Source organism: Bradyrhizobium sp. (assembly GCF_035652035.1).
GTDB lineage: Bacteria > Pseudomonadota > Alphaproteobacteria > Rhizobiales > Xanthobacteraceae > Bradyrhizobium.
This window is the reverse complement of record NZ_DASREO010000005.1, coordinates 1-56,119: the sequence shown is the minus strand read 5'-3', so window position 1 is coordinate 56,119 and position 56,119 is coordinate 1. Positions and strand designations below refer to the sequence as shown.

Sequence of the window (56,119 nt, the reverse complement as noted above, 5' to 3'; positions counted from 1 at the left end):
TTTGACATTCGCTTTCAGACTCTGCGGCCCAAGGGGTAACGAATGTCAAATTCACTCCACTAGCAAGAAAATCAGGAGATGATCATGCGACAACTTTTGAAGACGACCGGCGCATTCGCCGTCTTTGCGCTCGTGGCGACCGGAATCACGGGCGCGGCCGCGCATCATTCGGCGGCAATGTTCGACTTCTCGAAAAAGATAACGATGAAAGGCAAGGTGGTGGAAATGCGCTGGGTCAACCCGCATGTCACGATCACCATCAACGGCTCTCCCACGCCGGATGAAGCGCCGACCGAATGGCTGATGGAAACGACGAGCCCCGGCAATCTGACGCGCGTCGGCGGCTGGCGGCGCGATATCATCAAGCCCGGCGACGAGATCGAGGTGACCTTCCACCCCGAACGCGAGGCCGGCAAGAAGGATGGGCTGCTCCGGGAGATGAAGCTGCTCTCGACCGGCGAAGTTTTCCCGGCCAATATCCGCGACCAGGAGAAGCCTGGCCTCGAATGAATCAGGTGCGCGGCGGGGCAGCCGCGAAAAGAACGTCAAGGGGGGGATGACGATGCGGCCTGTTCCGAAATCGATCGGCGTGAAATCAATCGGCTTGTTTGCCGTCCTGGCGATCGCGGCCGCGGGAATTTCGCGAAGCTCCGCGCACCACTCGGGGGCGATGTTCGACATGTTGCGGAGCGAAGTGCTCAAGGGCAAGTTGGTGGAGCTGCGCTGGGTCAACCCGCATGTCACGCTGACCGTGACAGGCACGCTCAAATCAGGCGAAGCGCCGGCCGAATGGCTGATCGAAACCACGAGCCCCGGAAGCCTGACGCGGCTCGACGAGGGCTGGCGGCAAGACGTCGCGCAGCGAGGCGAGGCGGTCGAGGTGGTGTTCCATCCGCACCGCGAAGGCAAAAGGCTGGGCCTGTTGCGTCAGCTGACGACGCTAGCCAACGGCCGGGTCTACGCGACCAATCTCCGCGACCGGCAAATAGCGGACAACGAATAGAGCGTGAGCCGGATGCGTCCCGCCCCCAAACAAAGCCGCATGCTGATCGGCGTGCTCGCAGCCGCGCTCGGTGTCGCCGCGTTGCCGGCTTCTGCGGAAGATCAACCGCCGCCCAAGGACACCATCTTCGCCCGCAAGATCGTGATGGGCGAGATCGACATGAACATGGACGAGATCGAGACGATGCTCGCGCCGGAAGGCAAGCTCGAGCTGTCAGACGCCCAGGAGCATGCGGAAGTGATCTCGACGCTCTTGATGGCGTTTCCGCACCTGTTTCCGCCTTCGACCAATCAATGGAAGGAAGGCGCGACCCGCGATCCCGCGACCGACACGTTTGCCAATCCGGCGATCTGGTCAAATTTTTCCGACTTCTACAAGCGCGCGACCGAAGCCTCGAAAATCGCCTGGAATGCAAGCCACGCCAAAAAGCCCGACGAGTTCAGGGCCCAGATCAAGGAATTGCGGCTGCGTTGCAATGGCTGCCACGCGCTCAATATGAAAACGGAATAGTTTCAGGTGCGCGGCTGGTTCGGACCGTCATGGCGCGGGTTTGACTCCGCCGCCGACGACGGCGTGGCTCCCCCGGCGGCCTGTGCGCGCGAGCGGAAATAATCCAGCACGAAAAGCCGGATCGCCGAGGACAGATTGCCTTGCTGGCGATTGCTGTCGATCTCGCCGACCAGTTCGGACAGCGTGATGTTTCGAAGGCCGGAGATTTCCTTCATGCCGTTCCAGAAGGCTTCCTCCAGGCTGACGCTGGTCTTATGACCCGCGACCACGATCGATCGTTTCACGACGGGCGACTTCATGATGCATCTCCGCCGTCGATGCGATGCTGGTCGAGCAGCTCGCGCGCCCGCTGGTCACGCGCTTCCTCCAGCTTGCGCTCGGACTTCGTGCGGCCGAATCGCGTGCGATTGGCGGCAGCCTCAGCTTCCGCCTGCTCGCGCTCTGCGCGTTTCCTGAATTGCTTTAGATTGACCAAATCCCCCATGGCTGCCCCCGTTATGCAAATCGCCGGCCTGCAGCCGGCCGAAGGCGCATACGATTATTCAGCTTGTCGCGATGCTTACCCATGATGGCCCGAAAATTGACATCATGGTTCAATGAAGCGGCTCGGCTTTGAGCTAGATCAATCGCACTGAAAGCTGCTGGATACGTGCAAGGCAGCCCGATCCTCATTATGAAATTCCCCATTATTCGGTCTGATCGCAAATGTAGTGTGTCGATTTTCCGACAAATAATTTTTGCTCTACCACGTGCAAGCGCCGCCGTAAAAGCCAATCAACCATAATTCTTTAGACGATACGGCGTTTTGTTGTCCCCTTTACATAATGACAAGCACCTTTCATCCCGGGTGCGTCATTTCGCGCGGCTTCACCAGACGGTCGAACTCGCTGGCAGAAACATATCCAAGCCTGACCGCCTCCTCCTTCAAGGTGGTGCCGCGGGCATGCGCGGATTTGGCCACTTTGGCCGCATTATCGTAGCCAATCTTCGGGGCCAGCGCCGTCACCAGCATCAGCGAACGCTCCATGAGTTCGTGGATGCGTTTTTCGTCGGCGCGTATACCCTCGACGCAGTGCTCCGTAAAAGAACGGGTCACATCGGCCATCAGTTGTATGGAATTCATCATACAATATGCCAAGAGTGGTTTGTAGACATTTAGTTCGAAATGGCCCTGGCTACCACCGGTTGTAATGGCCGTCTGATTGCCGAACACCTGGCAGCACACCATTGTGACGGCCTCACACTGCGTCGGATTGACCTTGCCGGGCATGATCGAGGAGCCCGGCTCGTTTTCGGGCAGGATCAGTTCGCCGAGGCCGGAGCGGGGGCCTGAGCCCAACAGGCGGATGTCGTTGGCGATCTTGAACAGGCCGGTTGCGGCCGCATTCAGCGCGCCATGCGCGAACACATAGGCGTCGTTGGACGCCAGCGCCTCGAACTTGTTGCCGGCGCTGACAAAGGGCAGGCGGGTGATTTTCGCGACGTGGCGGGCAAAGGTTTTCGCGAAACGCGGTTTCGAATTGAGGCCGGTGCCGACGGCCGTGCCGCCCTGCGCCAGCGGATAAAGCTCCTTCAACCCTGCGCGGATCCGCGCGATGCCGTGCTCGACCTGGGCGGCGTAGCCGGAAAACTCCTGGCCCAGCGTCAGCGGCGTCGCATCCTGGGTGTGGGTGCGGCCGATCTTGACGATATGTGCGAACGCCTTCTCTTTGGTCCGCAGCGCGCGGTGCAGCATCGTCAGCGCCGGCAACAGGTCGTGCGTGATCGCCATCGCTGCTGCGATATGCATCGCGGTCGGGAAGGAATCGTTCGACGACTGGCTCATATTGACGTGATCGTTCGGATGAACCGGCGACTTGGCGCCGAGCTTGCCGCCGAGCAATTCGCTGGCGCGATTGGCGATCACCTCGTTGAGGTTCATGTTGGTCTGGGTGCCGGAGCCGGTCTGCCAGACCACCAGCGGGAAGTGATCGTCGAATTTGCCGTCGATGACTTCACGCGCGGCGCGGGCGATGGCGCTTGCACGGCGCTGGTCGAGCAGGCGCAAGACGCGGTTGGTCTCGGCGGATGCCAGCTTGACGATGCCGAGCGCATGAATGATCTCGATCGGCATGCGGTCGCGGCCGATCCGGAAGTTCTGTCTGCTGCGCTCGGTCTGCGCACCCCAGTAACGGCTCGCGTCAACCTCGATCGGACCAAAACTGTCGGTCTCGGTGCGCGTCGCCATTTTTTTGGCAGTGGATGAAGATTTCGAACGGGCCATAGATCCTTGCCTTGTGGATTTTCGGCACCGTCAGGGAGTGGCAGCGGGCCGTTATTTCTTGCGGAAGCGATCGAGCCGTACCACTTCGGCGCCCTCGGCCGGCTTTTCCACCTCGTCCTTTTCCTCCGCAACCGGCGACGGCAAGGCGGAGGTTGCAGGTGCGGGCGCGGCCTCGCCTTCCTCGGCGGTCGCGGCCGCGTCAGTGGTCTCGAATTGCAGGCCGAACTGCACCGACGGATCGAAGAAGCTCTTGATCGCGCTGAAGGGAACGACGAGGCGCTCGGGGATTCCGCCGAATGACAGGCCGACCTCGAAGCGGTCTTCCGTCACCACCAGGTCCCAGAACTGGTGCTGGAGGATGACGGTCATCTCCTCCGGATATTGCGCCAGCAGGCGCGGCGACAGCTTTACGCCCTCGGCCGTCGAGGTGAAGGTTATGAAGAAATGATGGTCGCCCGGCAGGCCATGCTCGGCGGCATCCGCCAGCACGCGACGCAGCACCCCGCGCAGCGCGTCGCGGGCCAGTACGTCATATCGGATGTGATCGGTCGCCATGATCGGTCCTGTCGCGCGATTTTGAAACTATGATGTTTTCCCGAAGATGCCAGCGGTCGCGGCCGACTCGGAAAACGGGTTCCCTATCGTACCCCGCTCCTTCCAAGAGGTCAGCAGGGCGATTGGTCCCGGCAAAAGAAAGGAAGTGGAGGCTTCTGTTGCCAGGTGCCTCCGAACCCCGCCTAACGGAGCTTAACCCGCTAGGACTTTAAGATGGTCTTTCAAACTGCGTTACGCAGCCTGAGCAACCGGAGCATAGTTGTCGTTTGCAACTATTGCATGGCCCGATATCGGCGGAACCATACCGAGAAAAAACACGCCCTTTACGCCCTCGTCGATCCTGTTTCGCCCCCGCCGAAACCCACTCTTTCAGTGGTCTTTTCAGTGGGTTTTGGTGGAGGCGCCGGGTACTGCCCCCGGGTCCGAATGGTTTATTGCGACGGTCATTTATTTCCATAGCCAGCGAGCCGGCACCCTCAATATAGGGCGCAAAGGTTGAGAAAGACAGTGCCGGAAAAGTGCTGGAAACACTAAGCTTTGGGGAAACCCGATGGTCCAAATGCCCGGAGGGGTGAGAAGGGTGGATATGCCGGATTAAGGGTTGGCCCATTACGGGCCTCCCTTTAAATGAGGTCATGCCACCGGATTCGTCATCGGCCGCCGTCACCGCGCCGGATATCTCCAAATCCCCACCCAGCCTCATCACGCTCTTTGTCGCCTTCGCCAAGATGTCGCTGGCGGGTTTTGGCGGCGTGCTGGTGTGGGCGCGGCGCGGCATCGTCGACCAGCACAAATGGATGACGGCGGACGAGTTCAACGAGACCTTTGCGCTCTGCCATTTCCTGCCTGGTCCCAACATCGTCAATCTCACTTTCGTGTTCGGTTCGCGCCTTCGCGGCATTCCCGGCGCGATCGCGGCGTTCTCCGGACTGGTCGGCCCGCCGGCGCTGATCATGGTGATCATGGGCGTGCTCTATCACCGTTATGGCGAGATCGATGCGCTGCGCCGCATCCTGTCAGGCGTCGCCTGCGCCGCGATCGGTTTGATGCTCGCGGTGGTGTTCCGGATGATGACGCCGCTGTTCAAGCGGCGCGACGTCATCGCGCTACTCGTCATGGCCGTGGTCTTCATTGCCATCGGCATCGTGCGTTTGCCGCTGCCGCTGGTGCTCATTGTGGCCATACCGATCTCGATCGCGATCACCTGGTGGGTGCGGAGGCAGCCGGCATGAACTCCGATTCCAATCCGGTCGTGACGCTGGCCTGGACATTTGCCGTGATGTCGCTGTTTGCGGTTGGCGGCGCCAATTCGGCTATCCCGGAAATGCATCGCGTTGCGGTCGACGTGAACCATTGGCTGACCGACAAGCAGTTCACCGACGTCTACGCCATTGCGCAATTGTCGCCCGGACCGAACGTCTTGATCGTCACCCTGATCGGTTATTCGGTGGCGGGACTTTTGGGGGCGCTGGTGGCGACAATTGCGATGTGCGTGCCGACGGCGGTGCTGGCCTTGATCGTCAGCCGCTTTTTGACCCGCGCCAGCGAGTCGCGCTGGCCCGGCATCATCCAGACGGCGCTGGTGCCGCTGTCGATCGGGTTGATGGGCGCCAGCGGCTTTATCCTGGCGCGCACCTCGGACCGGACGGTGGTGGCGACGCTTGTCACGATCGGCGCGGCTGTGCTGGCCTCCATGACAAAACTCAACCCGCTGTGGATGCTGGTCGCCGGCGGCGCGCTGGGCTTTGCCGGCCTGATCGGGTGAGGTTTTGAGCCGGGGTTCCGGTCTTGCCGGAGCCGGGCCGAATGCTCACTTTTCGGGGTATAAGAGCGTATTGGCGACGAATCGGCATGTCGAACGGCCCGACCCGCCGTTAAAACTGCCGGTCCGACGAACGCCCATCCGAACCGCCTGCGAACGCATATGATCCAGTATCACGACCTGCTCGAACGAATCCTGGCCGACGGCGTCGAAAAGTCCGACCGAACCGGCACCGGCACGATCTCGGTCTTCGGTCACCAGATGCGTTTCAATCTGGCGGCGGGTTTTCCGATGCTGACCACCAAGCGGCTGCCGCTGAAGGCGATCATCCACGAGCTTTTGTGGTTCCTGAAAGGCGACACCAACATCAAATATCTGCGCGACAATGGCGTCACCATCTGGGACGAATGGGCCGACGCCAATGGCGATCTCGGTCCGGTCTATGGGTTGCAGTGGCGCTCATGGCCGGCTCCGGACGGGCGCAAGATCGACCAGATCGCCAATGTCGTCGAGATGATCAAGCGCAATCCGGACTCGCGGCGCCTGATCGTCAGCGCCTGGAATCCGGCCGAGATCGATCAGATGGCGCTGCCGCCGTGCCACTGCCTGTTCCAGTTTTATGTAGCGAACGGCAAATTGTCCTGCCAGCTTTATCAGCGCTCGGCCGACGTGTTTCTCGGCGTGCCCTTCAACATCGCCTCCTATGCGCTGCTCACCATGATGGTGGCGCAGGTGACGGGATTGAAGGCCGGTGAATTCGTGCATTCCTTCGGCGACGTGCATCTTTATTCCAATCACGTCGAGCAGGCGCGGCTGCAACTGACGCGCGCCCCAAAGGCGTTGCCGACAATGAAGATCAATCCTGCGGTCAAGGACATCTTCGGCTTCCGTTCCGAAGACTTCGTGCTCGAAGGCTACGATCCGCATCCGCACATCAAGGCCAAGGTCGCTGTTTGATCCGATTTCAACATGCGCATGTCTTCGCGGCTGGCGCTTTTGCGCATGTTGAAATCAAAGGATCAACGGCAAACATAAATTTCTCGGTGCGGTTTTGGATTTGACATTCGCTATGACAGCCCGCGGTGAAACTGAAGCGAATGTCAAATCCACCGCACCGGTGAGCTTAAACATAAGGCGCGCGCGCCCCGATGAAGCCGGCGTCGTGCTCGCGCTGGTTCGCGAACTCGCCGAATACGAAAAGCTCCTGCACGAGGTCGAAGCCACGGACGCCATGATCGCCGACGCGCTGTTCGGCGCGCATCCGCGGCTGTTCTGCGATATCGCGGAATGGAATGGGGAGGTCGTGGGCTTTGCGGTGTGGTTCATCAATTTCTCGACCTTCTCGGGCCGCTCAGGAATCTATCTGGAAGATCTGTTCGTGCGGCCTGCATTTCGCGGCAAGGGCATCGGCAAGGCGTTGCTGTCTCATTTGGCGAAAGAATGCGTGACGAACAACTGGTCGCGCCTGCAATGGTCGGTGCTCGACTGGAATGCGCCGTCGATCGCCTTCTACAAGTCGCTCGGCGCGGTCTTGCTAGACGAGTGGACGCTCTGCAAGGTCGCCGGTCCCGCGCTACATCAGCTCGCAGAAGGACAGCGCTGATGGCGATCGAGATCGTGCACATTGTCGCCGTCGCCGACAATGGCGTGATCGGCGCCGATGGCGCGATCCCGTGGCGGCTCAAGACCGACATGCAGCACTTCAAGGCGCTGACATCAGGCAAGCCGGTCGTGATGGGCCGCAAGACCTTCCTCTCGCTGCGCCGCCCCTTGGCCGGGCGCACCAATATCGTGATGACGCGGGATGCGGCATTTCGAGCCAATGGTGCGGTCGTGGCGACGTCGCTCGACGCCGCGCTGGACGTTGCGAAGGGCGATGCGCTGCGGCGTTTCGTCACTGAAATCGCCGTCATCGGCGGGGCTGAAATCTATGCCCTCTGGATGGACCGCGCGACGCGCCTGGAGGTCACCGAAGTTCACGCAAGCCCTGAGGGCGATACGCGTTTTGCGCCAATAGACAAGACGGTTTGGGAAGAGGTGGCGCGAACCGAAAATCCGGCCGGACCGGATGACAGTGTCCCGTTCTCCTTCGTCACCTGGCGGCGGCGAAAGCCGGATTAACCGCATTATCCAATGTTAACATTGACAAATTGCCCCACCGGCATAGCTGCTTCGGGCGAAAGCAGCGCGTTGTAAGGGAAGGTGCCGTCCCCTATAAAGCGGGCGCTGCAGGGCGGGGCCCGATCGGGCCGAAAACGCTCTTGCCTGGGAGATGTTGAATGGCGTGGAAGAATCAGGGCGGAGGGCCCTGGGGCTCGGGTCCGAAGGGACCATGGGGCTCCGGACCGCAGCCGACGGGAAGCGGACCGAGGCCGCCTGACCTCGAAGACCTTCTGCGCCGCGCCCAGGACCGCATGCAGCAATTCCTGCCCGGCGGCTATTTCTCGGGCCTTGGCGTTGCGCTCGCGCTTCTGGTCGTGCTCGCGATCTGGGGCATGTCGGGCTTCTTCCGCGTCCAGCCCGATGAACTCGGCGTCGTGCTTCGTTTCGGCAAAGCTGTGCGCACCGTCGGACCCGGCCTGAGCTATCATCTGCCCTATCCGATCGAGGCCGTGTTGTTGCCGAAAGCGCTCCGCGTCTCGACGCTCAACATCGGCTTTTCCTCCGATGACACGCCGCGGCGCAGCCGCGACGGCCGGCGCGACGTTCCGGAAGAAAGCCTGATGCTGACCGGCGACGAGAACATCGTCGATGTGCAATTCACGGTGCTGTGGCGGATCAAGCCGAAAGGCGCTGCCGATTTTCTTTTCAACATCCAGAACCCCGAAGGCACCGTGAAGGCGGTGGCCGAAAGCGCGATGCGCGAAGTGGTCGGTCGTTCCGACATCCAGCCCATTCTCACCAACGACAGGGACAAGATCCAGCAGGCGGTGCTTGAGCTGATGCAGAAGACGCTCGACGGCTACGGCTCGGGCATCCAGATCCAGCAATTGCAGATGGGGCAGGTCAATCCGCCGGCCGACGTGATCCAGTCGTTCAACGACGTGCAGAACGCGAAGACCGAGCTCGAGAGCGCGCAAAACCAGGCGCAGACCTATGCCAACCAGGTTGTGCCGCAAGCGCGCGGCAGCGCGGCGCAGATCGTGCAGGGCGCCGAGGGCTACAAGCAGCAGGCGATTGCCGAAGCCAAGGGCCAGAGTGCGCGTTTCCTTAAAGTTTACGAGGAATACAAGAAGGCGCCTGACGTCACGCGCGAGCGCCTCTATCTCGAAACGATGGAGCGCATTCTCGGCAATTCCGACAAGCTGGTCTATGACGGCGGAGCGGCGGGGCAGGGCGGCGTCGTGCCGTATCTGCCCTTGAGCGAACTGTCACGGCGGCCGCAAACCGGCCAGTCGCAGCAAGGCACGGGAGGCGCACGATGAGATCTCCCGTCACCGGCATTATGCTGCTGCTCCTGCTGCTGCTGTTGATCGTCGTCGGCTATAGCTCGGTCTTCGCCGTGCAGCAGACCGAACAGGCACTGGTCGTGCGCTTCGGCGCGCCCGTGCAGGTCGTCACCAATCCCGGCCTCCATTTCAAGGCGCCGTTCATCGACACGGTGATCCCGATCGACAATCGCATTCTCGATCTGGAAAATCCCGCGCAGGAAGTGATCGCTTCGGACCAGAAGCGGCTCGTTGTCGACGCCTTTGCGCGCTATCGCATCAAGGACGCGCTGCAATTCTATCAGAGCGTCGGCTCGATCCAGGCCGCCAATCTCCAGCTCACGACGCTGCTGAACTCCGGATTGCGCCGCGTGCTCGGCGAAGTCACTCTGATCCAGGTGGTGCGCGACCAGCGTGAAGCGTTGATGGCGCGAATCCGCGACCAACTCGACCACGAGGCCGGCAGCTACGGCATCCAGGTGGTCGACGTACGGATCCGCCGCGCCGACTTGCCCGATCAGAACAGCCAGGCGGTCTATCAGCGCATGAAGACCGAACGGCAGCGCGAGGCCGCCGAGTTCCGTGCTCAGGGCAAACAGAAGGCGCAGGAGATCACGTCCAACGCCGATCGTGAGGCGACCGTGATCGTGGCCGAGGCCAACTCCAAGGCCGAGCAGATCCGCGGTGAGGGCGATGCCGAGCGCAACCGCCTGTTTGCCGAGGCCTACAGCAAGGATCCGGACTTCTTCGCGTTCTATCGTTCGATGTCGGCCTACGAGACCGGCTTCAAGAGCAACGATACGCGCTTCCTGTTGCGCCCGGATTCGGATTTCTTCAGGTACTTCGGCAGCGCCGCCGGCAACAAGCCGGCGGCCGCGGCCGCCGCCGCACCGGCGGCGCCGGCAAAGCCTTGAGTTATGGCCGAAGCGAAATTCGCTTCGGCCATAAAACAAAAAAGTTTTTCAAGCGGGAGGTTTTCATCCGATGAGGTCCATAGCGTTCGCCGACTTCCTCATCGGTGTGGGTATCCTGTTTGTGATCGAAGGGCTGATGTTCGCAGCCGCGCCCGTCTGGCTCAAGCGGGCGATGAAAAGCGCCCTTGAGACACCCGATCATATTTTGCGCGCCGTCGGCATCGGTTCGGCGGTGGTCGGCCTGATCCTGATCTGGCTGGTTCGCCGCTAAGCCGCCCAACTGAAGTTCCTAACTGCCCGTTTTGGCAGCGTCTGTTTTTCGCCGAAATGGTGGGCTCAAAAGCTTGCGCGGCTACCCCTTCGGGCGCACTGTGACCGCCAAAGTTTTGCGCCTTCAAAAAAGAGAACCCATATGACCGTTGCAACCAATGCCTTGCGCCATGGCCTGCGCCCCGTGCTGGCGGCGGCATGCCTGGGTGCGGCGACGCTTTTGATCCCGGTCGCGCCGGCAATGGCGCGCGGACCTGACGGCATCGCCGATGTTGCCGAGAAAGTGATCGACGCGGTGGTCAACATCTCGACCTCGCAAACCGTCGAGGCCAAGGGTGGCCCCGGCGAGGGACGCGGCGCCACGCCGCAGCTGCCGCCCGGCTCGCCCTTCGAGGAATTCTTCGACGACTTCTTCAAGAACCGGCGCGGTCCCGGCGGCCAGCGCGGCGGCGACCTGCAGCCGCACAAGACCAACTCGCTCGGCTCCGGCTTCATCATCGACACATCCGGCGTCGTCGTGACCAACAATCACGTCATCGCCGACGCCGACGAGATCAACGTGATCCTGAATGACGGCACCAAGATCAAGGCCGAGATCGTCGGTATCGACAAGAAGACCGATCTTGCGGTGCTGAAATTCAAGCCGCCGCATCCGCTGACGGCGGTGAAGTTCGGCGATTCCGACAAGCTGCGTCTCGGCGAATGGGTGATCGCCATCGGCAACCCGTTCAGCCTCGGCGGCACGGTGACTGCGGGCATCGTCTCGGCGCGCAACCGTGACATCGCCTCGGGTCCCTACGACAACTACATCCAGACCGACGCCGCCATCAATCGCGGTAATTCCGGCGGACCGCTTTTCAACCTCGACGGCGAAGTGATCGGCGTCAATACGCTGATCATTTCGCCGACCGGCGGCTCGATCGGCATCGGCTTTGCTGTGCCATCGCGAACCGTGGCCGGCGTGGTCGACCAGCTCCGGCAGTTCGGCGAACTGCGCCGCGGCTGGCTCGGCGTGCGGATTCAGCAGGTGACCGACGAGATCGCCGAAAGCCTCAACATCAAGCCGGCGCGCGGCGCGCTGATCGCCGGCATCGACGACAAGGGCCCGGCAAAGCCCGCCGGTATCGAACCCGGCGATGTCGTCGTCACCTTCGACGGCAAGGACATCAAGGAGCCGAAGGATCTGTCGCGCGTCGTCGCGGATACCGCGGTCGGCAAGGAGGTCGATGTCGTCATCATCCGCAAGGGGCAGGAGCAGACCAAGCGCGTCACGCTCGGCCGGCTCGAGGACGGCGAAAAGCCGCAACCGGCTGCGGCGAAGTCGGCGCCGGAGCCGGAAAAGCTGGTGACGCAAAAGGCGCTCGGCCTCGACCTTGCCAATCTGAGCAAGGACCTGCGCAGCCGTTACAAGATCAAGGACAGCGTCAAGGGCGTGCTCGTCACCGGCGTGGACAATGCCTCCGACGCTGCCGACAAGCGGCTCTCTGCCGGCGACGTGATCGTCGAAGTGGCGCAGGAGGCGGTCGCTAGCGCCGCCGATATCAAGAAGCGCGTCGATCAGCTGAAGAAGGACGGCAAGAAATCCGTGCTGCTGCTGGTCTCGAATGCCGACGGCGAACTGCGCTTCGTCGCGCTGAGCGTGCAGTAATCACAGTCATTCCGGGGCGATGCGACGCATCGAACCCGGAATCTCGAGATTCCGGGTCTGGTCCTTGCGGACCATCCCGGAATGACAATCTTAATCCTTGCTAGTTCGCGCGCGCCGCGCCGACCGTGGTCTCGTTCGTCAGCGAGGCTGTGGTCTTGTGGCGCGGCGTCAGCACGCTGAGCTGTACCGGCGAAGCGGGCATGTTGTTGCGCGTCAGCATCGGCGCCGCAGCCTGTTCCTGGACGTTCGCTCCGCCCATCACCGAGACCTGTACGGGCGTCGCCGGGAACGACGAGACTTCGTATGTGGGCAACTCGCCGGCGACGGCGGCGCCGCCAACAGCGAAGGCGACAAAGGTGGAGGCGAGAAGAGTTTTGACGAAGGGACGTTGCATGGAAGAGATCCTTTGGATTTCGATTGTCGCAACCGCGCGTTTCGCGATCACGTTTCGCATCCTTGGACTCTTCCCCATGTGATTTGGTTCAAAGCAGTCGCATGACCGTTTGACAAATCACTGACGACGATATGGCGAGATCAATATCCCTACGCAAGATGAAGAATATTTCGTTTGTTGCCCTGCGCGTGGACGATGATTCTCCGTGAGATAGCTTCAACTGTTTCAAACAGGTTTCGTGCGACCACCGGTCACGAAACAAATTCTTCGCGCGTAAAACCCTGCGCGTAGAGCAATGCTGTGAGGTCGCCGTGATCGATGCGCGCGGCGGCGCTCGCTGCGACCGCCGGCTTGGCATGGTAGGCGACGCCGAGGCCTGCTTGTTGAATCATGCCGAGATCGTTGGCGCCGTCGCCGGCGACCAGCGTGTCGATATTGTCGAGATCGAAGCTCTCGCGCAGCTCGGTCAATGTGGCGAGCTTGGCGTCGCGGCCGATGATGGGCTCCTTGACCTCACCGGTCAGTTTGCCGCTCTCGATGATCAGTTCGTTGCCGCGGTTTTCGGCAAAGCCGATTTTCTTGGCGATCGCCCGCGTGAACAGCGTGAAGCCGCCCGAGATCAGACAGGTGTAGGCGCCCTGCGCGCGCATGGTCATGACAAGCTCGCGGCCGCCCGGCGTCAGCGTGATGCGCTCCGCGATCACCTTGTCGACGACGTCGACCGACAATCCCTTGAGCAACGCCACGCGCTCGCGCAGCGCGGGCTCGAAGGCGATCTCGCCGCGCATCGCACGCTCGGTGATCCCTGCGACATGCGCTTTCAGCCCGACGAAGTCGGCGAGTTCGTCGATGCATTCCTGGCCGATCATGGTGGAATCCATATCGGCCAAAAAAAGCTTCTTGCGCCGCGTTGCGATCGGCTGCACGACGATATCGATCGGCAGATCCTGACGCGCCTCGCGCAGCCGCTCAGTGATCGCAGCCATGTCCTCGTGGCCGTCGCCGAAGGGAATATCGGCGGCGACTTCGTCCCACAGCCATCTTGCAGGGCCGGGCGAGGGGAGAATGGTGCGCGCGCCGTCGAGCACCGTGCTATCGAGGGCGGGATTGGCCGGGTTGCAGATCAGTGTGGCGACGAGGGACATGAATTCGCTGGATCACGACAAGACTGCCGTGCTTATCGCAGGGCCGACCGCCAGCGGCAAGTCGGCGCTCGCGCTTGCGCTTGCCCGCAAGACCGGCGGGGTCGTGATCAATACCGATTCCATGCAGGTCTATCGCGACCTCTCCGTGCTCACCGCGCGCCCCACGCCCGACGAAGAAACCGAAGTTCCGCACCGGCTCTATGGCCACGTCGATGCGTCCGTGAATTTTTCCGCCGGCGCCTGGGTGAACGATGCGAGACGCGTGCTCGCCGAGGCGCGCGCGCAACATCGCTTGCCGATCTTTATCGGCGGTTCCGGCCTCTACTTCAAGGCGCTGACGCGCGGTCTGTCGGCCGTGCCGCCGATTCCGCCTGAGGTGCGCGAGGCCGTGCGCGCGCGGCTGGAACGCGACGGCGTCGAGGCGCTGCATGCCGAACTCGCGCGACGCGACGCGCCTTACGCCGAGAAGCTCAAGCCGCGCGATCGCATCCGCATTGCGCGCGCGCTGGAAGTGATGGAGGCGACAGGGCGTTCGCTCACCGATTGGCATCGCGAGGGCCTGCCACCACTGCTGCCGCCGGGCTCCTTTCGCGCGCTGTTTCTTTCCCCCGAGCGCGACGTGCTCTATGCGCGCATCGATGCGCGATTTGAGGCGATGCTGAAGGAAGGCGCGCTGGAGGAAGTTGAAAAGCTTGCCGCGCGCAAGCTCGACCCGCTTCTTCCCGCGATGAAGGCGCACGGCGTGCCGGCGCTGATCCGCCACTTGAAAGGCGAGATCACGCGCGAGGAGGCCAGCGAGATCGGCCGCGCCGACACGCGCCATTACGCCAAGCGGCAGTTCACCTGGTTTCGGCATCAACTGGGCGAGTTCGAATGGATGACGTCCGAGGCGGCGGGCGCGTGGGTGGATCAGGTCAGTGGTTGAGCTGTCATGGCCGGGCTCGTCCCGGCCATCCACGTCTTTGGCCCAGCGGCGAAGAAGTAAGACGTGGATGCCCGGCACAAGGCCGGGCATGACGAGGCGAGAGAGCATGCCCCATCGCAGAAACCCAAAATTCACCCTCGCCGAATGCCGCGAAGCCCGCTACACTTCCAATTGAGCGTGAACCGGCGCCGATGGCTTGACTTTCGCCTGATGGCCAGTATGTTCGCGCAACCTTTGGGAAGTATATTCGGTCCGATGCGCAATATTATTACCAAACTCCTTATCGTAGTCGTACCTTGGCGCGCCGCCGGGGATGGCTAGATGCCATCCACATTCGGACGGTGCGCCAGGGCCCTCTTCGGGTCCTTTTTTATTTCCCAGACCAGACCAACGAGACCATCGCGCCAAAAGCGGCGCATCCTGAGCCAGCCAAGGAATACGCCATGAGTGACAAGAGCCACGATCCGAACCAGATGACGGGAGCCGCCATGATCGTGCGCGCGCTCATCGATCATGGCGTCCAGCACCTCTTCGGCTATCCCGGCGGCGCGGTGCTTCCGATCTATGACGAGATTTTCCAGCAGAGCGACGTCGAGCACATTCTGGTCCGGCACGAGCAGGGCGCCGGTCACGCGGCGGAAGGCTATGCGCGCTCGACCGGCAAGCCGGGCGTCGTGCTGGTGACGTCGGGGCCCGGCGCCACCAACATGGTGACCGCGCTCACCGACGCGCTGATGGATTCGATCCCGCTGGTCTGCATCACAGGTCAAGTTCCGACGCATCTGATCGGCAACGATGCGTTCCAGGAATGCGACACGGTCGGCATCACGCGACCCTGCACCAAGCACAACTGGCTGGTGCGCAACGTCAATGATCTGGCGAAAGTGCTGCACGAGGCGTTTTACGTCGCAACCACCGGCCGTCCCGGACCGGTTGTCGTCGACGTGCCGAAGGACGTTCAGTTTGCGACCGGCACCTACCATCCGCCGCGCAAGTCCGACGTGCATGTGTCGTACGCGCCGCGCGTCAAGGGCGACGCGATGGCGATCCGCAAGGCGGTCGCGCTGCTGGCCAATGCCAAACGCCCAGTGATCTATTCCGGCGGCGGCGTCATCAATTCCGGCAATGAGGCCTCAAAGCTGCTGCGCGAGCTGGTCGAGGTCACCGGATTCCCGATCACCTCGACGCTGATGGGGCTCGGCGCCTATCCGGCCTCGGGCAAGAACTGGCTGGGTATGCTCGGCATGCACGGCACTTACGAGGCCAACATGGCGATGCATGATTGCGACGTCATGCTGTGCGTCGGCGCGCGCTTCGACGACCGCATCACCGGGCGCACGGACGCGTTCTCGCCGGGCTCGAAGAAGATCCACATCGACATCGATCCGTCGTCGATCAACAAGAACATCCGTGTCGATGTGCCGATCATCGGCGATGCCGGCAACGTGCTCGGCGATCTCCTGCAGGTGTTCAAGGCCGAGGCGAAGAAGCCGGATATCAAGGCCTGGTGGGCGCAGGTCGCGAAATGGCGCGCGCGCAATTCGCTGTCCTACAAGAAGAACAACGATGTCATCCTGCCGCAATTCGCGATCCAGAAGCTGTTCGAGGCGACGCGCGGCAAGGACACCTACATCACGACCGAAGTCGGCCAGCACCAGATGTGGGCGGCGCAGTTCTTCGGCTTCGAGGAGCCGCACCGCTGGATGACTTCCGGCGGCCTCGGCACCATGGGCTATGGCTTGCCCGCTGCGCTGGGCGTGCAGGTCGCGCATCCGGACAGCCTCGTCATCGATATCGCCGGCGATGCCTCCGTGCAGATGACGATGCAGGAAATGTCGACCGCGGTTCAGTATGAATTGCCGATCAAGATCTTCATCCTGAACAACCAGTACATGGGCATGGTGCGGCAGTGGCAGCAATTGCTGCACGGCAATCGCCTGTCGCATTCCTATTCCGAGGCGTTGCCTGACTTCGTCAAGCTCGCGGATGCCTATGGCTGCGTCGGCCTGCAGGCAACCAAGCCCGGCGATCTCGAGGGCGCGATCAAGGAGATGATCAAGGTCAAGCGGCCGGTGCTGTTCGATTGCCGTGTCGCCGCGCTGGAGAACTGCTTCCCGATGATCCCGTCCGGCAAGGCGCATAACGAGATGCTGCTTCCGGCGGAAGCCAACGACGAGGCAACCGCGGAAGCGTTTGCGAGCGGCAAGGCGCTGGTGTGACCATGTTTAGCCTCGCCGAACTCGAAAGCGCAGAGCAGATCGTCCATGCGGCGATGCCGCCGACGGCCGCGCATGCGTGGCCGCTGCTGAGTGAGCGGCTCGGCACCAGCGTCGTCGTCAAGCACGAGAACCACACGCCGATCGGCGCCTTCAAGGTGCGCGGCGGGCTCGTTTTCATGGAGCGCCTCAAGCGCGAGCAGCCGCTGGTCTCAGGCATTATCTCTGCGACGCGCGGCAATCACGGTCAGAGCCTGGCTTTCGCCGCTGCGCGCTATGGCGTGCCGGCGACGATCTACGTGCCGCATGGCAATTCGACCGAGAAGAACCGCGCGATGAAGGCGTTCGGCGCTCACCTCGTCGAATATGGCGCCGACTTTCAGGAAGCACGCGAGGAGTGCGAGCGCCATGCGCAGCGCGAGGGCTTGCACATCGTGCCGTCCTTCCACCGCGACCTCGTGCTGGGCGTTTCGACCTACGCGCTCGAACTGTTTCGCAACTCGCCTGATCTCGACGTGCTGTACGTGCCGATCGGGCAAGGTTCGGGCATCTCGGGCTGCATCCTCGCGCGCGATCTGCTCGGCCTGAAGACCGAAATCGTTGGCGTGCAGTCGACCGAGGCGCCGTCCTACGCGCTGTCGCTCAAGGCCGGCAAGGTCGTCAGCACCAACTCCAGCAACACCCGTGCCGATGGTATGGCGACGCGCGTGCCCGACGTCGAAGCGTTCGACATCATTCGCAAGGGCGCCTCGCACATCGTCGAGGTGACCGACGATGAGATCGGCAGCGCCATCCGCTACCTTTGGACCGACACGCATAATCTCAGCGAGGGCGCGGGCGCCGCAGCGCTCGCGGCTGCTCTCCAGGAAAAGGCAAGGCTGCGGGGAAAACGCGTTGGTCTGATTCTGAGCGGCGGCAATATCGATTTCGAGCTGTTTCGCAAATGGGTGATGGCGGAGCCCGCCGCCCAGAAGACGATGGTGGCGTGATGCCGATGAAATTAAGGGGACACCAATGAACCAGCCCGCATCCGCCTACTTCATGGAAGAACAAAAGGCGCCGAACGAATCGCATACGCTCTCGGTGCTGGTGCAGAACGAGCCGGGCGTGCTCGCGCGCGTCATCGGGCTATTCTCCGGGCGCGGCTACAACATCGAAAGCCTCACCGTCTCCGAGACCGAAAGCCAGAAGCATCTCTCGCGCATCACCATCGTCACCACGGGCACGCCAATGGTGATCGAGCAGATCAAGCATCAGCTCGACCGCATGGTGCCGGTCTATCGCGTCGTCGACATGACGCTGCTGGGACGCTCGATCGAGCGTGAGCTTGCGATGGTGAAGGTGCGCGGGTCGGGCGAGCATCGCGTCGAGGCGCTGCGGCTTGCGGAAGCATTCCGCGCCCGCGTGATCGACGCCACCACGGAGAGCTTCGTGTTCGAGATCACCGGCAATTCGTCGAAGATCAACCAGTTCGTCGACCTGATGCGCCCGCTCGGCCTGGTCGAAGTGTCGCGTACGGGCGTCGCCGCCATCGGCCGCGGAGCCGAGGGGATGTGAGCCATGCTGGCGCGCGACTGGTTCTATAACCAACGCCGAAAGGTCGGCATCGATTCTGCCGTGGCCTCGCTGTTCGATCGCGAGAGTGACCGCGATCTGCGTGCGCGCGCCGCGCTTGTCATGCTGGGCGTCAAGAAAGGCTGGCGCGTCGCCGATATCGGCTGCGGCAACGGCCTGTTCGCGTGCGAGGCGGCGCTGATGGGCGCCGAGGTCGACGCCATCGATATTTCGCCGGCTATGCTGGCGCTGGCGCAAGTCGAGGCGAGAGACCGCAAGGTCGCGATCCGCACCCAGTCGGCGGGGCTATTGAGCTTTGCCTATCAGCCCGAAAGCTATGACCTGATCGTCAGCGAATTCACGCTGCATCACCTGCCGGATTTCTGGAAGGCGGTGGCGATGTCGCGCATCTTCACCGCGCTCAAGCCGGGCGCGAATTTTTACCTGCGCGACATCGTGTTCGTGCGGACGCCTGACGGCACCGAGCGCGACGTCGACGAGTGGGCCGAGTTCTCGATCAGTAACCACGATTTCAACCGTGACAGCGTCGTCACCCATATGCGCGACGAGTATTCGACGTTCGGCTGGGTGATCGAACGCATGCTGGTCGAGGCCGGCTTCGAGCTCACCTCTGTCGATTATCATGCGCCGCTGCACGGCACTTATCTTTTGCGAAAACCGAAACACGGCGAGCAGGGCTAGTCAGTGGATCTTTCGTCATTGCGAGGAGCGAAGCGACGAAGCAATCCAGACTATTGTCCTGGAGACACTCTGGATTGCTTCGCTTCGCTCGCAATGACGGCGTCGGGATATTAAGGGGCTAAGAAAAACAAAAATGAAACCCGCCGACGTCTGCCTCGCCGTCCTGGTCGCGGTGATCTGGGGAAGCGCGTTCGTGCTCAGCCGGATCGCGCTCGACGAACTGTCGCCGGAGTTGATGACGGCGCTGCGTTTTATCATCGCTGCTATCCCGTGCCTGTTCGTGGCGCGGCCAAAAGTATCATGGCCGACGCTGATCGCGATCAGCTTCACGCTGTTTCTCGGTCAGTTCCTCGCCCAGGCCTACGGGATCGCGGGCGGCGTGCCGGTGGGCTTAACCAGCGTGATCGTGCAGAGCCAGGCGCTGTTCACGATCGCCTTTGCCGCTGTTCTGTTCGGCGAGCGCCCGACACGGATGCAGACTGTCGGCATCGCGATCGCGGCCATCGGACTTCTGATGATCTGCGGCACCGTCGGCTATGATTTCAGCGTAACGGTCTTCGCCGTGCTGATGCTCTCGCCGGTCTTTTTTGCCGTTGGAAACCTGCTGTTGCGGCGCGCGCAGGGCGTTGCGATGTTCGACCTGTTCGCCTGGCTCTGTCTTGTTGCCGCGGTGCCGCTATTGGCATTGGCGGTGGCGAAAAACGGCGTCGCGCCGACCTGGCATCAGCTCTCGCACATGTCGCTTGCCGTTCTGCTTTGCATGCTCGGCATCGGCCTCGTCTCCACCTGCTTTGCGTACTGGCTGTGGGGACGGCTGCTGCGTGACTATCCGGCGGCGCAAGTGGTGCCGTTTGCGCTTCTCGTGCCGTTCGTCGGTTCAGCGGCGTCCAGCATCGTGTTCGGTGAAACCTTTGGGCGCCTTAGGCTCGCCGGCATGCTGACGGTGGTCGGCGGCATCGCCGTGATGCTGCTGGCGAAGCGTCCGCAACCTCTTCCCGAAGCCGGAGCATGACGATGCAAAATTCGTCGCTTCTGATCGCCTTCATCCTGTTCGCCGCGGTGATGTTCTTCACGCCGGGACCGAACAACATCATGGTGATGTCGTCGGGCCTCACTTATGGCTTCCGCCGCACCATCCCGCACATCGCCGGCGTCGTCATCGGCTTTGCCTTCATGGTCGGCGCGGTCGGCCTCGGCTTCGGCACGGTCTTCATTGCCTTTCCGGTGCTGCAGACCATCCTCAAATATGCCGGCGCGGCCTATCTGGTTTACCTCGCGGTTCAGATCGCGATGGCAGGCCCGCCGAAGCCGGGCGAGACCGGGCGCGGCCCCATGACCTTCTGGCAGGGGGCGATGTTCCAATGGGTCAACGTCAAGGGCTGGGTCGCGATCATCGGCACCATCACGGCCTATGCGGCGATCGCCAGTTTCCCGTTCAACATCGTGATCCAGGTCCTGACCTTCCTCGCAATGGGCACCGCCTCGATCACGATCTGGACGCTGTTCGGCAGCGCCCTGCGGCCGTTCCTGACCTCACCGCGCGCGGTGCGCGCCTTCAATCTCGCGATGGCCGCGCTGCTGCTGGCTTCGCTGTATCCGGTCTTCATGGAGTAGGACCAAAACCATGCGAGAAGAGGGGTTTACCCCCATGCGGAAAATGTTTTAGACCACCCGGGAAATTCCAGGGCAACCGGCGGTCTTTTCTGACCTCAAGAGCCTGATCCATCGGCCCGTTTTTCGGCCCCTACATTCAAGGAAACGACCATGCGTGTTTATTACGATCGCGACGCGGATATCAATCTGATCAAGGGCAAGAAGGTCCTGATCGTCGGCTATGGCAGCCAGGGCCATGCCCATGCGCTGAACCTGAAGGATTCCGGCGTCAAGGACGTCGCCATTGCGCTGCGCAATGGCTCGGCCTCGGCCAAGAAGGCGGAAAATGCCGGCTTCAAGGTGTTCGAAGTCGCCGAAGGCGCCAAGTGGGCCGACCTCGTGATGATGCTCACGCCGGACGAATTGCAGGGCGACATCTACCGCGAGCACCTGCACGACAACATGAAGAAGGGCGCGGCGCTCGTGTTCGCCCACGGTCTCAACGTGCACTTCAACCTGCTCGATCCGCGCGCCGACCTTGACGTGCTGATGATCGCGCCGAAAGGCCCCGGCCACACCGTGCGCTCGGAATATCAGCGCGGCGGCGGCGTGCCCTGCCTGATCGCGATCGCCAAGGACGTTTCCGGCAACGCGCATGACCTCGGCCTTTCCTATGCCTCGGCGATCGGCGGCGGCCGCGCCGGCATCATCGAGACCACGTTCAAGGAAGAGTGCGAGACCGATCTGTTCGGCGAGCAGGTCGTGCTCTGCGGCGGCCTCGTTGAACTGATCAAGGGCGGTTACGAGACGCTGGTCGAAGCCGGCTACGCGCCGGAGATGGCCTATTTCGAATGCCTGCACGAAGTGAAGCTGATCGTCGACCTGATCTATGAAGGCGGCATCGCCAACATGAACTACTCGATCTCCAACACCGCCGAATACGGCGAATACGTCACCGGCCCGCGCATCATCACCGACGAGACCAAGAAGGAGATGCGCAAGGTTCTCGCCGACATCCAGGGCGGCAAGTTCGCCCGCGACTGGATGCTGGAGAACAAGGTCAACCAGACCTCGTTCAAGGCGACGCGCGCCAAGCTCGCCGCACACCCGATCGAGCAGGTCGGCGAAAAGCTCCGCGACATGATGCCGTGGATCAAGAAGGGCGCGCTGGTCGATAAAACCAAGAACTAGGGCTTGATCCACGATCTTGTTTGCGAGATCGCGCAGGCGCGATCTCGATGATCAAGAAGGGCGCGCTGGTGGACAAGACGAAGAATTGAGGCTTCGGCTTTCTTATCCCTCCTCCGCGCAGCGCGGGGAGGGAAGGCCGAAGCGAAGCGAAGGCCAGGGTGGGGGCTTTTCTTGCCCCCCACCCCGACGCTCATTTCATTCGCGTCGACCTCGAGAGCGAGCTTTGCTCGCCTCGGACCCCGCAAGGGGGAGGGATAAGCACGGGCAAATGGCGTTGCACCGTCTTTTCATTTCCGCGCTGCCGCAAGCTTTTCGAGCCGGACATAGCTTGCTTCCATGCCGTGCTCCATTCCGCTTCCGAGCATGCGCGCGCGCGTTTCCGAGTCCGGCAGCGTCATGCGCATGGTCATCAGCGTGCCGTCGCCGTCCTTCTCGAACCGGGTTTCGCAGTGGTTGTCCGGCGTCGGATCGGGCAGAAACATGCGCTCGACATGCACGATGCGGCTAAAGGGCTCGAGCTCCAGATATTCGCCGGTGAGATAGAAGCCCTGGCGGCCCGGCATGGCCCATTCGTAGCGGATCTTGCCGCCGGGCCGCGGTTCGCTGATGCAGACCGGCATGCTCCAGCCCTCGGGCCCCAGCATCCATTGCTGCACCAGTTCGGGCTCGGTATGCGCGCGATACACGGCCTCCGGCGGTGCGGCAAAGTGCCGGGTCACGACCACGAAACGGTCGCCCTCGGTTTTCAGCGTCATCTTACTCATTACTTTTCTCCTCGTTTCGAAGTCATCGCCGCAAGCAGCCCGTCAAGCCGCTCGTAATTCTTGTCGTGCGCCTTGCGCAGCATCGCGAGCCATTGGTCGACGTCGTCGAGCCCGGTATCCGCCAGCCGGCAATGGCGACGCGTGCCGTCGGCTCTTCGGGCGATCAGGCCCGCAGTTTCCAGCATCTTCAGGTGCCGCGAGATCGCGGGCTGGCTCATCTCGAAGGGCTCGGCGAGCTCCATCACCGTGGCCTCACCCTTGGTGAGGCGCGCGAGGATCGCGCGGCGCGTCGGATCGGCCAGAGCCAGAAAAGCTGCATCAAGTCGGGCGGAGTGTCGAGCTACTATCATAACAAATAGGTTATATAAGTAATTTGTTATATTCAAGAGAAAAAAATGCCCTTCGAGCAATGCATTCGGCGGCGTGCCCCGGATGCTGCGCAGCGCGCCGCTTGGCGTGATGCGCTGCTGATCCGGGGCCTATGATTCCTGTGAGCTGGGTCCCGGCTCTTCGGCCAGGACACGAGGCTTACACCGCTGCAATACAATCGATCTCGATATCGAATGCGCCGAACCATTGCGGCACGCAGACGAAGATGCGCGCCGGCGGGTTGTTCGGAAAGTACCGCGCATAGATCGCGTTGACGGCGGCAAACTTCTCGGCCGATGTGCAATAGACGTTGCACTTGAGAACGCGATCCAGCGACGAGCCCGCCGTTTCGACGCAGAGCTTGAGCTGCTCCAGCACCAGTTCAGTCTGACGCTCGATCGAAGCCTTCGCAACTTCTCCGGTTGCGGGATCGAAGGGCGGAAGCCCCGACACGTAGATCGTATCGCCGTGCCGCGTGGCGACCGAGGCGGGCGCCTTCACCCGTTCAAGGTAAGTCGACAAGGGTTCGACGCGGATGACTTCCCTGGCCATTCATGTTCTCCGTAATGTGAGCCGATACGCTCACGCTATCGCGGAGAGGCATGTCATGCTTCGAAATCGATCGAAGTGTTATTGATCGACCAGCGATTCCGTTTCGTCCGGAGCGAGCACGTTGCTGATTTTCGCGGCGAGGTCATGTTGCGTGATCGGCTTCTGAAGCAACTCGACGCCGCGACCGAGTCGGCCATCGCGCGCGATGATGTCTCGCGAATAGCCGGTCATAAAGACGACCTTGAGCTTTGAGTTCAATTTCAGCAGCTCTTCGCTGAGAAGACGTCCATTCTTGCCCGGCATCACCACGTCGGTCAGAAGCAACTGGATGTCGTTCCCGCGGCCCGAGAAGGCCTGGGCCGCTTCCTCCGCATTGGAGGCCTCGGCGACCCGATAGTTATAGTCGGTCAGGGTCTCGGTCACGAAGTTGCGGACGTGCTGGTCGTCTTCGACAACCAGCACCCATTGGCCGCGCCCGCGCAGGTCTTCGGCGATCCTGGGCTCGCGGTTCGCCGCCGCCTGGCCGGTCGTTGCAACGGTGCTTTTGGCGCGAGGCAGAAACAGCTTGATCGTGGTCCCCTTGCCGCGTTCGCTGCGAATTTCGGCGAAGCCGTCCGATTGCCGCGCAAAACCGTAGACCTGGCTCAGGCCCAGACCCGTACCGTGTCCGGTTTCCTTGGTCGAGAAAAACGGCTCGAACGCGCGCTCGCGCGTCTGCTTGTCCATTCCCGTGCCGGTGTCGGTGACCGTGATGAGGACATATTGTCCTTCGCGCGCATCGGGACTGGTCTTTGCATAATCGCCGTCGACCTGGGAATTGCTGGTCTCGACGGTGAGCTTCCCGCCCGCCGGCATTGCATCCTTGGCGTTGACGACGAGATTGAGGAGGGCCACCTCGAGTTGATGCGGATCGGTCTCGGTATGCCACAAGCCCGGCGCACCATGCGTCTCCAGAACCATGTTTTCGCCCAACGCCCTTTGGAAGAAGTCGGCCATACCGGTGATCAAGGCGTTGACATCGATGACCTCGGTGTTGAACGGCTGCTTGCGCGCGAAAGACAGCAGGCCCTGGGTCAGGATCGAGGCCCGCGATGCGCCGTCACGAGCGCGCGAGATCAGTTGCACGAGTTTGTCGCGAGAATTGTCGTTCCAGCGCTTGAGCGTGCGCTCGGCAATCTCGAGATTGCCGGAAATGACCGTGAGCGGATTGTTGAAGTCGTGTGCCACCCCTCCGGTCAACTGACCGATCGCCTCCATTTTTTGAGCGTGGCTGAGCCGCGCCTCGGCTTCCCGCCGTTGCTGGCCCTCCGCTTCGAGCATTGCCTTGGCGTGCCGGAGCTCGCCCGGGGAGGGCACCTTCAGGAGGTAGGGGATCAGCGGCCATAACAGTGCGGCCGTACTGATCGATGCAATGGCAGTTACGATCTTGACGACTCCCTCAAGTCCGTACGCCGGCACCCAGAGCGTATAGATGGACATCACATGGGTGACACCACACGCCATGATGAACACGGCAAAAGCCCAAAACACCCAGCCGAATTCAACGTCTCTGCGCGTTGAGACAAAATAGGCCAGTGCGAAAGGTATGGAAAAATAAGACAGTGCAATGATGGAGTCGGACGCGATATGGACGGCCAGGAGTTCGGGCTCCCATTGAAGACAGATCCCATGCGGGGCAAACATGGTGCTGTCGAAGAACAACTTGAGTTTGTCCCAAACCATCTACGCCCCCTTGGCTCGCGCATATCATCTGGAAGTTTAGGCCCGAAATGAGTTCGCCGGCCTAACCGCTTTGCATCTATCCAACCCTTTTTTGGTTCCACAACACGGGAACAAAAGTCGGTTCGGCAGTCTAATGTTCGATTCTGACATTCGCATCGCTTGCGAGCGGCGACTTTTGCGAAAGTTTGAGTCAAAGGATCACTGGCGCCCCGAACCGAAGCTCGCACACATTGCGAGCAGGTGAGCACGCCGAACTTTAGCCAACTCAGGACCGCCGCGCGCCCTTCGCCAGTGTCTCCGACGGGCGTTCGCCGAAGGCCTGGCGATAGTCGCGCGCGAAGTGTCCGAGATTGCCGAATCCGCACACAAACGCGACTGACGTGACCGACGTCTCCGCGTCAGGCGCAGCGAGCATGTCGCGGGCGTGGCGGAGGCGGACCATCCTGGCGAAAGCCATCGGCGAATAACCGCGGGTCTGCTGGAACGCCCGGAAGATCGCCCGCGCGCCGATCCCGGTTGCTTCCACCAGCGTTTCGATCGTGACCGCCTGATCCCAGTTGGCCTCGATGAAATCTTCCGCGCGCCGCACGTGCGACGGCAGCGTCTCGGCTGGATCGCGTTCCAGGAGATGACTGAAGCTGTGCCGGTTGGCGCAGAGGAAGGCCACCAGAATGGTCTGTTCGAGTTCGCGAAGCACCAGCGACGGCAAATGCGGCCCGGACGTGGAATCGAGCTGCTCGGCAAAAAAACGGATCAGCCGCCACAGTTGCGCAAATCGCGGCGAGTTGCGATCGGCGTCGGGCAAGAACTCGAGCTTGCCGGTCGGCCGCGCGCCGAGCAGGTAGGCCAGCTTGTTTTCGAACGCGCCGGCATCGATCCTCAGGTTGAACCATTGGTGGTCGGCTTCGGTCGTGAGTGTGAGTTCCTGGCCCGGGGAGATGATGCAGGATTGATCGGCATCGAGCGCGACCGAGTTCTTTCCGATGGCTGCATGGGCCTTGCCGGCCAGGGTCGTGAACAATCGAAACTGCTCGGCTTGCGGATAATCGACGGTGGCGCCGCCGCTGCCCTGTCCGTAGACGAGGTCGATGCTTTGCAGTTGAACGCGATTTCCTCTCGCCGAAAAATTCGCAGGCGTTTTCACCTCGGCGCGGCGGGCGCCGAATCGCGTGAGCAGTGCGTGCCTGAATTCTTCCGAAGAGGATGCGTGAAAGACCGGAAAGCGCTGGAGCGGATCGGCCGAATGCATGGATGAGGTCTGCTCGCGTTGTCCTTCACAACAAGGTCAGGCCAGCTCAACTGTCGATTGTGTCGATTGCGTTGGCTGCAATTCAGTCTACAAGACTTTGCCGCCAACTGGAAGAAGGGGGTTTCCATGCGATCTGTCGTCATCACCGGCGTTTCGACCGGCATTGGCTGGGCCAGCGCGAAACTGCTGCTGGATCGTGGCTTTCGCGTCTTCGGCAGCGTGCGCAAGGCGGCCGATGCCGAACGTCTGCGAAGTGAATTCGGCGCGAACTTCACTCCCTTGTTATTCGACGTGACCGATGAGGCGGCGATACGGGTAGCCGCGGGCGCAGTGCGCACGGCGCTTAACGGCGAGACGCTCGCCGGCCTCGTCAACAATGCCGGCATCGCGGTTGCGGGACCGGCTCTGGAGCTTGCCATCGACGAATTCCGCCGGCAGTTCGATGTCAACGTCATGGGGCCGATCATGGCAACGCAGGCGTTCGCCCCGCTGCTCGGCGCGGATCCTTCGTTGCGCGGACCGAAGGGGCGGATCGTGATGGTCTCTTCGGTGGCGGGAAAAAGTGGCAATCCGCTGTCTTCGCCCTATTCAGCGTCCAAGCATGCGATCGAGGGATTATCGGAATCGCTTCGCCGCGAGCTGATGCTGTTCGGTATCGACGTCGTCATCGTCGCGCCAGGCGCGGTCAAGACGCCGATCTGGGATAAGGCAGAAGAGCTCGATGTTTCGAGGTACGGCAATTCACCTTATTATCCAGTGCTGAAAAACATCCGCGCCTTCGTTGCTCAACTCGCGCAGGGCGGTTTGCCGGCGGAGCGGATCGCGGAGGTCATCGCAACCGCTCTCACAGGCGACAAGCCGAAAACACGCTACCAGATCACGCCCGATCCCATGCGGCATCTCATCATCACGATGTTGCCGAAGCGCGTGGGAGACAGGATCATCGCCAAGCGGCTGGGCCTGATTCCGGCGAAATGAACTGCGAACGGAGTTTTTCGTTGCCGTAGAGGGGATGGCTTGGTCAGGCGGGAGTTCTCGATGCCGATCCATATCTGCACCACCTGCGGGACGTCGTATCCGGATGCCAACGCGCCGCCCGCGGGTTGCGCGATCTGCGAGGACGAACGGCAATACGTCGCGCGTGGCGGGCAGGGCTGGACCACGCCGGCACGGCTGGCAGCGAGCCACGCCAACGCGTGGCGCAAGCTCGCGGATGATCTGTTCGAGATCCACACCGCGCCGAACTTCGCCATCGGCCAGCGCGCGCTCCTCGTCCGCACCTCCCACGGCAATATTCTCTGGGACTGCATCACGCTGTTTGATGAAGCGACCGAAGCGTTGGTGCGCGCACTGGGAGGTCTTGCCGCGATCGCGATCTCGCATCCACATTACTATTCCTGCATGCAGGATTGGGCGCGCGCGTTCGGCTGTCCTGTCCACTTGCACAAGGCCGATGCCGAATGGGTGATGCGGGCGGATTCCAGCATCCGCTATTGGGAAGGCGAGACACTGGCGATCGTGCCCGGCATCACATTGCTTCGGCTTGGCGGTCACTTTCCCGGCGGCACTGTGCTGCATTGGGCCGACGGCGCTGAGGGTCGCGGCGCGCTGCTCTCCGGCGACATCGTGCAGGTGGCAGCCGATCTCAACCGCGTCTCGTTTCTGTGGAGCTATCCGAACATGATGCCGTTGTCGGGCTCGACGGTGCGTCGCATCGCCGACACCCTCAAGCCGTGGCCGTTCGATCGGATCTATGGCGCCTTTCCGGGGCGGCAGGTGATGGCGGACGGAGCCGGCGTCGTGCAACGCTCGGCCGCGCGCTACATCGAGCTTCTCGAAGGCGAGCAGCCGTAAAGCCGAGCCGGTTTTGATCGATCAAAACCGGGCTATGGATTCTTGTTTTTGACGCGTTTTCTTCACGCGAACCGGTGCCCACTTCGCTCGAAAACGCATTGCTCGTCAGGCCGCCGGCGCTGTGCGCGTTGACTTTACCGAGGCCATCGCGACCAGCCGGAGCGCGATCACCGCGAGCGGCGGGACAAGGAAGAGCGCGTAGAGCGGCATGGCGGGCACGCGCTTGCCGAACGACACCATGAGCTGCGCCCACAGGAAATAGCTGCCGCCAAGATGCAGGATGCGCCAGGCGCGCGGGCCGATCGCCTGGGCAGTGCGGGTGAACGACGTTGCGGTCATGGCGATGATGATGGCGTAGCCGATGCCGCCGAAGACGTAGGTGACGGTCGACGTGGATGCGAGGAAGCCGGGTAGGTCCATCCCGGCGAACGCCGCGATTGCAATCGCATGCAAGGCGTGCGAGCCGGCAAAGGTCACGCCGAGATAGCGGCGGTTTCGCCGTTGCCAGTGCGTCCAGGCGTTGGGCCAAAGCCGCCACAATGCGCTGGCCGAAAAAGCCAGGCAGAAAAACAACAGCGAGGTTCGGGCGGTGAAGCGGATCGCCATGCGGACGCCCTCGACGTCGAATCCGCGCATGCCAGCGACCCAGAGCGAAAGCACGGTCAGCGCGAGCGTCAGGACCCAGAACAGACGCCAGCCTTCGAACCAGTTCACGCGGGACGGAGCCATGTCGTTCTCCCCGATGATGATGTAATCAGTAGTTACATTGCAAAGCCCAGCTTGGGTCAATTGTGTAATCACTGCTTACATTCACGTTTGCTTGAGCCTATGATGAGGATCATGCCCACTCCGAGCAAAGCCAAACGGCCGCCCACACAAGGATCCAGGCCGCGCCGCCGCGCCGCGCCGCAGCCAAAGCCCTACCATCATGGCGATCTCCGCCGCGCCTTGATCGAGGCAGGATTTAAACTTGTCGAGGAGCGGGGCGTCGAGCACTTGAGCATGCGCGAGGCCGCGCGCCGCGCCGGCGTCTCGCCCGCCGCGCCGTTCCGGCATTTCGAAAGCCGCGAGGCGCTGATGACGGCAGTGGCGCTGGAAGCGCAACGGCGCTTTCGGTCCGAGATCGCTGCGGCGCTGCAGGAGGCGCCGCCCGGCGACCCGCTGGCGCGGGTTCGCGCCTTCGGCATCGCGTACCTGCGCTGGGCCATGCGCAACCCGGCGCATTTCGAGATCATCTCGACCGGCCGGCTGTTCGACTATGACAAGGCGGCCGATCTTGTGCGGGACAATGCCGAGGTGATCGGCATGTTCGAGCGCACGCTGAAAGAGGCCTTCGCGCAAGGCCAGCTGCGCACCGCCGAGCTGGGCCACGTGCAGATCGCCGCCCGCGCCCTCGTCTACGGTTTTGCGCGCATGAACATCGACGGGCATTTCCCGCGCTGGGGCGTCGCCGCGGGGGAGGCCGAAGCCACCGCCGAGGCGGTGGTCGACCTCTTCATCGACGGCATCGCGAAGCGGCCCCGGCGAAAGTAAGCGCCGTCGCGTGTTGATGCTCTTCACCTTCACCTGAAGGGGGCAGGTCGGCGAGTTCAGAAGCGCGCTTGCGCTTCTAGCGAGCCGGGAGCGGGTCAATCCAGAGGCGTGGATAGACCCCACCCGACCCCCTTTCTGAGGCAGGGCAATCGCATTTGAAGACACACCGGGTGCGCAGTCTCACCTTGGCCATCCTTCGAGACGCCTGCTGCGCAGGCTCCTCAGGATGAGGTCTTCTTTCACGGCGAGATCTCAGACCCTCATGGTGAGGAGCCCGCCTTTGGCGGGCGTCTCGAACCACGAGGCCGAACTGGTTTGCAGCCATATGCGATGGCGCTGCTTTCCGGGGGAGGGAGTGCACCAACCTCGCCGAAGCATCAAACGATGCAGCGAGAGCTCCGTCGCCGCAGTGCAAGGTGAGGCGGAATTAACGTCAGGTGGGTTTTTGCAATGCCGCAGCATTGCGGCTATGTGACAGTTCAACTACGATTTTATGACACGGTGTCGGGGGCCCGGGCTTCGCCGTGCGTCTTCTGGCCGTTGCCAGCCAAGGCATGAGTTGTGTCGGGCGGCGCTGGTGTTCATGGCAATCCCGCCACAACCTGGTCCGACTGCCGGTCCTCCCGCGGCTGCCGCCGTCAGCGGCCTTGCCGCTGTCTCGATCTGGCGGTGGCTTGCGGTGGCCGCGCCGCACCTGGCGGCGGTGGCGATCATGCTCGCGACCGAAGTCGACTTCCCCGGCCGGTTCGGCTTTCTCCTGACCTGGGGGATCCTCAACTGCTTCTGGATCGCGCTGCTCAGGCGGCCGGCGCTGTCCGGCGCGCTGTCGCTGACCCTGGTCGTGGTGTTGATCCTGCTGTCGCGGTTCAAGCACGACGTCGCGCAGATGACCGCGAACTTCGTCGACGTGATGGTGATCGACCATGACACGGCCGCGTTCCTGTTCACGATCTTTCCGGATTTGCGCTGGTCGGTGATTTCGGCGGCGCTGGTGACGCTGCCCTTGATGGCCGCGCTGTGGTGGCTTGATCCCTTTCGTTTCCGCCGCCTGCCGTCGGCGGCGAGCGCGCTTGCCTGCCTGGCCGGCCTTGTCGGCTATTCCCTCGCCTTCCCGGACCAGGCCTGGCGCGGTTATTTCGACGACGGCTATGTCTCGAAATTCGCCCGGTCCGGCGTCATTGCGGTCTCGGATTTCATTCAATTCGGCTACATGGAAAAGGATGCGGTCGCAGATGGGCGCCTGAAGATCCCGCTGGTCGATTCCTGCCATCCCACAAGACCCCGCCCGAACATCGTTCTCATTCACGACGAGTCGAGTTTCGACATCCGCCAGGCGCCCGGCGTGAAGCTGCCTGCCGGCTACGGCGGCCATTTCAAGTCCTTTGACGGCAAGCAGCGCAAATTCCTCGCCGAGGGCAATGGCGGGCCGAGCTGGTTTACCGAATACAACGTGCTGGCCGGACTTTCGTCGCGCTCGTTCGGCCGCTTCGCGTATTTCGTCACCCGCATCGCATCGGGCCGCGTCGAGCGCGGCCTTCCGTTCGCGCTCCGCCGCTGCGGCTATGACACCCTCTCGCTTTATCCGGCGCTCGGCGCCTTCATGAGCGCGCGCAACTTCCAGCTCACCACCGGCATTCAGCATTTCTACGATGCGCAGGATCTCGGCGCCTCGGAAATCGAGACCGACAGTTTTTTCTACGGCAAGGCGCTCGGGCTGATGTCAAAGCATCTCGCGAGCTCGCCGCTGTTCACCTTCGTCTATCTCTCGGCCAATCACTTTCCGTGGGATTTTCGCTTTCGCCCCGATTTGATGCCCGCCTGGCGAGACGCCGGCAACGCGCCTGAGGTCGACGAATATCTGCGGCGGCAGGCGATGAGCGTGCAGGATTATGCGGCATTCGTGGCCAGCCTGAAGAAGCAATTTCCGGGCAAGCCGTTCCTGATCGTGCGCTATGGCGATCATCAGCCGGAATTCTCGCCGCATCTGCTCGATCCCGGCCTTGATGAGGGCGGCATCGGCAAGAAGCTCGAAAGTTACGATCCGAGCTATTACGCCACCTACTACGCAATCGACGCGATCAATTTCGAGCCGGTCAAAAGTCCCGCGGTCATGGATACGGTTGACGGACCTTATCTGCCGCTGGTGATCCAGGAGGCGGCGGGCCTTCCGCTCGATCCGTCCTTTACCGAGCAACGCGAGATCATGCTTCGATGCAAAGGCCTGTTCTACGCCTGCAGGAATGGCGCAGAGGCAAGCCGCTTCAATCGTCTCCTGATCGACGCCGGCCTGATCCAGGGATTGTAGGATAAGCGCTCCGAGTAGGGGTCGTCAGGCACTGCCTGTCGTTCAGTCTTCCCCGCGACTGTTACCCGGTAACACAGGGATCTCAGTTGCAAGGCGGGGCATTTCTCGCCCTGGTCTCAAAAGGCTTCCAAAACCACTACCATCCCGCGAGACGCGCATCCCGCCTCGACCTCAAGCTGAAACCATCAGCGGTTTAACGAAATCAGTCATGATTTGATAGGGATAGAAGCCGAAAGGTATTCAGTGCTTCTGCTTCATTAACATGGGTGTTTTATGAAGCCGACCGTCAGGAAGTTTGAGTTTCTCGGGGATCTCTGGTGTCGACCGAAAAGTTTCTCAAGCAGCGCGGCGTCGAGGTCGTCGTTGACGGGCACTACACGCTACCCAACTGGTACGATCCGGAGGGGCGGCTTCGCACCTTCGCCTGTCGCACCAACCGCGTGTCGCCATATCGCATGATCGTCGACGTGCCGGTGGTCGGCAAGGTCGGCGACTATCTCAGCTCGTACTTTAAGGATTTCGGCAAGCTCGATGGCCGCATCAGCGACACCAAGCGTGGCTCTTTCCTGCTCGAACTCGACGTCAACACCGCGACACGGCAAAAGATCGCGGACAAGCTGGTCTGGCTCGAGCAGAAGCAGAAGGACCCCGACAAGGTCGTCGAGCTCAGGCGGACGCCGCGCATCATTCCGGCCAAGCCGCATACGACATTGACGCTCGCCGACGGCGCCGTCCACGAACGCTTCATCATCGACATGTCGGTCGCCGGTGCCGCCGTCTCGTCCGCGGTGCAACTCGAGGTGGGAACGCCGCTTGCGATCGGCGCCTGCGTCGGCCGCGTCATCAGGCCTTTTCCGTCCGGCTTTGCGGTTCAGTTCATCGAGAAGCAGAACTACCACGACCTCGAGCGGCTGGTCGTCCGGCCGCTGGGCACTGTCAACCGCGGCCTGAAGGCCTCGGATTGGGATGCCATCGCGGACGAGCCCGAAGCGGCTTCCGCTTAAGACGCGGCCCGGCCTTACCGGCAAAGCTGCTGTCATCACAGAGCTGTGCTGCGCCTCTCGGTTGAAGGGGCTCCGGGCCGCCGCTAAGTTTGCGCCACCTCATCCCCGCCGACGGACTTGAAGCAAACATGCAAAACTCCCGCGTCATCGCCCTTGTGGCCGCGTTGAGCGCTCTCGCGCCTGCCTTCACGCCCGCTTTGGCGGCCGAGACCGCGCCAGCCGTGATCGACAACGAGCGCGTCAAGGTTTTCGACACGACCTCCGCCATGACGGCGATGCCGGACGATTTCGTCGCCATCTCCTTTGCCGGCGGCAACGCCGTGTTCGGTCATGCCGGCGAGACGGCGGGGGCGAATGGCGCGCGCACCGTCGTCATCGATCTGAAAAATCATCCGGTACCAACGCTCGCGAACAATTCCGGCTATCCCAACGCCTTTCCGCGCCCGCATATCGAGAAGCTTCTGGAAAACGACCGTGTCATCGTCTGGCGCTATCGCTGGAATCTCGGCGAGCCGACGCCGGTGCATTTCCACAACACCGACGTCGTGGTGACCTATCTTGAGGACTCGGCGCTGCAATCGACCACGCCGGACGGCAAGAGCGTCGTGAATGACTACAAGTCCGGCGACATCCGCTTCAACAAGGGCAATCGCGTTCACACCGAGCTTCTGGTTCGCGGCTCAGCGAGCGCGGTGATTACGGAGTTGAAATAGAAGCGCATCCCTCGAGACGGCGCTAACGCGCCTCCTCGGGATGAGGCCCCGCGCGGAGAATCTAGCTCCTCATGGTGAGGAGCCGCGACGCGGCGTCTCGAACCATGAGGCCGGATACTTCACCGCTTCCATTTCCTTCTCCCATGCTCTAAGAGCGGCGCGAAAAGCTTTCCCGCGAGTTCCCTTAACGCATGATCCGTCTCGACAATATCTCCAAGCAAATCGGCCATCAGATCCTGTTCATCGAAGCCTCCGCCGCGCTCCAGAAGGGCGAGAAGGCGGGCCTCGTCGGCCCCAACGGCGCCGGCAAGACCACGCTGTTTCGCATGATCACCGGCACTGAGCTGCCGGACGAAGGCCAGGTGTCGCTCGATCGCGGCATCACCATCGGCTATTTCAGCCAGGATGTCGGCGAGATGAGTGGCCGCAGCGCGGTCGCCGAAGTGATGGATGGAGCCGGGCCCGTCGCCGCGGTCGCCGCCGAACTGAGGGCACTCGAAGCGGCGATGGCCGATCCCGATCGCGCCGATCAGATGGAAGAGATCATCGCCCAATATGGCGAGGTGCAGCATCGTTTCGAGGAGCTCGACGGCTATGCGCTGGAAGGTCGCGCGCGCGAAGTGCTCGCAGGTTTATCCTTCAGCCAGGAGATGATGGAGGGCGATGTCGGCAATCTCTCAGGCGGCTGGAAGATGCGCGTCGCGCTGGCGCGCATTCTGCTGATGCGTCCCGACGTGATGCTGCTCGACGAACCCAGCAACCATCTCGACATCGAGAGCCTGATCTGGCTCGAGCAATTCCTCAAAGGTTACGAAGGCGCGCTGTTGATGACCTCGCACGATCGCGAGTTCATGAACCGCATCATCAACAAGATCGTCGAGATCGACGGCGGCTCGCTGACGACCTATTCCGGCGACTACGAATTCTACGAGGCGCAGCGCGCGCTGTCCGAAAAGCAGCAGCAGGCGCAGTTCGAGCGGCAGCAGGCGATGCTGGCGAAAGAAATCAAGTTCATCGAGCGTTTCAAGGCGCGCGCCTCTCACGCGGCGCAAGTGCAGAGCCGGGTGAAGAAACTGGAAAAGATCGAGCGGGTCGAGCCGCCGCGCCGCCGCCAGACGGTTGCCTTCGACTTTCCGCCGGCGCCGCGCTCGGGCGAAGATGTCGTCAGTCTCAAGGCTGTGCAAAAGGCCTATGGCAGCCGCGTGATCTATGACGGGCTCGATTTCATGATCCGCCGGCGCGAGCGCTGGTGCGTGATGGGCGTCAACGGGGCGGGCAAGTCGACGCTGCTAAAACTCGTCGCAGGTGAGAGCGATCCGGACGATGGATCGGTTTCAGTCGGCGGCAGCGTGAAGATGGGCTACTTCGCCCAGCACGCGATGGACCTGCTCGATGGCGAGCGCACGGTGTTCCAGTCGCTCGAGGATGCGTTTCCTCAAGCGGGCCAGGGCTCGTTGCGTGCGCTGGCCGGCTGCTTCGGCTTTTCCGGCGACGACGTCGAGAAGCGATGCCGCGTGCTGTCAGGCGGCGAGAAGGCGCGCCTCGTCATGGCGATCATGCTCTACGATCCGCCGAATTTTCTGGTGCTGGACGAGCCGACCAACCATCTGGACATGGCGACCAAGGAAATGCTGATCACTGCGCTCTCGCAATATGAGGGCACGATGCTGTTCGTCTCGCACGACCGGCATTTCCTTGCAGCGCTGTCGAACCGCGTGCTGGAGCTGACGCCGGACGGCGTCCATCAATATGGCGGCGGCTATACCGAATATGTCGCGCGCTCCGGCCACGAAGCGCCGGGATTGCACAGCTAGGCAGATCGAAGGAAGCCGTCATCGCGAGCGGCAGCCAACGGGTCGCGCGAATGCGCGCCCGATGACAGGCTCCGCGATCCAGATTTTCTTGCAAGGAACTGGATTGCTTCGTCGCTTTGCTCCCTTGCGCAAACGCTTTGCGTTTGTCGCAGGCAATGACGATTTTGCCCCATCTCTCGCGGCATCACGACCCCGTGACGCCGCGTAACAAGGCGTCCCCTCCTGGAGAATATACCAACGTGACATCGCAGGACGCGGTGTTGCGCGCCGACGGTTGCCGCTTTTCGCCGGCAGCCCGCTGGCTGAAATCCATCAAACACGTACGACGCGAGGGTCCGATGAATCGACGCACATTCATGAGCATGGCAGCGGCCGGGGCAGGGAGCATGCTCCTGCCTGCCGGCAAGGCCGCGACGCAGGCCGCGCCGGCGGTCCGAAATGTCGTTCTGGTGCACGGGCTGTTCGCCGACGGGTCATGCTGGTCGGAGGTGATTCCAAGATTGCAAGGAGCAGGGCTGAATGTCACGGCCGTGCAAAATCCGCTGACGACGCTGCCCGACGCGGTGGCATCGGCCGAGCGCGTACTGGCACGGCAAGACGGTCCGACAGTTCTGGTCGGGCACTCCTTCTCCGGAATGATCGTGACGGAAGCCGGCATGCATCCGAACGTGTCGTCGCTTGTCTACGTCGCCGCGCGCGCGCCGGACGCAGGCGAAGATTACACCGCGCTCGCCAAGACGTTTCCGGCGCCGCCGGCGTCGGCCGGGATCGTCTTCGACGGCGATGAAGGGCGTCTGAACGAAGCCGCATTCCTGCGCGACTTCGCGGGCGACCTGCCGGAAGCCAAGGCAAAGGTCCTCTACGCAGTCCAGCAGCCGTTCCAAAAAGCTCTGCTCGCCGGAAAAACCACGCATGCGGCGTGGCGGTCGAAGCCGAGCTTCTATGCGGTGTCGGTGGAAGACCGCACCATCAACCCCGACCTCGAGCGGTTCATGGCCAAGCGCATGAATGCGCGGACGATCGAGGTGAAGGCGAGCCATCTTTCGATGATCTCGCACCCCGATACGATCGCGCAGCTGATCCTGGAAGCGTGCGGGCAGGCCTGAACCGCGCGCGCCGGGCTGCCGGTGCGTGCGGCAAATGCAACCATCAATCGAAATCAGGAGCTCACGTGAAAACAACGTTCAACATCGCCGAGAAAGGCGAGGGGTCTTACCGCTCTTTGGCCATTCTTCGCTGGGTCATGGTGGTCATCTTCGTGTCGTTCGGCATTCAGAAGTTCACCTTGCAGTCGGCGCAGGGAATCGAGCGGTTCATCACCAACAGTCCGTTCATCTGGTGGCTGCATGTGTTTGGTCTGCGCGGCGAGGCTTATTTTCTTGGTGTGACCGAATTTGCCATTGCGGCGCTTCTCGTCGCGGGCGCATTCAGCCCGATCCTGTCGGCGCTCGGTTCGTTCATGGGCGTGGTCACGTTCGTGGTGACGTGGTCGTTCTTCTTCACGACGCCGGGCGTCGTTGTCTGGAGCTTGTCGACCGATCCGATCGCCTGGAATCTGACAGGCGAATTCCTGTTCAAGGACATCGTCCTGCTCTGTGTCTGCCTGGTGCTGTTTCTGGCGTCGCTGCCGCAATCGACGGTGCGGTTGCGTGCCGCCTAGCTTCGCGCGATCATACGGCAGCAATGCTGTCGCTATGATGAGGAACATTGACAAATCGGTGCGACGCTACCAACCTTATGTCGTGACCAACACTGACGTTGGCCAAAGCAGAGGAGGTTTGATGACTCCACCTGCAAAGCGCGCCGCAACGATCGCGCGAGCATCGGTTCGGGCTTAAGCGTAGCGGCAACTCACGAACACCGTCCCGAGAGCGGCCGATGGCCCCCATCAGTAGGGCATGGGCCAACATGGCCCCTCTCGGCATGGGGCTTTCGAGATCCATTTCCAAAACAAAATCCATGTCCAGAAAAGGCCGCTTGCAGCCTCACGCGATTATGTTTGTTGCCCGGCTTCCTGACCGCTTGGGCGCGGCCGGTGCTCGCTCTCGCGCCCCAAGAAATAGCTCTGCAACGCCGGCACCACCACCAGCAACATGATCGGCCCGATCAGCATTCCGCCCACGATCACGGTGGCGAGCGGCCGCTGCACCTGACTGCCGATGCCGGTCGACAACGCCGCCGGCAAGAGCCCGATGCAGGCCGACAGCGTCATCATCAGGATCGGACGCATTTGCTGGCTGACGGCCTCGAACATGGCCTCTTCGGGAGGCGTGCCGTGGCTGGCAACCCGCTCGTAGCCGTGGATGATGAGGATGCCGCTCATCACGGCGACGCCGAACAGCGAGATGAATCCGATCGCGGCCGAGATCGAGAAATCCAGATCGAAGACATACAGGCCGAGGATGCCGCCTGAAATCGCAAAGGGCAGTCCGAGCAGGGCCAGCAGGCTCTGGCGGAATGAATTGAACAGGCCGTACAGCAGCACCATGATGAAAAGGAAGGTCACGGGGAGAATGATGGCAAGCCGTTTCTTGGCCTGCTGCAGCCATTCGAACTCTCCGGCCCAATCGATGCGATAGCCGACGGGCAGCTTCACGTTCTTGCCGATGCGCTCCTGGGCTTCCTCCACCGCGCCGGCGAGATCGCGGCCGCGCACCGAGAACTTGATCGGCACAAAGCGCTGGTTGCGTTCGCGGAAGATGTAGGAAGCGCCGGTGTCGAGCGTGATCGCGGCGAAGTCACTCAGGGGAATATAGGCGGTGCCGCTTGCGGTCTGCACGCCGACTTTAAGATTGCGCACCTTCTCGATGTCGTTGCGGTATTCGGGAGCAAGGCGCACCGCGACGCCGAACGAGCGATCCGCCTCGAGAATGTTCGTCGCCACCGTGCCGCCCAGCGCCGCCTGGACGACGGCATTGGCGTCGCTGACGTTGAGGCCATAGCGCGCCGCTTTCTCGCGGTCGATCTTGATGTTGAGATTGGGTTGCCCCAGCACCCAGAACGCGCCGAGGTCGGCGATGCCCTGCACCTTGGCCATTTCCGCCATGGCTTGCTTGGCGATCTTCTCCAGCGTCGTCAGATCGGGCCCCACGATCTTGATCGAGTTGGCGCCTTTGACGCCCGACAGTCCTTCCTCGACGTTGTCCTGGATGTATTGCGAGAAATTGAAATTGATGCCGACGAACTTCTCCGAAAACTCCGCCTGCAGTTCCTCGACAAGCTTTTCCTTGGTGAAATTCGCCGGCCACTCGTCGAACGGCTTTAACGGCACGAAGAACTCGGCGTTGAAGAAACCCGCGGCATCGCTGCCATTGTCGGGACGGCCATGCTGCGAGACCACCGTGATCACTTCAGGGTGCTTCAGCAGGATTTCCCGGATCTGATTGACGATCGGCATGCCGGCCTCGAGCGACAGGGTCGGCGGCATCGAGGCGCGAATCCACAAATTGCCTTCCTCGAGGGTAGGGAGGAATTCGCTGCCGAGCCGCGAGCCGAGGAAACCGGAGAGCACGAGGAAAACCATTCCGAGCGCGATGGTGATCGGCCGCCTGCGCAACGACCAGCGCAGCACCGGTTCATAGATCCGGCGCACGTTGCGCACGACGAAGGTCTCGACTTCGCTGACATGCGTGGGCAACAGCAGCGAACACAGGCACGGCGTCACGGTGAAGGTCGCGAGCAGTGCGCCCACCAGCGCGTAAGCATAGGTCCGCGCCATCGGCCCGAAGATCTGGCCCTCGACGCCCTGCATCGTGAACAGCGGAATGAACGCCGCGACGATGATGGCGGTGGAGAAAAACACGGCCCGGTCGACTTGCATCGCGCTGATCAGGATCAGCCGAAGCCGGTCGGTCCATGTCTCGTCGCTCGATGGCTGGCCGGCGCCGGTCGGATCGTCGCCCCAGCGCTTTTCGGCCAACTGATGAAACAGCAATTGCTGATCTTCGGGACTCGACTGGAAATTGCGATAGATATTCTCGACCAGGATCACAGCGGAATCGACGATGATGCCGAAATCGACCGCGCCGACCGACAGCAGGTTGGCGTCTTCGCCGCGCAGCACCAGGATGATGATCGAGAAGAACAGCGCAAAGGGGACGTTGACGCCGACGATGACGGCGCTCCTGATGTCGCCGAGGAACAGCCACTGGATGATGAAGATCAGCAGACAGCCGAACAGAAGGTTGTGCAGAACAGTCGAGGTGGTGACGCCGACCAGCGTGGAGCGGTCGTAGAACGGGACCAGCTTGAGCCCCGGCGGAAGGCTGCCGTCGGAGTTGATCTTCTGGATCTCGGCGCGGACGCGCTTGATGACATCGTTGGTGTGCAGCGTGCGGTTCATGATGACGATCGCCGCCACCACGTCTTCGGAGTGGTCCCGTCCGGCCTTGCCGAGCCGCGGCACATAGCCGACCGAAACCTTCGCGACGTCCTTGACGAAGACCGGCAGGCCGCTCGGCGAGGCCAGCATCACGTTCTCGATGTCGCGGACCTTGTAGCCTTGCGTCAGATCCGTCTCGCCGCCGGTGTCCATCAGGCCGACGCCGCGCACGTTCACCGACTGCTGTCCGATATTGATGGTGCGTCCGCCGACGTTGACATTGGCGTTGCCGAGCGCCGATATCACTTGTTGCAGCGTCACGCCGTAGGCTTCGAGTTTGCGCGGATCGACCTCGACGTCGTATTCCTTGGTGGTGCCGCCCCAGGTGTTGACCTGCACGACGCCGGGAACGGACAACAGCCGCCGCTGCAATATCCAGTCCTGCACCGTGCGCAGGTTGCTCAAGCCGAAATGCGGCGGGCCGACCAGCTCGTAACGGTAGATCTCGCCGACGAGACTCGTCCCCTGGATTTGCGGCGTGACGTTGCCGGGCAGGCTGACGTTCTGCTGCAGGTTGATCGCCGTCTGCGTCAGCGCGAAATAATAGTCGACGCCGTACTGGAACACGACGCGGACGAACGACAGGCCGAAGAACGAGGTGGAACGGATCACGTCGACGCCGGGCGTCGCCGCCAGCCCGACCTCGATCGGGATCGTGTAGTAGCGCTCCATCTCCTCTGCGGAGAGCCCAGTCGATTGCGCGGTAATCTCCAGGATGACCGGCGCCGGATTGGGATAGGCCTCGATGTTGAGGCGGAAGAACGCGAAGACGCCGGCGCCGACGAACGCGAGCAGGCCCAGCAGCACCAGCGGCCGCCGGGTCAGGCTGAAGATAAGCAATCCTTTGAGCAGAGTGTGCCCCCGATAGTTCTGAGGATCGCGCCGCGCTCAGCAGCGCGCGAATCCCCGCAGCTTTCCCCGATTGGGCGCGATGGTAGACGCTTTCGAGGGGGGCACGAAAGGGCCAATTGTTAGCAGACCCGGGTCAAGATAAACGGCGCCGGCCGCCTGCTTCCCCGCTTTTCGTCCCCATCCATCGTGCTATTCTCCCGGGAGGATCCGGCAAACAAGCCGGGCGGGGAGGGGAGCCATGGTCACGAGATTTCGGACGTACCACGCCTGCGCGCTAGCAGCTGCCCTGATGCTGTCGGGCACCGTTGCCGCGAGCGCCGCCGACGATGCGAAAACCTGCACCAAGGAAAGTGGCGACGTCGCGATCGACGCCTGTTCGAAGGCGATTGCGTCCAAGCATTACAACGGCCACGTGCTGGCGCGGCTTTATCTCAATCGCGGCGTCGAGCGGCGCGCCAAGGAAGACTATGACGCGGCTCTGGCCGACTTTGCCGAGGCCGTGAAGGCCGACAAGAAATATGCCGACGCGTATTTCAACCGCTGCTCGATCTATAATTTCAAGAAAGCCTATGATTCCGCCATCACCGAATGCGGCCAGGCCATCAAGCTCGGTCCCGCGGCGGATGCAACCGTCGCCGGGGGTGCCGAAAAACTCGGCAAGGACGTCGCCCTATCGGATTATTACACCGAGCGGGGCTTCGCCTATTTCAGGAAGGACGACTTCGCTCATGCTTTCGTCGATCTCGACAATGCCGTCCGCCTCAATCCCAATAACGGGCGGGCGCTGAAGACGCGCGGACTGGCCTATGAGGCCAAGGGCGATTCTCGCGCCCAGGCTGATCTCGCTTCGGCCAAGCTGCTCGGTGAGTGAGAGGTGTTCGTGACAGAAGAGAACCGCCTGGCACCAAGACAGGCAGAAAGACAGGCCCATTGGGAAGGGGTCTATACGTCAAAGGAGGAAACCGGCGTCAGCTGGTTTCAGGATAATCCTGCGCCCTCGCTCGAACTGATCGAACGGATTGCGGCTGGCAATGGCAAGGGCAAGGACACCGATATCGTCGATATCGGCGGCGGCGCGTCGCGGCTCCCCGATCATCTCTTGCAGCGCGGCTTTCGCCGCGTCGCGGTGCTGGACATCTCGCAAGCCGCGCTCGATCTCGCCTGCTTGCGCATCGGCCGCCGCGCCAGCGAAGTGCAGTGGATCGCAGCCGACGTGACGGAGTGGAATCCGTCGCACCGCTTCGACATCTGGCACGACCGCGCCGCTTTTCATTTCCTGGTCGATGCCGCCGATCGCGCCGCCTATATCGCGCGCATGGCGGAGGCGCTGCGGGTAGGAGGGCACGCGATCATCGCAACCTTTGCCTCCGACGGGCCGGAAAAATGCAGCGGACTGCCGGTCAACCGTTATGACCCGGACGGGCTGGCGCGCGAGCTCGGCGATGACTTCACGCTGGTCGATTCCCGCAGGCACGACCACGCAACGCCCTGGAATGCGACCCAGCGGTTTCAGTTCTCGCTGTTCCGGAGACGAGACGGCTAGAGCTCCGATTCTGAAGTTCGTATCATATTGCGGCTCCACGATTACGAACTTCGGAATCCAAGGAGCTCTAGCAACTTATTGATGCTAGCGCGGCTTTTGAATTTGAAGTTCCTATGATGGACTCTCGGCAAAACTGACAGGAACTTCAAATTCGCCGCACTAGTCGTGCCGGCTGCGCAAGGCCGCAACAAAATTCGAAAACGGGAAGGACACGCTATGGCGGCATCATCTTTGAGAACCACGCGCCGCGCCGCGCTCGGCGCATTCGCGGCGGTTGGCGCGCTCACTGCAGGCGGTGCGCGACTTCAGGCGCAAACGGCGCCGAAAACCTTCGTGCTGGTTCACGGCACCTGGCATGGCGGCTGGTGCTGGCGCCGCGTTGCCGATCTGCTAGCAAGCAAGGGGCACAAGGTCTATGCGCCGTCGCTGACGGGCGTTGCCGACCGCTCGCACCTGCTGACGAGAGACGTCAACCTGACCACGCATGCGAACGACATCGCGAACCTGATCAAATGGGAAGACCTGACGGACGTCGTGCTGGTCGGCCATTCCTCCGCCGGCTTCGTGATCACGCAGGCGGCCGAGCTGATCGGCCCGCAAGTGGCCTCGATCGTCTATCTCGATGCATTCGTGCCTGATGTCGGCGACAGCCTGATCTCGCTCGCCAACCCCGGACCGCGCAAGGCGCTGGAGGAAGCGGTGGCGCGCGGCGATCTTGCTGCGAAGCCGGTGCCGGCCGCGGCCTTTAACGTCAACGAAAAGGATCGCGCCTGGGTGGATGCCAAATGCACGCCGCATCCGCTTGCCGTCGTGGTGGACAAGGTGACGGCCACTGGCAGCCGCGAGAAGATCGCCCGCAAGACCTACATTCGCGCGACCGGCTTCAAGAGCCCTGTGTTCGACGAGACGCTGGCGCGGATGAAGACGAAGCCCACCTGGAAGACCTTTGAGGTGGCGTCAGGACACGACGTGATGGTCGATCATCCGGATCGTCTGGCCGAGATCCTGCTCGAGGTCGCCTGAGTTCTTTACATGCTGCCGGCGGTGTACCACGGTTCCCGCGCAGGCCACGGCTCGCGGCGTGGCTGCGCAACGCGCGGCGCCGTGCGCGGGATCGGCAATGGCACGGTCTTCGGCAACATGTCGGTCTTCGGCGACGCCTCGGGATGCTGCGTCTTGCCTGCCGCGGCCGCCGCCAGCGATTTCGGATGGCCCGGCTTGTCAGCGGGCTTCAAGGCCGGAAGCTCGGCGAGCGGATGGTCGTCCTTCTTGTCGCGAATGAACAGCAGGCCGCGATCGACATAGGGCGCCGTGAAATTCTGGTCGAGGTGCGCCACGTGTTCGGGATCGAGGACTGACCCGCTCACCTCGCTTGCGATGAGAGCCGCAATGTCGTGCGGGTGCGAGCCGCTTGACGCGTCGGGCGCGGCATCGGAAGCGTTAGTTGACGGTGACGCGCCCTCGGCGTCGGCAGGCGCCATCGCCATCGCGTTCGACGCCTTCTGCAGATGTGCTCCGGTGCCCTCGCCCCTTGCGGCGATAAAGGCGGTTACGGCGGCAGGATCGGGCGCGTCCGCCGTGACGGCGGCGATGCTCGCCGAAACCCGCGTCTTGAGGTCGCTGCTGCTCGGAGGTGCGTAGAGCGGTGCATAGGAGGCGACCGCAACGCGAGCAGGGGCAACCCATGCCATCGACATATGCATGAACAGGAAGTAGCCGCCGGCCGTCACGAGCGAAAGCGACGTGAGCGCGAGCACGGTGGATGCGACCTTGTGAACCCTTGCTGCGATTGGGTGCGCCGAGGCCGGATCCTTCTCGTGCTTTGCGAGCACCAGCAAGTGGTCGTAAACCGCGCGCTGATCCTTGTCCAAAAGGATGTCGTTGGCGCGGACGATCTGGCGGAATCTGATGGCAGCTTCGGGATCGTCGGGGCGTAAGTCGGGATGCGCGCCCTTGACGGCCTTGCGAAACGCAACTCTCAACGCTTCGGCGTCGTCGCGCGGAAGAGCGCCCAGCAAATCGTACAGCGTATCCATGACGCACTACTCGCTACAGGATTCACTCGTCCCCCGGCCGAACTTCCCGTCGCGAAATTTGCTGCGGAGTACGATCGACCAATTTCACCGCGCCAAAAGGATGTTGATTTAGTGGGGCAAAAAAATGACTTTACCTCCGCGCGTCAAAAAAGCTTCTTCAGGCGCAGGCGTTTGGGCGGGCGAAGGGCCGGCGATCAAAACGTTGCCCGGCTGCGACCGCAATCCCGCAACGCTTGTGGCATAAGCAAGGCAACGCCGCGTCGAGATTCCGCCTCGATGGGCGCTATGAGCGTGTATGTCAAAACCGTGACATGGTTAATTGGACCGCTAAACCCCGAGTCGGTCCCGGACGCGCCCGAGCAAAACGGCGCTGCGCACGCCGACCGGCCAGGCGACGTGGAATCGAATGGGCTTGATCGCCGTGATCGGAAGGTCGATCTCGGCCGTCTCGCCGCCGGTCAAACGCTTCGCGAGTTGCTCTCCCATCGCGGTCGCGAGCGCGACGCCGCGGCCGTTGCAGCCGAGATAGGCGAGCAGGCCGGGCGCGGGTTCATGGACATGCGGATAGTGATCTGATGTCATCGCAAGCCGGCTATTCCAGCCATGGGTCCAGGCGATACCGCCGACAGCAGGCCAAAGCCGCTCCGCGTAACGCATGAGGTAGCTGACGGCATTGGCGTTGTGGATCCACTTCATCGGCCCGCGCCCGCCCATCAGCAGGCGATTTTCGGCATCGATGCGGTAATAGACGGTGATGTGGCCGCTCTCGTAAAGCACCGACCGCGCCGGCATGATCTGCCGCGCGACGTCATCCGGTAGCGGCGCGGTGGCCGCGATCGAAGAGAACAGCGGCACGACGGTCTGCCGCAAGGCGGGCCACAGATCGTCCGTGAAGCCATTGGTGGCGAGCAGAACCTTGTCGGCGCGAACGACCGCGCGCGGCGTTGTGATGCGCCATCGCCCGCCTTCGCGCGCCAGCGAGGTCGCCGGAGTTGCGCCATGGATCGAAGCTCCTGCGGCGAGCGCTGCCCGCGCAAGACCTCGCGCATAATTCAGCGGATGAACATCGCCGCCACGCGCGTCGAACATGGCGCGGACGTAGCGATCGGTGCCGGTCATTTTGCGGCAGTCCGAGGCGTCGAGCAGCCGCACCGGCATGCCGCGCGCGATGCACTGGCTTGCGGTCGCTTCGACGGCGCGCGCGTGGCTCTCGTGATAGGCGGCGCGCAAGGTGCCGTTCTGCCTGATATCGCAGGCGATGTTAAGGCGCCGGATCAGCTCGAGCGTGAACACAGGCGTGTTGTAGGAGAAGGCGATCATGCGGCGGCCGAGATCGGCGCCGAACGTGGCCTCGATGGTGTCGGGGTCGAGCTTCAAACCGGGATTGAGCTGGCCGCCATTGTTGCCGGACGCGCCCCAGCCGGGCTCGTTGGCTTCGAGGACGATGGCGTCAGTGCCCTGTTCGGCGAGATGCAGCGCGGTCGAAAGCCCGGCAAAGCCGCCGCCGATGATCGCAACCTTCACGTTGCGGTCGGTCTCGAGCTGCGGCAATGCGAGCGGCGGAACGGCAGTGGCCGCGTAAAGGCTCGGCGGCAAGGGGAGGGCGTTCGTTTCTCTCGTCATGGACAGGATCACATCGGATGCAGCACGCGGCGCAGGAAATCCTGCGTGCGCGGATGCTGCGGCTGGCTCAGCAGCGATCTCGCCTGGCCCTGTTCGACGATGACGCCGCCGTCGATGAACAGCACGCGGTCGGCAACGTCGCGCGCAAATCCCATCTCATGGGTGACGACCACCATGGTCATGCCGTCTTCGGCGAGCTTGCGCATCACCGACAGCACATCGCCGACCAGTTCAGGGTCGAGCGCCGACGTCGGCTCGTCGAACAAGATCGCCTTCGGCTGCATCGCCAGCGCCCGGGCAATCGCGACGCGCTGCTGCTGGCCGCCGGAGAGCTGGTTCGGAAATGCACCGGCCTTGTCGGCAAGGCCGACTTTGGCCAGCAGCTCATGGCCGCGCGCAACCGCGTCATGGCGCGGCTCCTGCTTCACATAGATCGGACCCTCGATGACGTTTTCCAGCGCGGTGCGATGGGGAAACAGGTTGAAGCGCTGAAACACCATCGACACTTTTTCGCGGATACCGACGATCGAGGCGGCTTGCCGCTCGACTCGGGCGCCCTCGACCAGCACGTCGCCGGCTTCATAACTCTCGAGGCCATTGATGCATCGCAGGATGGTCGACTTGCCCGACCCCGACGGGCCGATGATGCAGACGACCTCGCTCCTGGAAACGGCGGCCGTGATGCCCTTGAGCACCTCGTTTGCGCCAAACCTCTTGTGAACGTCGCGAAGCTCGATCATTTGTGACCTGCCCGCTTCTCGAAATGCCGCACCAGCAGAATGAGCGGAATGCTCATGGTGAGATACATCAGCGCCACCAGCGTGAACACGGACGTGTTCTTGAAGGTCGAGGAAGCGATCAGCTTGCCTTGCAGCGCAAGCTCGGCGACCGTGATGGTGGAGGCTTGCGAGGAATCCTTCAGCATCATGATCATGATGTTGCCGTAGGGCGGCAGCACGATGCGGAAGGCCTGCGGCAGGATCACGCGGCGCATGGTGAGCCACCATCCCATCCCGATCGCCTGCGCGGCCTCGACCTGTCCCTTGTCGATCGCCTCGATGCCGGCGCGGAAATTCTCCGCCTGATAGGCCGAGTAGGCGATGCCGAGCCCGAGGATCGCCGCTTGCAGTGCGCTCAAGGTGATGCCGAAATCCGGCATCACGAAGTAGAGGTAGAACAGCATCACGATGATCGGGATGCCGCGAATGAGATTGATCAGGCCCGCGCTGATCGCGCTCGCGACGCGAAAGCCCGAGACGCGCATCAAGGCCCAGACCATGCCGAGAATGGTCGAGAGCACCAGTGAGCCGAGCGTGACGACGACAGTCAGGCCCACGCCCTGCAGAAGGATCGGAAAGAACTCGGTGGCGTCGGATAAGAATTTTTGCATCGGTCAGGCTGAGCGAAGCAAGCTCTCACCCGCTCTTGCCGCCAAGGCCCCATTTGTCGAGAATTTTCGCGACCGTGCCGTTCGCCTTCAGCTTGGCGAGCGAGGCGTTGATCTTGCCTAACAGCTCCTGATCGCTCTTGCGTACGCCAATCGCGATGGTGCCGACGGTCATCGGCTTGTAGGATTCGACCAGGCGTACCTCCGGAAACAGGCCCAGCCTGAGATTGTGCGCAAGGATCGGATAGTCGCCATATCCCGCCTTCAGGCGGCCGGTGTTCACGTCGCGCAGGATGTCGGGAAGGGTATCGTAGGCCTTCACCTCGGCGAAGATGCCGGTCTTTCGGAGCGCGTCGACGTAAGCCGTGCCGACCTGCGCGCCGACCACCTCGCCCTTGAGGTCTTCCGCGCTGGCGTAGTTCTTCGTATCGCTCTTTGGCACCACCAGTCCTTCGCCGTAGGAGTAGACCGGATCGGAGAAGTCGATGATTTCCTTGCGCGCGGCGGTTGCCAGCATCGCCGCCGAGATGATGTCGATCTTGTTGCCGGTCAGCGAGGCGACCAGGGTCGAGAACTGCATCGGCTCGATCTGCACCGAGAATCCGGCGTCCTTGCCGATCTCGGTGATGAGATCGACCATCAGGCCCTGGATGCTGTTGGTCTTGGTGTCGAGAAAGGTGAAGGGCGCGCCGGTCGGCGTGGAACCGACTTTCAACACCTGCTGCGCCGGGGCGTTTGTTGCCGCGGCAAGAGCGATCGCCACGCCTGCGAGTTGAATGAACCGTTTGAACTTCATCGTGCCCCCAATTCTTAAAGTCCGCTAGTGTGGCGGTTCAGAAGCCCGCATCATCGCTGCCGAGGGTTCGTCATGCGGACTTCTGAACCAAAGCCACACCTGATCAATAGGTTCGCTAGTGTCCTGTCGATTCCGAAGTTCGAAACGTGGCTCCGCAAGAGGATACGAACTTCGGAATCGGGACACTAGTGCTGCCTGACGCGCCGCGGCTGCATCCTCGGATCGAAATTCGGCCATATCGGTAGAATCTTCGCAAGTGGTTTTGGCGGGCAAAAAGGCCGCATCGGCCGGCACGGGCAGGCGAGGCGAGGGCCCGCGCCAGGGTTAACCAGCCCTCCGGTCGAGCGATGCCAACCGTTGCAAATCGGTTCCGCGCAATTGCATCTCTCAAAAAAACTTTAGGCTTCAATAAATCATTCTTTAATTGGGCCCTGGAGGTGCGGGTGTAGATTCACTGGCATCGACTGGTTCGTCTCCAATTCATCGCCGGCAACAGAGGCGATGCGAGAACCGAAAGTCGTCACGAACCGGTCCCCGTCTTGTCACCCGCTTGAGCACGATCATCGCGCCCGGAGTTAAGGCTTGGCGCGGCCGGAAAAGCTTTGCTTTTTTCAGATCGTGCCCGGCATCGCAATGAAGGACTGCAACGAGGAGAACACCATGACCAAAATCTCAGTGCTTGGCATTGCTACCGTTGCCGCTACCGTCGCCTTCGCCATGCCTGCCTATGCGCAGCACAGAATGAATCCCGCCAACACCTACGCGAGAGCCGATTCCTGCGCGTATGAGCCGGGCAATCCCCATAACAGGGTAACCGACTTCATTGCCTGGAGCGGTTATCGTGGCCGCGGCGGCTGGGACGACCGCACCGACATCAAGTGCGGTCCGGCCATGCACCACAGCTCGTATTGAATGAACGGGTGGCGCGCGATGGTCTCGACCGTCGCGCGCTATTTCTTCGATTGGATCTTGTCCCATAGCCAGCGCGCCACCGCATCCGGCGAGGCGTTGCCGTCGCCGCCGGCGGCCCGCAAGTTCGCCTCGCGCATGGTCGCAATGTCGATGCGGCCAAGCAGCGGACGCAGCGCGTCGCGCAACGCTTGATCCTCGGCGCGCTTCGGCGCCAGCAGCAGCACCGCATCGTAAGGCGGGATCACCGCCTTGGGATCGCTGAGCGTGACCAGATCGTATTTCGCGATCAGCCCGTCGCTGGTGTAGCCGGCGATCACGTCGACCTCGCCCGAGGCGACCGCCGCATACATGAAGTCGGGCTGCATCTGGCGTTGCTCGCGGAAATTCAACCCATAGGCGGTGCGCAGCGCGGTCCATTCCGGCCGCGAGAAGAACTCGTAATCGCCCGCAATCGACAGCGCAGGCGCGATTGTCGCGAGGTCGCTGACGGAGTGAATGCCGTACTTCTCGGCGCGCTTCTTCGGCATCACCAGCGCATAGGCGTTTTCGAAGCCGAGTTCGCCGAGTAGCGTCACGTCCTGGCGCGCCAGTTCGGCTTTCAGGTCGGCCAGCAGTTGTTGCCGCGGCTTGAGCCCCATGTGGTGAAACTGGTTGGTCCACAGCGTGCCGGAATAATCGACATAGACGTCGATATCGCCGTTCACCAGCGCCTGGAAAATCACGTTGGAGCCGAGCCCCGCGCGCGTCGTCGCCGAATGGCCGGCATCGCGCAAGCGTTCGCCGATCAGCGCTGCCAGCACATATTGCTCAGCAAAGGTTTTTGCGCCGACCACGTAGTTCGCGGGCGTGCGCGCCAGCGACGGCACGAGCGTGGCCGCGATCAGCGCGGCGATGCCGGCGCCGCCGAGCGCCGTACGCAGGCGGCTGCGGGCCTTTAGTCCGCTCTCCAGCAGCGCCAGCAACTGATCGACCGCGAGCGCGAGCAAAGCGGCGGCGGCGCAGCCGAACAGCACGAACACCCAGTTCTGGGTCTGCAGTCCCGCGAAGATGTAATTGCCGAGACTCGTCTGGCCGATCGGCGTCGACAACGTTGCGGTGCCGATCACCCAGACGGCGGCGGTGCGGACGCCCGCCATCATCACCGGCAGCGCCAGCGGCAGTTCGACCTGCACAAGCGATTGCAGCGGCGTCATGCCGACGCCTTGGGCGGCTTCCAGGACCTGTGGCTCGATGCCGCGCAGCCCGGTGACGGTGTTGCGCAGCACCGGCAGCATCGAATAAAGCGCGAGCGCGAGCACCGCCGGCAGGAAGCCGAAAGCCGAGAAGCCGAAGCCGAACCATTTCAGCGTCAGCGACGCCGCAGCGAGCAGCAGCGGATAAAACAGCGCGAGCAGCGCCAGGCCCGGCACGGTCTGCACGATGCTGGCGAGCGAAAGCAGCAGGCTTCGCAGCACGGGACGGTTGCGCGCGACGATCGCAAGCGGAAGCGAGACGAGAAGCCCGAGCGCAATCGCAGCCAGGCTGACCCGCACATGGCTGCCGAGGTAATCGCCCAGATGGCCCCAGGCCTCGCTCCAGCGCGGGTCGGACAAAAAGTTCATGCGCCGCCCCTCTTCATGTGCCGCCTTTTGGCAACAACGCGTTGAGGCGTTCGGCCTGCCGGCGCGGCGTGCGCAGCAGTTTGACAACGTAGGCGTCGTCGCTTTGCGCAAGCTCCGGCGGCGTGCCTTGCGCGAGCAGTCTGCCGCCGCGCATGACGGCGATGCGGTCGGCCAGCAGGATGGCCTCGGTCATGTCGTGGGTGATCATGACCGTGGTCAACCCCAACTTCTTATGCAGCGCGCGGTAATCGTCGCCCAGCGCATCGCGCGTCAAGGGATCGAGCGCGCCGAACGGCTCGTCCATCAGGACGATCTTCGGTTTTGCCGCGAGCGCCCGCGCCACGCCGACGCGCTGGCGCTGGCCGCCGGAGAGCTCATGCGGAAAGCGGTCGCGAAATTCGTTGCGGTCGAGCCGCACGAGATCGAGCAACTCATCGATCCTTGCCGCGATGTCGCTTTCGCGCTCGCCTTTCAATCTCGGCGTGATGCCGATATTGGCGGCGACGCTCATGTGCGGGAACAAGCCGCCGCTCTGGAATACGTAGCCGATGCGCCGCCGCAACGAGACCGGATCGGCCGCGCGCACGTCCTCGCCGTCGATGGTGATGCGGCCGCGGTCGGCCTCGATCAGGCGATTGGCGAGCCGCAGCAGCGTGGTCTTGCCCGAGCCGGACGAGCCGACGATGGCCAGAAACTCGCCCGCCGCGACGGCGAGCGAGACGTCGTCGACGGCCAAAACAGATTTAGCGCCGCGGCCGCCATCAAAACTCTTGGCCACGTGGTCGAAGGTGATCAATGCGGCGTCCGGCATTTACTCGACCTTGTTTAACCTCCCCTGGAGGGGGAGGCATAGGCCACCTTCGGTGGCCGTCCCTTATAGAACGCCGAAGCCGAGCTTCGGCTATGGCGAATTAAATGAGCAGCGGGGTGGGGTGATGGTCTCGCGCGTTGGCAGTCTTGTCACCCCACCCCGTCTCACATTTCGCTCCGCTTCTTGTGAGCCGACCCTCCCCCTCCAGGGGAGGGTAAACGAGAAGCTCGCTTCAGTAGCACGTCACTACGCTGCGTTGAACTTATCGTTCGAAGGCGCTAAGGCTGGGCCAAAATCTGAAAAGGAATTTTGGGGTGGGAGAGCCTGATCCAACAAGCAAGGCGTCAACGGCGGTCGCGCTGGAGGACGCCAGCGTTGCGTTTCGCCTTGCCGAGGGGCGCATCTATACGGCGGTCGAAAAGGCCAATCTTTCCGTTGCGGCGGGCGAGTTCGTGGCCATCGTCGGTCCGACCGGTTGCGGCAAATCGACCTTGCTGAATGTGGCCGCGGGGCTGCTGGCGCCGGCTGGCGGCCGCGTGCGGATTTTCGATGCGCCGTTATCGGGCCTCAACCGGCAGGCCGGTTATCTCTTTCAGGCGGACGCGCTGTTTCCCTGGAAGACCGCGATCGACAATGTCGCGATTGCACTCGAGATCGACCATGTGCCGCGCAACGAGGCGCTGGAGCGGGCACAGGGCTTCCTCGCCCAGGTCGGTCTTGGCGCCTTTTCCCATCGCTACCCGCACATGCTGTCGGGCGGCCAGCGCAAGCGCGTCGGGCTTGCGCAGGTTTTGATCCGCGACCCGAAGATTTTGTTGATGGACGAGCCGTTCGGGCCGCTGGATGCGCAGACGCGCCAGATCATGGGCAACCTTCTGCTCGACCTCTGGAGCGCCGACCGCAAGGCGGTGCTGTTCGTCACCCACGATCTGGAAGAAGCGATCGCGCTTGCCGATCGCGTCGTGATCATGTCGGCAGGTCCCTCGGCGCGCATCATCGGCGACTGGCGCGTGACGTTACCCCGCCCGCGGGACATCACCGAAGTGAAGCTCGACAAGGCTTTCCACGACCTGCACCGCGAAATCTGGGACGCGCTGAAGGACGAGGTGATGAAGGGCTACGCGCAGTCGACGCAGAGCACCGCTGGGTAAAGCTTATGACGGTCGTCATGGCCGGGCAGGGACGCCACTTGTTCGGCTTTGACTTCCGTCATTGCGAGCGACAGCGAAGCAATCCAGCGTCAGGAAGAACTGGATTGCTTCGTCGCTTCGCTCCTCGCAATGACGCCCCGAAGGATGACCCTCGGTCATGCCTTTGTCATAGGAGCGCATGCCTCGTCTCGATCGAGTGAGCTTGATCTGCCTGCGCCCGCCGCTACACTCCGCCCGCCAAAACGGGTCTCCACTGGCTCCAAAACAAGGCAAACAAAAGGGAAGATGTCATGCTCGTACGTGGATCAATTCTGGCCGGCGCCGTGGCGTTTGCGGCGTTAAGCGTTTCTCCCGCCAATGCGGACGGCGTGTTCACGCTGACCTCGCCGAGCTTCAAGGACGGCGAGCGGCTGGCGACCAAGAATGCCGGCAACAACAAGTCCAATCCGAACTGCGTCGGCGAGAACGTGTCGCCCGCGCTGAACTGGTCCAATCCGCCCGAGGGCACCAAGAGCTACGCGCTTCTGATGTTCGATCCGGAAGGCCGGCCGCCCGGCGGCGTCAGCCACTGGGTCGCTTACGGCATTCCAGTGTCGGTGACGGGCTTTGCCGAAGGCGAAGTCTCCAAGACCAGCGACAAGTATGTCGGCGGCACCAGCCTGATGAAGCTGCCGCATTATTTCGGTCCCTGCACGCCGCCCGGACCGCTGCACCACTACACCTTCACGCTGATGGCGACCGATCTGGAGCCGACCGCGCTCGCAGCCGGTCTAGATCGCGCCGAGGTGATGAAGGCGCTCGATGGTCACGTGAAGCAGGCCACCGGCCTGATCGGCACATTCTCCAAGCCGTAAGCTCGAATCCTCCACCATCGTCATGCCCGGCCTTGTGCCGGGCATCCACGTCTTTATGCTTGGCGAAACGAAGACGTGGATGGCCGGGTCAAGCCCGGCCATGACGAATCGATAGACCGCCGGAATCACTCATGCCTCGCCTGACGCTTTTGTCCCTGCAAGCGCTCGTCGCCATCGTGGCGATCGCATTCTGGCAATTCTTCGCCACGGTGCCGATCGAAGGCCACATGCTGCTGCCGCCGTTCTTCTTCTCGACGCCCCTTGCGGTCGGCAGCCAGATCGTCGACTGGTTCGCCTCAGGCGTGATCTGGAAGCACCTCGGCATCACGCTGTGGGAATCGATCCTCGCCTTTGTGATCGGATCGTTTCTGGGCGTTGCGATCGGCTTCTGGTTTGCACGCAAGCCGCTCGTCGCCGCCGTGTTCGACCCTTACGTCAAGATGGCCAATGCGCTGCCGCGCGTGGTGCTGGCGCCGATCTTCGCGCTGTGGCTCGGTCTCGGCATCTGGTCGAAGGTTGCGCTTGGCGTCACGCTCGTCTTCTTCATCGTGTTCTTCAACGTCTATCAGGGCGTCAAGGAAGTCTCGGCGACGATCCGCGACAACGCGCGCATGATCGGCATGAACGAGGGCCAATTGATGCGCCACGTCTACTGGCCGTCGGCGCTGTCGTGGATGTTTTCTTCGCTGCACACGTCGGTGGGCTTTGCCGTGGTCGGCGCCGTGGTCGGCGAATATCTGGGATCGGCGGCCGGCCTCGGCTATCTGATCCAGCAGGCCGAAGGCGTGTTCGATGTGGCCGGCGTTTTTGCCGGAATGTTCGTGCTGTCGGCCTTCGTCATCGTGATCGACATCTTCGTCAGCGTGGTCGAGCGCCGGCTCTTGGTGTGGCGGCCCAGCGCCTCCGTCGAGGTGCGGGGGTAGGCTACCGAACATTAAACGACCGTCGTCCCGGCGAAGGCCGGGACCCATACCGCGTGATCCATCGTATTCAAAGAAGCTGTTCGACGATCCATCGCCACACTGATGCCGGTGGTTATGGGTCCCGGCGTTCGCCGGGCCGACGATGGATACATTCTGCACCGCGTCCGGGACACGCGAGGTCTTGAGACTTTTGCCCGTCTTCTCATCGCCCGCCCGCTGCTCTATCTTGCGCCAAATTTGCAAGGATTTGCCGGGAGGACACGATGAAAACCGTCTTTAGAAAACTGGCCGGCGCGGCGTTTGCGCTCGCGATGATGTCCGCGTCCGCCATCTTTCCAGCGCCGGCATCGGCGCAGAGCAAGGTGACCATTGCAGTGGGCGGCGGCGCCTGTCTCTGCTATCTGCCGACGGTGCTGGCGAAGCAGCTCGGCGAATACGAGAAGGCTGGGCTTGCCGTCGAACTGGTCGACCTCAAGGGCGGATCGGATGCGCTCAAGGCCGTGCTAGGCGGCAGCGCCGACGTCGTCTCCGGCTATTTCGATCATTGCGTCAATCTCGCCGCCAAGCACCAGGAGCTGGTGGCGTTTGTGGTCTACGATCGCTATCCCGGCGAGGTGCTGGTGGTGTCGCCAAAACACACCGGCGAAATCAACTCGATCAAGGATCTTGCCGGCAAGAAGGTCGGCGTCAGTGCGCCCGGTTCTTCGACCGATTTCTTCCTCAAATATCTGCTGAAGAAAAACGGCGTCGATCCCAACAGCGTCGCGGTGATCGGCGTCGGCCTCGGCGGCACGGCGGTCGCCGCGATGGAGCAGGGCCAGATTGATGCGGCCGTGATGCTCGATCCCTCCGTGACGGTGCTGCAAGGCAGCCACAAGGACCTGAAGATTTTCTCCGACACCCGCACCGCCAAGGATACGCTGGATGTGTTCGGCGGCGAATATCCGGGCGGCGCGCTCTACTCGACCGCGGCCTGGATCAAGGGCCATGAGAAGGAAACGCAGGCGTTGACGCAAGCCATCCTGAATACGCTGGCCTGGATTCGTTCGCATTCGGCTGAAGAGATCATGGCGAAGATGCCGAGCGAGATGGTCGGCAAGAACACCGAGCTCTATCTCGCCGCGCTGAAGAACACGATTCCGATGTATTCGCCGACGGGCAAGATGGATCCGAAGGGCGCAGACGCCGTGCTCGCCGTGTTCAGCCTGAGCTCGCCCGAAGTCGCCAAGGCCAATATCGACGTGACCAAGACGTATACGGACAAGTTCGTCGACGCCGCGAAGAAGACGACGGGCAA

The 56,119-nt window shown here is 62.4% G+C and carries 57 protein-coding genes and 1 other RNA gene; 37 read left to right on the top strand and 21 right to left on the bottom strand.

Features of this window, described 5'->3' with window-relative positions:
- The first annotated feature begins 84 nt into the window (after positions 1-84).
- Genes VFB05_RS01785 through VFB05_RS01775 form a run of 3 tightly spaced genes read left to right on the top strand, consistent with a single transcriptional unit; the run spans position 85 to position 1,513 of the window.
- Positions 85-510: a DUF6152 family protein gene (locus VFB05_RS01785; RefSeq protein ID WP_325008129.1), complete on the top strand. Its 426-nt coding sequence runs from the start codon at positions 85-87 to the stop codon at positions 508-510.
- A 52-nt stretch (positions 511-562) separates the two neighbouring features.
- Positions 563-1,003, top strand: a complete 441-nt coding sequence (locus tag VFB05_RS01780) for a DUF6152 family protein (RefSeq protein ID WP_325008127.1) — start codon at positions 563-565, stop codon at positions 1,001-1,003.
- A 12-nt stretch (positions 1,004-1,015) separates the two neighbouring features.
- Positions 1,016-1,513, top strand: a complete 498-nt coding sequence (locus VFB05_RS01775; RefSeq protein WP_325008299.1) for a cytochrome c — start codon at positions 1,016-1,018, stop codon at positions 1,511-1,513.
- Between the two features lie 2 nt (positions 1,514-1,515).
- On the opposite strand, the gene VFB05_RS01770 is transcribed toward VFB05_RS01775, so the two are convergent.
- The 5 genes from VFB05_RS01770 to ssrA all read right to left on the bottom strand — a co-directional run bounded on the left by VFB05_RS01770 (position 1,516) and on the right by ssrA (position 4,842).
- A complete protein-coding gene (locus tag VFB05_RS01770) occupies positions 1,516-1,812 on the bottom strand; it encodes a ribbon-helix-helix domain-containing protein (RefSeq protein WP_325008125.1) in 297 nt (98 codons plus the stop codon).
- Positions 1,809-1,997, bottom strand: coding sequence for a DUF4169 family protein (locus tag VFB05_RS01765; RefSeq protein ID WP_325008123.1), 189 nt, complete (start codon positions 1,995-1,997; stop codon positions 1,809-1,811). The genes VFB05_RS01770 and VFB05_RS01765 overlap by 4 nt, the downstream gene beginning before the upstream one ends.
- A gap of 354 nt (positions 1,998-2,351) precedes the next feature.
- Positions 2,352-3,776 carry a class II fumarate hydratase gene (fumC, locus tag VFB05_RS01760; protein ID WP_325008120.1) on the bottom strand — a complete coding sequence of 475 codons (1,425 nt, stop codon included), beginning with the start codon at positions 3,774-3,776 and terminating at the stop codon, positions 2,352-2,354.
- A gap of 51 nt (positions 3,777-3,827) precedes the next feature.
- Entirely contained in the window at positions 3,828-4,331 is a 504-nt protein-coding gene (locus tag VFB05_RS01755; RefSeq protein ID WP_325008118.1) for an SspB family protein, read from the bottom strand.
- A gap of 144 nt (positions 4,332-4,475) precedes the next feature.
- Positions 4,476-4,842, bottom strand: a transfer-messenger RNA (tmRNA) gene (gene ssrA / locus VFB05_RS01750).
- A gap of 124 nt (positions 4,843-4,966) precedes the next feature.
- On the opposite strand from ssrA, the gene VFB05_RS01745 reads away from it, so the two are divergent.
- The 9 genes from VFB05_RS01745 (at position 4,967) to VFB05_RS01705 (ending at position 12,353) form a co-directional block, all read left to right on the top strand.
- Positions 4,967-5,563, top strand: a complete 597-nt coding sequence (locus tag VFB05_RS01745) for a chromate transporter (RefSeq protein ID WP_325008116.1) — start codon at positions 4,967-4,969, stop codon at positions 5,561-5,563.
- A complete protein-coding gene (locus VFB05_RS01740) occupies positions 5,560-6,096 on the top strand; it encodes a chromate transporter (protein ID WP_325008114.1) in 537 nt (178 codons plus the stop codon). Before VFB05_RS01745 ends, VFB05_RS01740 begins: the two co-directional genes overlap by 4 nt.
- Positions 6,097-6,255: 159 nt before the next feature.
- Complete coding sequence (locus tag VFB05_RS01735; RefSeq protein ID WP_325008112.1) at positions 6,256-7,050, top strand: thymidylate synthase; 795 nt, start codon at positions 6,256-6,258, stop codon at positions 7,048-7,050.
- A gap of 160 nt (positions 7,051-7,210) precedes the next feature.
- Entirely contained in the window at positions 7,211-7,696 is a 486-nt protein-coding gene (locus tag VFB05_RS01730) for a GNAT family N-acetyltransferase (RefSeq protein WP_325008297.1), read from the top strand.
- A 5-nt stretch (positions 7,697-7,701) separates the two neighbouring features.
- Positions 7,702-8,214 carry a dihydrofolate reductase gene (locus VFB05_RS01725; RefSeq protein WP_325008295.1) on the top strand — a complete coding sequence of 171 codons (513 nt, stop codon included), beginning with the start codon at positions 7,702-7,704 and terminating at the stop codon, positions 8,212-8,214.
- 158 nt (positions 8,215-8,372) lie between these two features.
- Entirely contained in the window at positions 8,373-9,518 is a 1,146-nt protein-coding gene (gene hflK, locus VFB05_RS01720) for an FtsH protease activity modulator HflK (protein ID WP_325008111.1), read from the top strand.
- Complete coding sequence (hflC, locus tag VFB05_RS01715; RefSeq protein ID WP_325008109.1) at positions 9,515-10,435, top strand: protease modulator HflC; 921 nt, start codon at positions 9,515-9,517, stop codon at positions 10,433-10,435. The genes hflK and hflC overlap by 4 nt, the downstream gene beginning before the upstream one ends.
- Before the next feature lie 70 nt (positions 10,436-10,505).
- Complete coding sequence (locus VFB05_RS01710; protein ID WP_325008107.1) at positions 10,506-10,706, top strand: DUF2065 domain-containing protein; 201 nt, start codon at positions 10,506-10,508, stop codon at positions 10,704-10,706.
- A gap of 141 nt (positions 10,707-10,847) precedes the next feature.
- Positions 10,848-12,353, top strand: coding sequence for a Do family serine endopeptidase (locus tag VFB05_RS01705; protein ID WP_325008105.1), 1,506 nt, complete (start codon positions 10,848-10,850; stop codon positions 12,351-12,353).
- Positions 12,354-12,453: 100 nt separating this feature from the next.
- Here VFB05_RS01705 and VFB05_RS01700 read toward each other — a convergent pair whose 3' ends face one another.
- A complete protein-coding gene (locus tag VFB05_RS01700) occupies positions 12,454-12,747 on the bottom strand; it encodes a hypothetical protein (RefSeq protein ID WP_325008103.1) in 294 nt (97 codons plus the stop codon).
- Between the two features lie 251 nt (positions 12,748-12,998).
- Positions 12,999-13,892: a phosphoserine phosphatase SerB gene (gene serB / locus VFB05_RS01695; protein ID WP_325008101.1), complete on the bottom strand. Its 894-nt coding sequence runs from the start codon at positions 13,890-13,892 to the stop codon at positions 12,999-13,001.
- Between serB and miaA the strand changes: the two genes are divergently transcribed.
- From miaA to ilvC, 8 genes are all read left to right on the top strand, one after another.
- Positions 13,891-14,817, top strand: coding sequence for a tRNA (adenosine(37)-N6)-dimethylallyltransferase MiaA (gene miaA, locus VFB05_RS01690; RefSeq protein ID WP_325008099.1), 927 nt, complete (start codon positions 13,891-13,893; stop codon positions 14,815-14,817). The two genes, serB and miaA, sit on opposite strands and share 2 nt — an antisense overlap.
- A 443-nt stretch (positions 14,818-15,260) precedes the next feature.
- The gene (locus VFB05_RS01685) at positions 15,261-17,036 is read left to right on the top strand and encodes an acetolactate synthase 3 large subunit (RefSeq protein WP_325008097.1); all 1,776 of its coding nucleotides are present in this window, start codon (positions 15,261-15,263) and stop codon (positions 17,034-17,036) included.
- Between the two features lie 2 nt (positions 17,037-17,038).
- Entirely contained in the window at positions 17,039-18,022 is a 984-nt protein-coding gene (locus VFB05_RS01680) for a threonine dehydratase (RefSeq protein ID WP_325008293.1), read from the top strand.
- 25 nt (positions 18,023-18,047) lie between these two features.
- The gene (ilvN, locus tag VFB05_RS01675) at positions 18,048-18,590 is read left to right on the top strand and encodes an acetolactate synthase small subunit (protein WP_325008095.1); all 543 of its coding nucleotides are present in this window, start codon (positions 18,048-18,050) and stop codon (positions 18,588-18,590) included.
- Between the two features lie 3 nt (positions 18,591-18,593).
- Entirely contained in the window at positions 18,594-19,289 is a 696-nt protein-coding gene (locus VFB05_RS01670) for a class I SAM-dependent methyltransferase (RefSeq protein WP_325008093.1), read from the top strand.
- Positions 19,290-19,422: 133 nt separating this feature from the next.
- Entirely contained in the window at positions 19,423-20,301 is an 879-nt protein-coding gene (locus VFB05_RS01665; RefSeq protein ID WP_325008091.1) for an EamA family transporter, read from the top strand.
- Entirely contained in the window at positions 20,298-20,903 is a 606-nt protein-coding gene (locus VFB05_RS01660; RefSeq protein WP_325008089.1) for a LysE family translocator, read from the top strand. Before VFB05_RS01665 ends, VFB05_RS01660 begins: the two co-directional genes overlap by 4 nt.
- A gap of 150 nt (positions 20,904-21,053) precedes the next feature.
- Positions 21,054-22,073: a ketol-acid reductoisomerase gene (gene ilvC / locus VFB05_RS01655; RefSeq protein ID WP_325008087.1), complete on the top strand. Its 1,020-nt coding sequence runs from the start codon at positions 21,054-21,056 to the stop codon at positions 22,071-22,073.
- Between the two features lie 287 nt (positions 22,074-22,360).
- On the opposite strand, the gene VFB05_RS01650 is transcribed toward ilvC, so the two are convergent.
- From VFB05_RS01650 to VFB05_RS01630, 5 genes are all read right to left on the bottom strand, one after another.
- A complete protein-coding gene (locus tag VFB05_RS01650; RefSeq protein WP_325008085.1) occupies positions 22,361-22,837 on the bottom strand; it encodes an SRPBCC domain-containing protein in 477 nt (158 codons plus the stop codon).
- The gene (locus VFB05_RS01645; RefSeq protein WP_325008082.1) at positions 22,837-23,187 is read right to left on the bottom strand and encodes a metalloregulator ArsR/SmtB family transcription factor; all 351 of its coding nucleotides are present in this window, start codon (positions 23,185-23,187) and stop codon (positions 22,837-22,839) included. Before VFB05_RS01645 ends, VFB05_RS01650 begins: the two co-directional genes overlap by 1 nt.
- 178 nt (positions 23,188-23,365) lie before the next feature.
- On the bottom strand, positions 23,366-23,758 hold the full coding sequence (locus tag VFB05_RS01640; RefSeq protein ID WP_325008080.1) for a RidA family protein: 393 nt from the start codon (positions 23,756-23,758) through the stop codon (positions 23,366-23,368).
- A gap of 78 nt (positions 23,759-23,836) precedes the next feature.
- Positions 23,837-25,480: an ATP-binding protein gene (locus tag VFB05_RS01635; protein ID WP_325008078.1), complete on the bottom strand. Its 1,644-nt coding sequence runs from the start codon at positions 25,478-25,480 to the stop codon at positions 23,837-23,839.
- A 265-nt stretch (positions 25,481-25,745) separates the two neighbouring features.
- Entirely contained in the window at positions 25,746-26,729 is a 984-nt protein-coding gene (locus tag VFB05_RS01630; RefSeq protein ID WP_325008076.1) for an AraC family transcriptional regulator, read from the bottom strand.
- A 126-nt stretch (positions 26,730-26,855) separates the two neighbouring features.
- On the opposite strand from VFB05_RS01630, the gene VFB05_RS01625 reads away from it, so the two are divergent.
- Together VFB05_RS01625 and VFB05_RS01620 are read left to right on the top strand one after the other, a co-directional pair.
- Positions 26,856-27,707, top strand: a complete 852-nt coding sequence (locus tag VFB05_RS01625) for an SDR family oxidoreductase (RefSeq protein WP_325008074.1) — start codon at positions 26,856-26,858, stop codon at positions 27,705-27,707.
- A gap of 60 nt (positions 27,708-27,767) precedes the next feature.
- Complete coding sequence (locus tag VFB05_RS01620; RefSeq protein ID WP_325008071.1) at positions 27,768-28,583, top strand: MBL fold metallo-hydrolase; 816 nt, start codon at positions 27,768-27,770, stop codon at positions 28,581-28,583.
- Between the two features lie 105 nt (positions 28,584-28,688).
- Here VFB05_RS01620 and VFB05_RS01615 read toward each other — a convergent pair whose 3' ends face one another.
- Positions 28,689-29,312 (bottom strand): hypothetical protein, encoded by a 624-nt coding sequence (locus VFB05_RS01615; protein WP_325008069.1) that lies wholly within the window; start codon positions 29,310-29,312, stop codon positions 28,689-28,691.
- A gap of 273 nt (positions 29,313-29,585) precedes the next feature.
- Between VFB05_RS01615 and VFB05_RS01610 the strand changes: the two genes are divergently transcribed.
- The 7 genes from VFB05_RS01610 to VFB05_RS01580 all read left to right on the top strand — a co-directional run bounded on the left by VFB05_RS01610 (position 29,586) and on the right by VFB05_RS01580 (position 37,612).
- Entirely contained in the window at positions 29,586-30,116 is a 531-nt protein-coding gene (locus VFB05_RS01610; RefSeq protein ID WP_414643131.1) for a TetR/AcrR family transcriptional regulator, read from the top strand.
- Between the two features lie 583 nt (positions 30,117-30,699).
- On the top strand, positions 30,700-32,421 hold the full coding sequence (locus VFB05_RS01605; protein WP_325008291.1) for a sulfatase-like hydrolase/transferase: 1,722 nt from the start codon (positions 30,700-30,702) through the stop codon (positions 32,419-32,421).
- A gap of 317 nt (positions 32,422-32,738) precedes the next feature.
- Complete coding sequence (locus VFB05_RS01600) at positions 32,739-33,425, top strand: PilZ domain-containing protein (protein WP_325008064.1); 687 nt, start codon at positions 32,739-32,741, stop codon at positions 33,423-33,425.
- A 128-nt stretch (positions 33,426-33,553) separates the two neighbouring features.
- A complete protein-coding gene (locus VFB05_RS01595; RefSeq protein ID WP_325008062.1) occupies positions 33,554-34,138 on the top strand; it encodes a hypothetical protein in 585 nt (194 codons plus the stop codon).
- 191 nt (positions 34,139-34,329) lie between these two features.
- Entirely contained in the window at positions 34,330-35,952 is a 1,623-nt protein-coding gene (locus tag VFB05_RS01590) for an ABC-F family ATP-binding cassette domain-containing protein (protein ID WP_325008060.1), read from the top strand.
- Between the two features lie 338 nt (positions 35,953-36,290).
- On the top strand, positions 36,291-37,058 hold the full coding sequence (locus VFB05_RS01585) for an alpha/beta hydrolase (protein ID WP_325008058.1): 768 nt from the start codon (positions 36,291-36,293) through the stop codon (positions 37,056-37,058).
- A 65-nt stretch (positions 37,059-37,123) separates the two neighbouring features.
- On the top strand, positions 37,124-37,612 hold the full coding sequence (locus tag VFB05_RS01580; RefSeq protein WP_325008056.1) for a DUF417 family protein: 489 nt from the start codon (positions 37,124-37,126) through the stop codon (positions 37,610-37,612).
- A 333-nt stretch (positions 37,613-37,945) separates the two neighbouring features.
- On the opposite strand, the gene VFB05_RS01575 is transcribed toward VFB05_RS01580, so the two are convergent.
- Positions 37,946-41,185 carry a CusA/CzcA family heavy metal efflux RND transporter gene (locus VFB05_RS01575; protein WP_325008289.1) on the bottom strand — a complete coding sequence of 1,080 codons (3,240 nt, stop codon included), beginning with the start codon at positions 41,183-41,185 and terminating at the stop codon, positions 37,946-37,948.
- Positions 41,186-41,423: 238 nt separating this feature from the next.
- Between VFB05_RS01575 and VFB05_RS01570 the strand changes: the two genes are divergently transcribed.
- From VFB05_RS01570 to VFB05_RS01560, 3 genes are all read left to right on the top strand, one after another.
- Positions 41,424-42,056, top strand: coding sequence for a hypothetical protein (locus VFB05_RS01570; RefSeq protein WP_325008054.1), 633 nt, complete (start codon positions 41,424-41,426; stop codon positions 42,054-42,056).
- Between the two features lie 9 nt (positions 42,057-42,065).
- Entirely contained in the window at positions 42,066-42,728 is a 663-nt protein-coding gene (locus tag VFB05_RS01565) for a class I SAM-dependent methyltransferase (RefSeq protein WP_325008052.1), read from the top strand.
- A 216-nt stretch (positions 42,729-42,944) separates the two neighbouring features.
- On the top strand, positions 42,945-43,751 hold the full coding sequence (locus VFB05_RS01560; protein WP_325008050.1) for an alpha/beta hydrolase: 807 nt from the start codon (positions 42,945-42,947) through the stop codon (positions 43,749-43,751).
- A 5-nt stretch (positions 43,752-43,756) separates the two neighbouring features.
- On the opposite strand, the gene VFB05_RS01555 is transcribed toward VFB05_RS01560, so the two are convergent.
- The 5 genes from VFB05_RS01555 to VFB05_RS01535 form a co-directional block, all read right to left on the bottom strand.
- Positions 43,757-44,764 carry a DnaJ domain-containing protein gene (locus VFB05_RS01555; RefSeq protein ID WP_325008048.1) on the bottom strand — a complete coding sequence of 336 codons (1,008 nt, stop codon included), beginning with the start codon at positions 44,762-44,764 and terminating at the stop codon, positions 43,757-43,759.
- A 327-nt stretch (positions 44,765-45,091) separates the two neighbouring features.
- Positions 45,092-46,387: an FAD-binding oxidoreductase gene (locus tag VFB05_RS01550; RefSeq protein ID WP_325008046.1), complete on the bottom strand. Its 1,296-nt coding sequence runs from the start codon at positions 46,385-46,387 to the stop codon at positions 45,092-45,094.
- Between the two features lie 8 nt (positions 46,388-46,395).
- On the bottom strand, positions 46,396-47,127 hold the full coding sequence (locus VFB05_RS01545; RefSeq protein WP_325008044.1) for an amino acid ABC transporter ATP-binding protein: 732 nt from the start codon (positions 47,125-47,127) through the stop codon (positions 46,396-46,398).
- Positions 47,124-47,777 (bottom strand): amino acid ABC transporter permease, encoded by a 654-nt coding sequence (locus VFB05_RS01540; RefSeq protein WP_325008041.1) that lies wholly within the window; start codon positions 47,775-47,777, stop codon positions 47,124-47,126. The genes VFB05_RS01545 and VFB05_RS01540 overlap by 4 nt, the downstream gene beginning before the upstream one ends.
- Before the next feature lie 25 nt (positions 47,778-47,802).
- The gene (locus VFB05_RS01535; RefSeq protein ID WP_325008039.1) at positions 47,803-48,570 is read right to left on the bottom strand and encodes an ABC transporter substrate-binding protein; all 768 of its coding nucleotides are present in this window, start codon (positions 48,568-48,570) and stop codon (positions 47,803-47,805) included.
- 582 nt (positions 48,571-49,152) lie between these two features.
- Between VFB05_RS01535 and VFB05_RS01530 the strand changes: the two genes are divergently transcribed.
- Positions 49,153-49,482, top strand: coding sequence for a hypothetical protein (locus tag VFB05_RS01530; RefSeq protein WP_325008038.1), 330 nt, complete (start codon positions 49,153-49,155; stop codon positions 49,480-49,482).
- Between the two features lie 38 nt (positions 49,483-49,520).
- Here VFB05_RS01530 and VFB05_RS01525 read toward each other — a convergent pair whose 3' ends face one another.
- The gene (locus tag VFB05_RS01525) at positions 49,521-51,083 is read right to left on the bottom strand and encodes an ABC transporter permease/substrate-binding protein (RefSeq protein ID WP_325008035.1); all 1,563 of its coding nucleotides are present in this window, start codon (positions 51,081-51,083) and stop codon (positions 49,521-49,523) included.
- A 13-nt stretch (positions 51,084-51,096) separates the two neighbouring features.
- Entirely contained in the window at positions 51,097-51,894 is a 798-nt protein-coding gene (locus tag VFB05_RS01520; RefSeq protein ID WP_325008033.1) for an ATP-binding cassette domain-containing protein, read from the bottom strand.
- 314 nt (positions 51,895-52,208) lie between these two features.
- On the opposite strand from VFB05_RS01520, the gene VFB05_RS01515 reads away from it, so the two are divergent.
- From VFB05_RS01515 to VFB05_RS01500, 4 genes are all read left to right on the top strand, one after another.
- A complete protein-coding gene (locus VFB05_RS01515) occupies positions 52,209-53,045 on the top strand; it encodes an ABC transporter ATP-binding protein (protein ID WP_325008031.1) in 837 nt (278 codons plus the stop codon).
- A gap of 290 nt (positions 53,046-53,335) precedes the next feature.
- Complete coding sequence (locus VFB05_RS01510; protein WP_325008030.1) at positions 53,336-53,899, top strand: YbhB/YbcL family Raf kinase inhibitor-like protein; 564 nt, start codon at positions 53,336-53,338, stop codon at positions 53,897-53,899.
- A gap of 131 nt (positions 53,900-54,030) precedes the next feature.
- Positions 54,031-54,822, top strand: a complete 792-nt coding sequence (locus tag VFB05_RS01505) for an ABC transporter permease (RefSeq protein WP_325008028.1) — start codon at positions 54,031-54,033, stop codon at positions 54,820-54,822.
- 263 nt (positions 54,823-55,085) lie between these two features.
- Positions 55,086-56,119, top strand: a 1,034-nt coding sequence (locus VFB05_RS01500) for an ABC transporter substrate-binding protein (RefSeq protein WP_325008026.1), incomplete at its 3' end; no start/stop codon positions are given.

Bases quoted from the DNA above. Each gene is read 5' to 3' on its own strand.
- VFB05_RS01785 (WP_325008129.1), top strand. From the start codon at position 85: ATGCGACAACTTTTGAAGACGACCGGCGCATTCGCCGTCTTTGCGCTC.
- VFB05_RS01780 (WP_325008127.1), top strand. From the start codon at position 563: ATGCGGCCTGTTCCGAAATCGATCGGCGTGAAATCAATCGGCTTGTTT.
- VFB05_RS01775 (WP_325008299.1), top strand. From the start codon at position 1,016: ATGCGTCCCGCCCCCAAACAAAGCCGCATGCTGATCGGCGTGCTCGCA.
- VFB05_RS01770 (WP_325008125.1), bottom strand. From the start codon at position 1,812: ATGAAGTCGCCCGTCGTGAAACGATCGATCGTGGTCGCGGGTCATAAG.
- VFB05_RS01765 (WP_325008123.1), bottom strand. From the start codon at position 1,997: ATGGGGGATTTGGTCAATCTAAAGCAATTCAGGAAACGCGCAGAGCGC.
- fumC (WP_325008120.1), bottom strand. From the start codon at position 3,776: ATGGCCCGTTCGAAATCTTCATCCACTGCCAAAAAAATGGCGACGCGC.
- VFB05_RS01755 (WP_325008118.1), bottom strand. From the start codon at position 4,331: ATGGCGACCGATCACATCCGATATGACGTACTGGCCCGCGACGCGCTG.
- VFB05_RS01745 (WP_325008116.1), top strand. From the start codon at position 4,967: ATGCCACCGGATTCGTCATCGGCCGCCGTCACCGCGCCGGATATCTCC.
- VFB05_RS01740 (WP_325008114.1), top strand. From the start codon at position 5,560: ATGAACTCCGATTCCAATCCGGTCGTGACGCTGGCCTGGACATTTGCC.
- VFB05_RS01735 (WP_325008112.1), top strand. From the start codon at position 6,256: ATGATCCAGTATCACGACCTGCTCGAACGAATCCTGGCCGACGGCGTC.
- hflK (WP_325008111.1), top strand. From the start codon at position 8,373: ATGGCGTGGAAGAATCAGGGCGGAGGGCCCTGGGGCTCGGGTCCGAAG.
- hflC (WP_325008109.1), top strand. From the start codon at position 9,515: ATGAGATCTCCCGTCACCGGCATTATGCTGCTGCTCCTGCTGCTGCTG.
- VFB05_RS01710 (WP_325008107.1), top strand. From the start codon at position 10,506: ATGAGGTCCATAGCGTTCGCCGACTTCCTCATCGGTGTGGGTATCCTG.
- VFB05_RS01705 (WP_325008105.1), top strand. From the start codon at position 10,848: ATGACCGTTGCAACCAATGCCTTGCGCCATGGCCTGCGCCCCGTGCTG.
- VFB05_RS01700 (WP_325008103.1), bottom strand. From the start codon at position 12,747: ATGCAACGTCCCTTCGTCAAAACTCTTCTCGCCTCCACCTTTGTCGCC.
- miaA (WP_325008099.1), top strand. From the start codon at position 13,891: ATGAATTCGCTGGATCACGACAAGACTGCCGTGCTTATCGCAGGGCCG.
- serB (WP_325008101.1), bottom strand. From the start codon at position 13,892: ATGTCCCTCGTCGCCACACTGATCTGCAACCCGGCCAATCCCGCCCTC.
- VFB05_RS01685 (WP_325008097.1), top strand. From the start codon at position 15,261: ATGAGTGACAAGAGCCACGATCCGAACCAGATGACGGGAGCCGCCATG.
- VFB05_RS01680 (WP_325008293.1), top strand. From the start codon at position 17,039: ATGTTTAGCCTCGCCGAACTCGAAAGCGCAGAGCAGATCGTCCATGCG.
- ilvN (WP_325008095.1), top strand. From the start codon at position 18,048: ATGAACCAGCCCGCATCCGCCTACTTCATGGAAGAACAAAAGGCGCCG.
- VFB05_RS01670 (WP_325008093.1), top strand. From the start codon at position 18,594: ATGCTGGCGCGCGACTGGTTCTATAACCAACGCCGAAAGGTCGGCATC.
- VFB05_RS01665 (WP_325008091.1), top strand. From the start codon at position 19,423: ATGAAACCCGCCGACGTCTGCCTCGCCGTCCTGGTCGCGGTGATCTGG.
- VFB05_RS01660 (WP_325008089.1), top strand. From the start codon at position 20,298: ATGACGATGCAAAATTCGTCGCTTCTGATCGCCTTCATCCTGTTCGCC.
- ilvC (WP_325008087.1), top strand. From the start codon at position 21,054: ATGCGTGTTTATTACGATCGCGACGCGGATATCAATCTGATCAAGGGC.
- VFB05_RS01650 (WP_325008085.1), bottom strand. From the start codon at position 22,837: ATGAGTAAGATGACGCTGAAAACCGAGGGCGACCGTTTCGTGGTCGTG.
- VFB05_RS01645 (WP_325008082.1), bottom strand. From the start codon at position 23,187: ATGATAGTAGCTCGACACTCCGCCCGACTTGATGCAGCTTTTCTGGCT.
- VFB05_RS01640 (WP_325008080.1), bottom strand. From the start codon at position 23,758: ATGGCCAGGGAAGTCATCCGCGTCGAACCCTTGTCGACTTACCTTGAA.
- VFB05_RS01635 (WP_325008078.1), bottom strand. From the start codon at position 25,480: ATGGTTTGGGACAAACTCAAGTTGTTCTTCGACAGCACCATGTTTGCC.
- VFB05_RS01630 (WP_325008076.1), bottom strand. From the start codon at position 26,729: ATGCATTCGGCCGATCCGCTCCAGCGCTTTCCGGTCTTTCACGCATCC.
- VFB05_RS01625 (WP_325008074.1), top strand. From the start codon at position 26,856: ATGCGATCTGTCGTCATCACCGGCGTTTCGACCGGCATTGGCTGGGCC.
- VFB05_RS01620 (WP_325008071.1), top strand. From the start codon at position 27,768: ATGCCGATCCATATCTGCACCACCTGCGGGACGTCGTATCCGGATGCC.
- VFB05_RS01615 (WP_325008069.1), bottom strand. From the start codon at position 29,312: ATGGCTCCGTCCCGCGTGAACTGGTTCGAAGGCTGGCGTCTGTTCTGG.
- VFB05_RS01610 (WP_414643131.1), top strand. From the start codon at position 29,586: ATGCGCGAGGCCGCGCGCCGCGCCGGCGTCTCGCCCGCCGCGCCGTTC.
- VFB05_RS01605 (WP_325008291.1), top strand. From the start codon at position 30,700: ATGGCAATCCCGCCACAACCTGGTCCGACTGCCGGTCCTCCCGCGGCT.
- VFB05_RS01595 (WP_325008062.1), top strand. From the start codon at position 33,554: ATGCAAAACTCCCGCGTCATCGCCCTTGTGGCCGCGTTGAGCGCTCTC.
- VFB05_RS01590 (WP_325008060.1), top strand. From the start codon at position 34,330: ATGATCCGTCTCGACAATATCTCCAAGCAAATCGGCCATCAGATCCTG.
- VFB05_RS01585 (WP_325008058.1), top strand. From the start codon at position 36,291: ATGAATCGACGCACATTCATGAGCATGGCAGCGGCCGGGGCAGGGAGC.
- VFB05_RS01570 (WP_325008054.1), top strand. From the start codon at position 41,424: ATGGTCACGAGATTTCGGACGTACCACGCCTGCGCGCTAGCAGCTGCC.
- VFB05_RS01560 (WP_325008050.1), top strand. From the start codon at position 42,945: ATGGCGGCATCATCTTTGAGAACCACGCGCCGCGCCGCGCTCGGCGCA.
- VFB05_RS01555 (WP_325008048.1), bottom strand. From the start codon at position 44,764: ATGGATACGCTGTACGATTTGCTGGGCGCTCTTCCGCGCGACGACGCC.
- VFB05_RS01550 (WP_325008046.1), bottom strand. From the start codon at position 46,387: ATGACGAGAGAAACGAACGCCCTCCCCTTGCCGCCGAGCCTTTACGCG.
- VFB05_RS01545 (WP_325008044.1), bottom strand. From the start codon at position 47,127: ATGATCGAGCTTCGCGACGTTCACAAGAGGTTTGGCGCAAACGAGGTG.
- VFB05_RS01540 (WP_325008041.1), bottom strand. From the start codon at position 47,777: ATGCAAAAATTCTTATCCGACGCCACCGAGTTCTTTCCGATCCTTCTG.
- VFB05_RS01535 (WP_325008039.1), bottom strand. From the start codon at position 48,570: ATGAAGTTCAAACGGTTCATTCAACTCGCAGGCGTGGCGATCGCTCTT.
- VFB05_RS01525 (WP_325008035.1), bottom strand. From the start codon at position 51,083: ATGAACTTTTTGTCCGACCCGCGCTGGAGCGAGGCCTGGGGCCATCTG.
- VFB05_RS01520 (WP_325008033.1), bottom strand. From the start codon at position 51,894: ATGCCGGACGCCGCATTGATCACCTTCGACCACGTGGCCAAGAGTTTT.
- VFB05_RS01510 (WP_325008030.1), top strand. From the start codon at position 53,336: ATGCTCGTACGTGGATCAATTCTGGCCGGCGCCGTGGCGTTTGCGGCG.
- VFB05_RS01505 (WP_325008028.1), top strand. From the start codon at position 54,031: ATGCCTCGCCTGACGCTTTTGTCCCTGCAAGCGCTCGTCGCCATCGTG.